At 59.4% G+C, this 57,671-nt stretch carries 43 protein-coding genes and 1 riboswitch (2 of these 44 running past the window's edge); of the genes, 16 read left to right on the forward strand and 27 right to left on the reverse strand.

The features are described from left to right. The 3 genes from QZ862_RS08610 to QZ862_RS08620 all read left to right on the forward strand — a co-directional run. Positions 1-472, forward strand: the 3' portion of a protein-coding gene (locus QZ862_RS08610) for a S41 family peptidase (protein WP_296034870.1). The gene continues 857 nt to the left of window position 1, outside the view; 472 of the gene's 1,329 nt are visible here — the last part of the coding sequence; its start codon lies off the left edge, out of view; it ends in the stop codon at positions 470-472. Between the two features lie 81 nt (positions 473-553). Further along, positions 554-1,744, forward strand: coding sequence for a divergent polysaccharide deacetylase family protein (locus QZ862_RS08615; RefSeq protein WP_296099005.1), 1,191 nt, complete (start codon positions 554-556; stop codon positions 1,742-1,744). Between the two features lie 36 nt (positions 1,745-1,780). Further along, positions 1,781-2,293: an RNA pyrophosphohydrolase gene (locus QZ862_RS08620; protein ID WP_113326763.1), complete on the forward strand. Its 513-nt coding sequence runs from the start codon at positions 1,781-1,783 to the stop codon at positions 2,291-2,293. Positions 2,294-2,345: 52 nt separating this feature from the next. On the opposite strand, the gene bfr is transcribed toward QZ862_RS08620, so the two are convergent. From bfr to QZ862_RS08640, 4 genes are all read right to left on the reverse strand, one after another. Continuing rightward, positions 2,346-2,837: a bacterioferritin gene (bfr, locus tag QZ862_RS08625; RefSeq protein WP_027673553.1), complete on the reverse strand. Its 492-nt coding sequence runs from the start codon at positions 2,835-2,837 to the stop codon at positions 2,346-2,348. Continuing rightward, positions 2,803-3,114 (reverse strand): (2Fe-2S)-binding protein, encoded by a 312-nt coding sequence (locus tag QZ862_RS08630; protein ID WP_113326764.1) that lies wholly within the window; start codon positions 3,112-3,114, stop codon positions 2,803-2,805. The genes bfr and QZ862_RS08630 overlap by 35 nt, the downstream gene beginning before the upstream one ends. A gap of 248 nt (positions 3,115-3,362) precedes the next feature. Then, positions 3,363-4,088 (reverse strand): acetoacetyl-CoA reductase, encoded by a 726-nt coding sequence (gene phbB / locus QZ862_RS08635; protein WP_296086184.1) that lies wholly within the window; start codon positions 4,086-4,088, stop codon positions 3,363-3,365. Between the two features lie 71 nt (positions 4,089-4,159). Further along, entirely contained in the window at positions 4,160-5,341 is a 1,182-nt protein-coding gene (locus QZ862_RS08640) for an acetyl-CoA C-acetyltransferase (protein ID WP_296099008.1), read from the reverse strand. 244 nt (positions 5,342-5,585) lie between these two features. Here QZ862_RS08640 and phaR point away from each other — a divergent pair, with 244 nt between their 5' ends. Next, positions 5,586-6,164 carry a polyhydroxyalkanoate synthesis repressor PhaR gene (gene phaR, locus QZ862_RS08645; RefSeq protein ID WP_296019201.1) on the forward strand — a complete coding sequence of 193 codons (579 nt, stop codon included), beginning with the start codon at positions 5,586-5,588 and terminating at the stop codon, positions 6,162-6,164. 92 nt (positions 6,165-6,256) lie between these two features. Here the strand turns inward: phaR and QZ862_RS08650 are convergent, their stop codons facing one another. Both QZ862_RS08650 and QZ862_RS08655 read right to left on the reverse strand, forming a co-directional pair. Then, the gene (locus QZ862_RS08650) at positions 6,257-7,567 is read right to left on the reverse strand and encodes an MFS transporter (protein WP_296099119.1); all 1,311 of its coding nucleotides are present in this window, start codon (positions 7,565-7,567) and stop codon (positions 6,257-6,259) included. A 147-nt stretch (positions 7,568-7,714) separates the two neighbouring features. Beyond that, on the reverse strand, positions 7,715-12,478 hold the full coding sequence (locus QZ862_RS08655; RefSeq protein WP_296099011.1) for an NAD-glutamate dehydrogenase: 4,764 nt from the start codon (positions 12,476-12,478) through the stop codon (positions 7,715-7,717). 534 nt (positions 12,479-13,012) lie between these two features. On the opposite strand from QZ862_RS08655, the gene QZ862_RS08660 reads away from it, so the two are divergent. Continuing rightward, complete coding sequence (locus QZ862_RS08660; protein ID WP_027673546.1) at positions 13,013-13,585, forward strand: CarD family transcriptional regulator; 573 nt, start codon at positions 13,013-13,015, stop codon at positions 13,583-13,585. A 121-nt stretch (positions 13,586-13,706) separates the two neighbouring features. Here QZ862_RS08660 and QZ862_RS08665 read toward each other — a convergent pair whose 3' ends face one another. Further along, positions 13,707-14,252, reverse strand: coding sequence for a L,D-transpeptidase family protein (locus QZ862_RS08665; protein ID WP_296099121.1), 546 nt, complete (start codon positions 14,250-14,252; stop codon positions 13,707-13,709). A gap of 141 nt (positions 14,253-14,393) precedes the next feature. On the opposite strand from QZ862_RS08665, the gene QZ862_RS08670 reads away from it, so the two are divergent. Next, positions 14,394-15,077, forward strand: coding sequence for a response regulator transcription factor (locus QZ862_RS08670; protein ID WP_296019191.1), 684 nt, complete (start codon positions 14,394-14,396; stop codon positions 15,075-15,077). A 118-nt stretch (positions 15,078-15,195) separates the two neighbouring features. Next, entirely contained in the window at positions 15,196-15,651 is a 456-nt protein-coding gene (locus QZ862_RS08675) for a cyclic nucleotide-binding domain-containing protein (protein ID WP_296099014.1), read from the forward strand. A 12-nt stretch (positions 15,652-15,663) separates the two neighbouring features. On the opposite strand, the gene QZ862_RS08680 is transcribed toward QZ862_RS08675, so the two are convergent. From QZ862_RS08680 to tesB, 6 genes are all read right to left on the reverse strand, one after another. Continuing rightward, positions 15,664-16,467: an exodeoxyribonuclease III gene (locus QZ862_RS08680; protein ID WP_296099017.1), complete on the reverse strand. Its 804-nt coding sequence runs from the start codon at positions 16,465-16,467 to the stop codon at positions 15,664-15,666. 83 nt (positions 16,468-16,550) lie between these two features. After that, positions 16,551-17,276 (reverse strand): outer membrane lipoprotein carrier protein LolA, encoded by a 726-nt coding sequence (locus QZ862_RS08685; RefSeq protein WP_296019185.1) that lies wholly within the window; start codon positions 17,274-17,276, stop codon positions 16,551-16,553. A gap of 116 nt (positions 17,277-17,392) precedes the next feature. Then, positions 17,393-20,023: a DNA translocase FtsK gene (locus QZ862_RS08690; RefSeq protein WP_296099020.1), complete on the reverse strand. Its 2,631-nt coding sequence runs from the start codon at positions 20,021-20,023 to the stop codon at positions 17,393-17,395. A gap of 207 nt (positions 20,024-20,230) precedes the next feature. Next, positions 20,231-21,586 carry an ammonium transporter gene (locus tag QZ862_RS08695; RefSeq protein ID WP_296099023.1) on the reverse strand — a complete coding sequence of 452 codons (1,356 nt, stop codon included), beginning with the start codon at positions 21,584-21,586 and terminating at the stop codon, positions 20,231-20,233. Positions 21,587-21,615: 29 nt separating this feature from the next. Beyond that, a complete protein-coding gene (locus tag QZ862_RS08700) occupies positions 21,616-21,966 on the reverse strand; it encodes a P-II family nitrogen regulator (RefSeq protein ID WP_062424736.1) in 351 nt (116 codons plus the stop codon). 214 nt (positions 21,967-22,180) lie between these two features. Beyond that, positions 22,181-23,065 (reverse strand): acyl-CoA thioesterase II, encoded by an 885-nt coding sequence (tesB, locus tag QZ862_RS08705; RefSeq protein ID WP_296076744.1) that lies wholly within the window; start codon positions 23,063-23,065, stop codon positions 22,181-22,183. Between the two features lie 92 nt (positions 23,066-23,157). Between tesB and QZ862_RS08710 the strand changes: the two genes are divergently transcribed. The 4 genes from QZ862_RS08710 (at position 23,158) to fdxA (ending at position 28,718) form a co-directional block, all read left to right on the forward strand. Next, positions 23,158-24,372: a ubiquinone biosynthesis hydroxylase gene (locus QZ862_RS08710; RefSeq protein ID WP_296099026.1), complete on the forward strand. Its 1,215-nt coding sequence runs from the start codon at positions 23,158-23,160 to the stop codon at positions 24,370-24,372. A 351-nt stretch (positions 24,373-24,723) separates the two neighbouring features. After that, positions 24,724-27,801, forward strand: coding sequence for a helicase-related protein (locus QZ862_RS08715; protein WP_296099125.1), 3,078 nt, complete (start codon positions 24,724-24,726; stop codon positions 27,799-27,801). Positions 27,802-27,805: 4 nt separating this feature from the next. Then, positions 27,806-28,222 (forward strand): RNA-binding S4 domain-containing protein, encoded by a 417-nt coding sequence (locus tag QZ862_RS08720; RefSeq protein ID WP_296099029.1) that lies wholly within the window; start codon positions 27,806-27,808, stop codon positions 28,220-28,222. A 157-nt stretch (positions 28,223-28,379) separates the two neighbouring features. After that, positions 28,380-28,718 (forward strand): ferredoxin FdxA, encoded by a 339-nt coding sequence (fdxA, locus tag QZ862_RS08725; RefSeq protein ID WP_062444698.1) that lies wholly within the window; start codon positions 28,380-28,382, stop codon positions 28,716-28,718. A gap of 83 nt (positions 28,719-28,801) precedes the next feature. Here fdxA and holA read toward each other — a convergent pair whose 3' ends face one another. From holA to leuS, 3 genes are read right to left on the reverse strand one after another with little or no spacing between them, the layout of a single operon-like run. Continuing rightward, positions 28,802-29,839 carry a DNA polymerase III subunit delta gene (holA, locus tag QZ862_RS08730; RefSeq protein ID WP_296099032.1) on the reverse strand — a complete coding sequence of 346 codons (1,038 nt, stop codon included), beginning with the start codon at positions 29,837-29,839 and terminating at the stop codon, positions 28,802-28,804. Positions 29,840-29,848: 9 nt separating this feature from the next. Next, positions 29,849-30,397: an LPS assembly lipoprotein LptE gene (gene lptE, locus QZ862_RS08735; RefSeq protein ID WP_296034911.1), complete on the reverse strand. Its 549-nt coding sequence runs from the start codon at positions 30,395-30,397 to the stop codon at positions 29,849-29,851. Further along, positions 30,387-33,017, reverse strand: a complete 2,631-nt coding sequence (leuS, locus tag QZ862_RS08740; RefSeq protein ID WP_296099035.1) for a leucine--tRNA ligase — start codon at positions 33,015-33,017, stop codon at positions 30,387-30,389. The genes lptE and leuS overlap by 11 nt, the downstream gene beginning before the upstream one ends. Before the next feature lie 197 nt (positions 33,018-33,214). On the opposite strand from leuS, the gene QZ862_RS08745 reads away from it, so the two are divergent. After that, positions 33,215-33,874, forward strand: coding sequence for a YggS family pyridoxal phosphate-dependent enzyme (locus tag QZ862_RS08745; RefSeq protein WP_296099037.1), 660 nt, complete (start codon positions 33,215-33,217; stop codon positions 33,872-33,874). A 90-nt stretch (positions 33,875-33,964) separates the two neighbouring features. Here QZ862_RS08745 and QZ862_RS08750 read toward each other — a convergent pair whose 3' ends face one another. Next, a complete protein-coding gene (locus tag QZ862_RS08750; protein ID WP_296099039.1) occupies positions 33,965-42,454 on the reverse strand; it encodes a glucoamylase family protein in 8,490 nt (2,829 codons plus the stop codon). 547 nt (positions 42,455-43,001) lie between these two features. On the opposite strand from QZ862_RS08750, the gene QZ862_RS08755 reads away from it, so the two are divergent. Next, positions 43,002-44,183, forward strand: coding sequence for a M20 aminoacylase family protein (locus tag QZ862_RS08755; RefSeq protein ID WP_296099043.1), 1,182 nt, complete (start codon positions 43,002-43,004; stop codon positions 44,181-44,183). A gap of 2 nt (positions 44,184-44,185) precedes the next feature. Here the strand turns inward: QZ862_RS08755 and cobM are convergent, their stop codons facing one another. The 3 genes from cobM to cbiE are packed head-to-tail and all read right to left on the reverse strand — an operon-like array spanning position 44,186 to position 46,586. Further along, positions 44,186-44,950 (reverse strand): precorrin-4 C(11)-methyltransferase, encoded by a 765-nt coding sequence (gene cobM / locus QZ862_RS08760; protein WP_296076763.1) that lies wholly within the window; start codon positions 44,948-44,950, stop codon positions 44,186-44,188. Then, entirely contained in the window at positions 44,947-45,324 is a 378-nt protein-coding gene (locus QZ862_RS08765) for a cobalamin biosynthesis protein (protein WP_363315911.1), read from the reverse strand. Before QZ862_RS08765 ends, cobM begins: the two co-directional genes overlap by 4 nt. Further along, a complete protein-coding gene (cbiE, locus tag QZ862_RS08770) occupies positions 45,321-46,586 on the reverse strand; it encodes a precorrin-6y C5,15-methyltransferase (decarboxylating) subunit CbiE (protein WP_296099046.1) in 1,266 nt (421 codons plus the stop codon). The genes QZ862_RS08765 and cbiE overlap by 4 nt, the downstream gene beginning before the upstream one ends. Here cbiE and QZ862_RS08775 point away from each other — a divergent pair. Next, positions 46,585-47,364: a cobalt-precorrin-6A reductase gene (locus QZ862_RS08775; RefSeq protein WP_296099049.1), complete on the forward strand. Its 780-nt coding sequence runs from the start codon at positions 46,585-46,587 to the stop codon at positions 47,362-47,364. The two genes, cbiE and QZ862_RS08775, sit on opposite strands and share 2 nt — an antisense overlap. On the opposite strand, the gene QZ862_RS08780 is transcribed toward QZ862_RS08775, so the two are convergent. From QZ862_RS08780 to QZ862_RS08810, 7 genes are read right to left on the reverse strand one after another with little or no spacing between them, the layout of a single operon-like run. After that, positions 47,331-48,104, reverse strand: coding sequence for a precorrin-3B C(17)-methyltransferase (locus QZ862_RS08780; protein ID WP_296099052.1), 774 nt, complete (start codon positions 48,102-48,104; stop codon positions 47,331-47,333). The two genes, QZ862_RS08775 and QZ862_RS08780, sit on opposite strands and share 34 nt — an antisense overlap. Then, entirely contained in the window at positions 48,101-48,880 is a 780-nt protein-coding gene (locus QZ862_RS08785) for a precorrin-2 C(20)-methyltransferase (RefSeq protein WP_296099056.1), read from the reverse strand. Before QZ862_RS08785 ends, QZ862_RS08780 begins: the two co-directional genes overlap by 4 nt. Continuing rightward, a complete protein-coding gene (locus QZ862_RS08790) occupies positions 48,877-49,509 on the reverse strand; it encodes a precorrin-8X methylmutase (protein ID WP_296099059.1) in 633 nt (210 codons plus the stop codon). The genes QZ862_RS08785 and QZ862_RS08790 overlap by 4 nt, the downstream gene beginning before the upstream one ends. Further along, positions 49,506-50,879: a precorrin-3B synthase gene (gene cobG / locus QZ862_RS08795; RefSeq protein WP_296099061.1), complete on the reverse strand. Its 1,374-nt coding sequence runs from the start codon at positions 50,877-50,879 to the stop codon at positions 49,506-49,508. The genes QZ862_RS08790 and cobG overlap by 4 nt, the downstream gene beginning before the upstream one ends. Beyond that, positions 50,876-54,235: a cobaltochelatase subunit CobN gene (gene cobN / locus QZ862_RS08800; protein WP_296099064.1), complete on the reverse strand. Its 3,360-nt coding sequence runs from the start codon at positions 54,233-54,235 to the stop codon at positions 50,876-50,878. The genes cobG and cobN overlap by 4 nt, the downstream gene beginning before the upstream one ends. A gap of 6 nt (positions 54,236-54,241) precedes the next feature. After that, positions 54,242-55,279: a cobalamin biosynthesis protein CobW gene (gene cobW / locus QZ862_RS08805; RefSeq protein WP_296035077.1), complete on the reverse strand. Its 1,038-nt coding sequence runs from the start codon at positions 55,277-55,279 to the stop codon at positions 54,242-54,244. Next, positions 55,273-55,698, reverse strand: a complete 426-nt coding sequence (locus QZ862_RS08810) for a DUF1636 family protein (RefSeq protein ID WP_296099065.1) — start codon at positions 55,696-55,698, stop codon at positions 55,273-55,275. The genes cobW and QZ862_RS08810 overlap by 7 nt, the downstream gene beginning before the upstream one ends. 115 nt (positions 55,699-55,813) lie before the next feature. Then, positions 55,814-56,027, reverse strand: a riboswitch (cobalamin riboswitch). Between the two features lie 122 nt (positions 56,028-56,149). On the opposite strand from QZ862_RS08810, the gene cobO reads away from it, so the two are divergent. After that, positions 56,150-56,767 carry a cob(I)yrinic acid a,c-diamide adenosyltransferase gene (gene cobO / locus QZ862_RS08815; RefSeq protein WP_296099067.1) on the forward strand — a complete coding sequence of 206 codons (618 nt, stop codon included), beginning with the start codon at positions 56,150-56,152 and terminating at the stop codon, positions 56,765-56,767. A 3-nt stretch (positions 56,768-56,770) separates the two neighbouring features. Next, positions 56,771-57,671, forward strand: the 5' portion of a protein-coding gene (locus tag QZ862_RS08820; RefSeq protein ID WP_296099070.1) for a cobyric acid synthase. It continues 557 nt past the right edge of the window; 901 of the gene's 1,458 nt are visible here — the first part of the coding sequence; the start codon lies at positions 56,771-56,773; the stop codon falls past the right edge of the window.

The raw sequence follows: 57,671 nt of genomic DNA on the forward strand, positions 1-57,671 counted from the left end.
GCCGGTTATCGTTCTGATCAACGGTGGATCGGCGTCGGCGTCTGAAATCGTTGCCGGCGCGCTGCAGGATCTGCGTCGCGCAACGGTTGTCGGCACGCGGTCCTTCGGCAAGGGCTCGGTCCAGACGATCATTCCGCTGGGCGAAACCGGTGCGCTTCGTCTGACGACGGCGCTCTATTACACGCCATCCGGCAAATCCATCCAGGGTACCGGCATTACGCCTGACATCAAGGTGGAACAGCCGCTGCCGCCAGAACTTCAGGGCCGTGTTCGCGCTGAAGGAGAATCGAGCCTTCGCGGCCACATCCAGGGCCAGAGCGAAACCGAAGAGGGCTCGGGTTCCGCAGCTTACGTTCCGCCGGAAGCCAAGGACGACATCCAGCTGAACTATGCGCTGGACCTGCTGCATGGCACCAAGAACGACCCATCCTTCCCGCCGAACCCGGAAAAGGCAGTCGTCAACAAGCAGTAGGACATCTAAGGCACTGGTCTAAGGCCTGTGCCTTTTCATGTCCGCTCAGACGTTACCCACGCATCAGCCACGGAAACATCATTGTCATCAGACCTGCGTAAACCGCTCATGGGTCGGAAGCGTAAACAGAGCGCCGGGTTCTTCCGGCGCTTTTCTGTGTCGATGCTGCTTGCAATTCTTGTTGGCGGCGGTGTGGCCGGACTATCCCTCTACACGGCTCTCTCTCCAGGCAATCTGGCAAAAAGCTCCACCGCGCCGGACGTGACACTGGGACCGGCGGGAGCGCCGCAGGACCAGGCGGTAGCCGCGAACGACGGTAACGCCGTTGACCTGCAAAGTGGCCGTTCCGGCGCCAATGTTCAGCGCAATACCATGTCGGACGGCAACGTCGTCTCCGTCTTTTCGCCGAAGGACAGAACCGATAATGCGCCTGTGCTGATGACCGGCCAGACGGTTGGGCAGGATCCACGTGTGGCCATGCGGCCGAATGACGAGCTTTTGGAGGATAGCCCCTTCGGCAGACTGCCGATTGTCAGCGCCGACGGCTTGAAACCTATGGATCAGTACGCCAGACCCTGGTCCGGTGCGCGCGGCACCCGGATTGCTATCGTCGTTGGTGGCCTGGGGCTCAGCCAGACCGGCACGCAGAAGGCCATCAAGGAACTTCCGCCTGAAGTCACCCTCGGCTTTGCCGCGTCGGGGAACAGCCTGCAGCGCTGGATGCAGGAGGGCCGCCGCGAAGGTCATGAAATCCTGCTGCAGATACCGTTCGAGCCTTTCGGCTATCCTGGCACCAATCCCGGCCCCGATACGCTGCTCATTTCCGACCCGCCCAAGATCAATATCGAGCGGTTGCACCGCTCCATGGCCAAGATCACCAACTATACCGGTGTAATGAACTATCTTGGCGCGCGATTCATGGCCGATGACAAGTCGCTTGAACCCGTCCTTCGCGATATTGGCCAACGTGGCCTGCTCTTTCTGGATGACGGTTCGTCGGCGCAATCGCGCACCAGCATCATCGCGAAGGCCGTTTCCACGCCGACAGGCTTTGCCGATCTGCAACTGGACGATCAGGTGAACGAGACAGCCATTCTGCGCAAGCTGGACGATCTGGAGCGGATTGCCCGCAGAAACGGCTCCGCTATCGGCGTCGCCTCTGCCTTCGATGAAAGTGTTGCCGCCATTTCCAAATGGTCGGTCGAGGCAGCTGGTCGCGGCATCGAGATCGTTGGTGTTTCCGCGCTTGTTTCGCAAGACGCCAAACAGTAAGTCTTCCCCATCACCCAACAACGTCCGGATTAGAAAATGTCGATCACAGCAGCCGATCTGCCATACCGCCCCTGCGCCGGTATTATGGTTCTAAATGATAAGGGCCTCGTCTGGGCCGGACGCCGTATCTCGCAAGGCAATTCAGAGTTCGATGGGTCGCCTCAACTCTGGCAGATGCCGCAGGGCGGCATCGACGAGGGAGAAGCCCCTTTGGCTGCCGCCATTCGTGAGCTCTATGAAGAAACGGGCATGAAGACGGTGACGCTGCTGGCCGAGGCGCGTGACTGGATCCATTACGATCTGCCGCCGCAGCTGATCGGCATCGGGCTTCGCGGCAAATATCGCGGCCAGGCGCAGAGATGGTTTGCGTTCAGGTTCGATGGCGACGAAAGCGAAATCCAGATCAACCCACCGCCCGGCAGTAACGAAGCGGAATTCGACGCCTGGGACTGGAAGCCGATGGAAACGCTGCCAGACCTCATCGTCCCGTTCAAACGGTCGGTCTATGAGCAGGTGGTGGACCAGTTCCGCCATCTGGCAGCCAAGTGATGGCAACAAAAAAGGCGGCATCTCTGCCGCCTTTTTCAATCGTCTGTCAGAATTACTCGGATTCGGCAGAATCGGCCGAGTCGGCGTTGAGCTGGCCGTACTTGGCTTCGCCGATCTTGTTGAGCAGATCGAGCTGTGTTTCGAGGAAGTCGATATGGCCTTCTTCGTCGATGAGTAGCTGTTCGAACAGCTTCATCGAGACGTAGTCGCCAGCGTCGTGACAGATGTCGCGAGACTTCTTGTAGGCTGTCCGAGCGTCATATTCGCCAGCAAGATCGGCTTCCAGCACTTCCTTGACGTTCTGGCCGATGCGCAGGGGCGCTACGGTCTGAAGGTTCGGATGGCCTTCAAGGAAGATGATGCGATCAATGATCTTGTCAGCGTGCTGCATCTCTTCGATCGACTCGGCGCGCTCTTTCTTGGCGAGCTTCGTGTAGCCCCAGTCGTTCAACAGCCGGTAGTGAAGCCAGTACTGGTTCACCGCACCGAGTTCGAGGAACAGTGCCTCGTTAAGCTGCTCGATGACTCTTTTGTCGCCTTTCAATGTCCGCTCTCCTGTGGTCTTCATGTAATTGTTTCAAGCGGGACATAAAATCAAAAACTTCGGCCTCAGTCGAGTGCCGACGTGCATGATAGTCTTCCGTCGTTTTGATGATCAGGTCGACGACAGTCGGGAAACAGCCACAGCAACGACCGCGCTTCTGCATGGCGTGATAGACTTTCGCAGGAACGATGAGCTGCCAACAGTCTTCGTCCAGAAGCTCGTTGATGACATCGCGAATGTCGTTATCGGTGATGTAATTGCAGCTACAAACCAGCATGATCCAATGCCTGTGTGACCCAACGCGTTGTTTTTTCTGTTAAACCAAAACAGGACATTCAATGTCAAGAAAAACAATCACGCGATTGGACAAGTGATCGGCTTAGATCGCTTCTAAACTAGATGAAAAATTTCGTCTTTTCATCTATTTAGCACATTCTTGATGAGCAGCGCGTTGATCGGCCCGATGAACTCAATCGGCGAAAGGCATCCGATCTCACGGGTTTGTGATCTCTTTTTCGCCGTCCGTTAGGCGAAGTACTGTCCGCCATTGGCCGTCAGTGTCGATCCTGTGATGAACCCGGCATCATCGGATGCAAGGAAGAGCGCACATCGGGCAATCTCGTCCGGCTCACCCAATCGACCGACCGGGATCTGCGGGAGGATGCGCTCGCTCAAAACGGTTTCGGGAATAGCGCGCACCATCTCTGTGCCAATGTAGCCGGGGCAGATTGCGTTGACGGTGATATTGCGCGCCGCGCCTTCCTGTGCCAGCGCCTTCGTCAGCCCGATATCGCCAGCCTTGGAGGCGGAATAGTTCGCCTGTCCCGCCTGGCCTTTCTGTCCGTTGATCGAGGATATGGTGATGATGCGCCCAAAACCGCGCTCGCGCATGCCGGGCCAGACCGGATGGGTCATATTGAAGACGCCATTGAGATTGGTATCGATGACGTCGCGCCATTGCTGCGGCGTCATCTTGTGGAACATGGCATCGCGCGTGATGCCGGCATTGTTGACGAGGATGTCGATCGGTCCGAGCGTTCGCTCAACCTCCGCCACGCCCGCCACGCAAGCATCGTAATCCCGCACATCCCATTGAAAGGCTGGGATGCCGGTTGTCTGCCGAAAGGCTTCGGCGCGATCCTCGGTAAAGACGTAATTCACCGCGACCTTGTAACCCGCTGCCTGGAAGGCCTTAGCGATTGCTGCGCCGATGCCGCTCGTTCCACCCGTTACCAATACCACACGGCTCATCTTCAAGGCCCTCGATTTCAATGCGTGGTCCTTTAGAGGGGCCAACATGGCATTTCAATGTTTTCAGACGATCACAGACCCTCTAGGCACATGGCAACGCCCATGCCACCGCCAATGCAGAGTGTCACAAGGCCCTTTTTTGCCTGACGCCGTTTCATTTCGAAAACGAGCGTGTTCAAGACACGCGCGCCAGACGCACCGATCGGATGACCGATGGCAATCGCCCCGCCATTGACGTTGACGATCTCCGGGTTGAGATCGAGGTCGCGCACCACGGCACAGGACTGGGCGGCAAAGGCCTCGTTTGCCTCGACTAGATCGAGATCGCCAACGGACCAACCTGCCTTGCTAAGCGCCTTGCGCGAGGCAGGGATCGGGCCAGTTCCCATGATCTGTGGATCGACACCGGCGGTGGCCCACGACGCGATGCGTGCCAGCGGCTGGATGTTGCGTCGGGAAGCCTCTTCTTCCGTCATCAAAAGCACGGCGGCTGCGCCATCATTGAGTCCGGAGGCATTGCCAGCCGTCACGCTGCCTTCCTTGTCGAAGGCCGGGCGCAGCTTCGTCAGCGCCTCGAGCGAGGCACCCGCACGGATATATTCGTCTGCGGCAATCGTCACATCACCCTTGCGGCCCTTGATAACGAAGGGGGCAATCTCGTCTTCAAAGCGCCCGGCTGTCTGTGCAGCTTCTGCGCGGTTTTGCGAGCGCACCGCATATTCGTCCTGCTCTTCACGCGAAAGCTGCCACTGGCGAGCGATATTCTCTGCCGTGATACCCATGTGATATCCATGGAAGGCATCGATCAAGCCGTCCTTCAGCATGGTATCGATCATCTTGAAATCGCCCATCTTCACGCCGCCCCGCAAATGCGCGCAGTGCGGTGCCATGGACATGGATTCCTGGCCGCCTGCCACGATCAGGGAAGCATCCCCAAGCGCGATCTGTTGCGCGCCGAGGGCCACGGCGCGAAGGCCAGAACCGCAAAGTTGATTGATACCGAACGCGGTTGCTTCCTGCGGGATGCCAGCCTTCATTGCCGCTTGGCGCGCGGGATTCTGTCCCTCGCCTGCAGTCAGCACCTGTCCCAGGATCGCCTCATCGACGTCGGTCGCGGCAACGCCTGCACGGTCCAGAACAGCGGTGATGACGGCTGCGCCGAGTTCGTGCGCCGGCGTGTTGGAAAAGCTCCCGTTGAATGAACCGACCGGCGTGCGGGCAGCGCTTGCGATCACGATGGAGGATGAAGCCATGAATGTTTTCTCCCGAATTTTCGCGCGAGACTGTCAAAGCTTGGGGCGCAAGTCAATTTGGCGAGGTTGATTTCGTGGCACGCTGCAAAGCAACATCGACATGCTGTACAATTGCTGCGCAAGAAAGTGACTGCTGCATCGCACAAACCATTTGTCAGATGCCTTTGTTTCAGCATAGTCTTTTGGATGGGAAGAGTAAAAACACCAAAAAAATGCGCAATACCGGCATCGCGAGGAGGCGAGCATGGGAAGACATGGCGGCGAGACCATTATCAAGAAATACGCCAATCGGCGTCTCTATAATACCGGCACCAGCACCTACGTGACGCTGGAAGACCTGGCGAAAATGGTCAAGCGCGGCGAGGACTTCAAGGTTCAGGACGCCAAGACATCTGAAGACATCACGCACGCCGTCTTGACGCAGATCATCGTGGAACAGGAAGCCAAGACCGGCAACACGCTGCTACCGACCGCCTTTCTCCGCCAGTTGATCTCCTATTACGGCGATCAGATGCAGATGGTTGTGCCGACCTTTCTCGAGCATTCGATGAAGACCTTCTCCGAGCAGCAAAGCCATATGCAGGAGCATATGGGCAAGGCGTTCGGCGACCCGTCGCTGACGAAGAATTTCTCCGCGCCGTTCCAGCTGATGGAAGAGCAGATCAAGCGCAATACCGAACTCTTCAAGCAGACGATGCAGATGTTCACGCCCTTTGCAGCACCTGCATCGGCGCCGAAGGAACAGCGCAAGCCTGACGCCTCCGAGATTGACGAGTTGAAGGCACAACTGCGCAACCTCCAGACCAAGCTCGATCAGCTTTAAACTCGGTCAGCGCTGAACTGTTGAGCGGTTTGCGATAACGACATGCGATAAAAACCAAAGCGTGGCGCGAAGCTGAAAGATCGCGACACGCTTTAGATCGTCTTTGGCACTCTGAGCAGCAGCATAAATCCTGCGCCCAGGAACAGGATCAGCGTTGCCATGCCGATATGGGCGGAGCCAGTTGCATAAGTGGTTGCGGAAAACATCAGCGTTGCCATGAAGCTGGTGGCGCGCCCGGAAAGCGCATAGATACCGAAGTAGCGACCCGCTTCCGAAACGGTAATGTTGCGAGCCAGATAGGAGCGTGACGAGGCCTGCACCGGGCCAAAGGCGAGGCCGATCAGAACACCATAGACCAGATAAGCCTTTTCCGCCCCGCTGCTGAAGAGGCCGTTGGTTTCCTCCGTCGAGAACTGCAGCAGGCCAAACAGTGTCGATGTCTTCTCGGTCGAGACGATGCCAAACGTTGCCAGCAACAGCAGCAGCAGGCTGACGATGATCATCCTGCGCGAGCCGAGCCGCTGATCGAGCCGGCCGGCGGCAAAGCAGCCGCCAATGGCGACGATGTTGAGAATGATGCCGTAAATGCCGATTTCCATCGTCGCCCAGCCGAACATGCCAGCCGCGAAGGCACCACCGAGGATCAGCAGCCCGTTGACGCCGTCCTGGTAGAGCATCCGCGCGATCAGAAAACGCGTGATCAGCGGGCGGTGGAGCAACTCCCTAAGCGTCGATGTCAATTCCGACAGGCCCGAGCGTACCGCAAGCCCCAGTGGCAGCCCCTTCTTGACGTCCGGCGTGAAGAAAAACATCGGCAGGATAAAGATGAAGTACCATATCGCGGCGATCGGTCCGGTGATGCGGGCATCCTCTCCCGTTGCCGGGTCCAGACCGAAAAGCGGCGGCAGGCCGATGATGGTAAGGCCCGTCTGTGGGCTGGCTGCCATGAACAGCACGATGAAGATCAGTACGATCATCCCGCCAAGATAACCGAGCCCCCAGGCGGTGTTGGAAATCCGCCCGACATTTTCAGGTGTCGTCAGACGCGGCATCATGGAATCGTTGAAGACGATGGAGAACTCGGCCGCAATCGAGGCAAAGATCATGAAGAGGGCCGGCCACAGCACCGGTGATCCGGGCGCGGCAAACCACAACATTGCAAGACAGGCGATCTTGATGACGGCAAAAAACGCGATCCAGGGCTTTCGCGACCCGGACTGATCGGCAATCGATCCAAGGATCGGTGAGAAGATCGCAATGACAACGGACGAGATAGTCGCGACATTGCTCCAGAGCGTCTGCGCCGAGACGGGATCATCCGTCAGCCGCGCGACGAAGTAAGGCCCGAAGATGAAGGTGGTGACGACGGTGAAGAAGGGTTGCGCTGCCCAATCGAACAGCATCCAACCCCAGATCCCCTTGGCGTCCGTTTTTGGCGCATCCGCCGTGGACTCGACCGATTCTGTCACACGGAAAGAAGAACTCAATGGATTGCCTTTCCGCATGCAGGCGACCCGGCTTTTACAGCCGGGTCATTTCGCCGTTGGACCTTATACGCTTCTGGTCTGGACTATATCGGAAAGCAGACCAGCGGCAACGGTGAGCCGCGCCAGATTCGTCTCTCCGCTATCGCTGAGCGCAGCTAGTTCCGAGACGATGCGATTGACGCGTACACGATCGGCTGAATACCACGCCTGCACCGGGTTCTTCTCCTTGGCATGCTCGGTCAGCGCAGAAACCACGATACGTCGACGCGATGAGGCAATCTGGTCCTGGCTGCGCAGCAGCGCGAGGCTTTCGTAGTGATCAGCCGGGCTGACCCGCTGGCTGGCATCAAGAAGCCTTGCGACGCGGAAGGTGGTGGAGACAGCGGCGTAGCTTTCCGCAGCCCGCGCCAATGTCGTGCCGGCCTGATCAGCGATCAGCATGATTTCCGGTACATAGACCAGCAATCGAAGCGTTTCCAACTCCTTGAGCAGCGAAGGTGAAACGCCATCGACTTCGGCAAGACCGATTTCATCCTGATACTTTGCCGCAGCCGGAGACAGCGTCTTGATGGCACTTCTCAGTCGCTCCACCTCGTCCTGCATGGCACCAGTGATGGTGCCTGCCGTCTGGAGATAAAGCCGCGTCGCGTCGCCGAAGATCCCCATAATTTTGGCATAGAAATCGTTTTGCACATCGCCGGAAATCTGCCCATCAAGTGCGTCGATTTCTCCCCACAGCCGCTTAAGACCGAAGCCATCCTCGACGATCATCGCGGCCTTGACGACGGCAGGCGCCAGCAGGCCGCTCGCATCCACCAGCTTCTGCACGAAACCCGGACCACCACGGTTGACCACCTGGTTGGCAAGGACAGTGGCGACGATTTCGCGATGCAGACGATGGCTGGAAATATCGCCCGCATAAGTCTTTTGCATCTTGCTTGGGAAGTAGTCGGTCAGCAGGTGCTGCAGATAGGGTTCGTCCGGCAGGGTGCTTGCCACCAGCGTGTCGAACAGGGTCAGCTTTGCGTAAGAGAGCAGGACGCCGATTTCCGGCCGGGTCAGCGATTTGCCCGAAGCATAGCGCTCGCTAAACTCCGCATCGTTCGGCAGGGTTTCGACCTTGCGGTTCAACTGGCCGGAGGATTCCAGTGCCGCCATCAGACGGCCGAGCTCCTCGCGGTTGCCGCTGCCCTTACGCTCGACAAGCGAGATCGCCAGCGACTGCAGGTAATTGTTGCGCAGCACCAGTTGCGCCACTTCCGACGTCATGGAGGCCAGCAGCTGATTGCGCTTAGGCAAGGTCAGGCGACCGTCATTGACGGCAGATGCCAGCGCGATCTTGATATTGACCTCGACGTCGGAGGAATTGACGCCCGCCGAATTGTCGATGGCATCCGAGTTGCAGCGTCCGCCGGACAGCGCATAGGCGATGCGACCCTTCTGGGTGATGCCGAGATTGGCGCCTTCGCCGATCACCTTGGCGCGCACTTCCGTTGCATTGATGCGGATAGGATCGTTGGCACGGTCTCCGACCTCTGCGTTGGTTTCAACCGCCGCCTTCACATAGGTTCCGATACCGCCGAACCACAGGAGATCGGCAGGAGCTTTGAGGATCGCCGTCATGATTTCGAAGGGTGTCGCCACCGTCTTGTCGATACCGATGGCCGCCGCAGCTTCCGCCGTTAGCGTCACGGATTTTTCCGCTCGCGAAATGATCATCGCACCCGTGGAGAGTGTCGAGCGGTCGTAATCCTGCCAGCTTGAACGCGGCAGTTCGAAGAGCCGCTTTCTCTCGGCAAAGGATTTGTCCGTATCCGGCGTCGGGTCGATAAAGATATCACGATGATCGAACGCGGCGATCAGTTCGATCTTTTCCGATAGCAACATGCCGTTGCCGAAGACGTCGCCGGACATGTCACCCACGCCAACGACCTTGAACGGCGTGGTCTGGATATCGGTGTCCATTTCGCGGAAATGGCGCTTGACGGTTTCCCAGGCGCCACGTGCGGTAATGCCCATCTTCTTGTGGTCGTAACCGGCAGATCCACCAGAGGCAAAGGCATCGTCGAGCCAGAAACCAGCCTCTCGGGCAAGCCCGTTGGCGGTATCGGAAAAGGTCGCCGTTCCCTTGTCGGCAGCAACGACGAAATAGGGGTCGTCACCATCGAGCCGAACCGTATCAACAGGCGCAACAACATCATCGCCTACGATATTGTCGGTGATGGACAGAAGCGTGCGGATATAGGTCTTGTAGGCATCCTTGCCGGCATTGAAGATCTCGTCGCGATTGCCGCCTACAGGCAGCATCTTTGGAAAGAACCCGCCCTTGGCGCCGACCGGCACGATGACGGCATTCTTTACCTGCTGGGCTTTGACGAGACCAAGAACTTCCGTGCGATAATCCTGGCCACGATCCGACCAGCGAAGACCGCCGCGTGCCACCTTGCCGAAGCGCAGGTGGACGCCCTCCACCTCCGTGCCGTAGACGAAGATTTCACGGAAGGGACGTGGGTCCGGCAGTCCATCTAGAAGCTTCGGATCGAACTTGAAGGCAAGCATCGCCTTTGGCGAACCGTCTTCGTTGCGCTGGAAGTAGTTGGTGCGAAGCGTGGAATCGATTGCGTTCACGTAGCGACGAAGCGTGCGGTCCTCATCCAGATTGGGCACGCCGGAAAGATCGGCCTCGATGGCTTTGTGGAGATCGGACAGCTTACGCAGCCGCGCCTTCTCACCGAGCTTCGGATCGAAACCATGGGCGAAGAGTTCGAAAATTCTCCGCGCAATCGCCGGATATTTGAACAGCGTCTCGGAAATATGCTCCTGCGAATAGACGATGCCCGTCTGGCGCAGATAGCGCGCATAGGCGCGCAGCACCGAAACCTCGCGTACCGTCAGCCCGGCGGCAATGATCAGGCGGTTGAAATTGTCATTGTCTACAGTGCCGTTGAAGGCGGCGAGAAACGCCTCTTCAAGCCGCGGCCCATTGACGGAAAGATCAAGCGTCACGCCCGGCTGGACCCTGAGCTCCATATCATGAAGAACGATGACATCGGTATGATCGCCGGAAAGGACGCCGATATCGAACGTCCGTTCGCTGATGACGCTGAAGCCGAGATTTTCCAGAAGCGGCACGCGGCGCGACAGCGGCAGATGGCCGTCACGGTGGAAGATCTTCAACGAGAGAATGTTCTGAGCCTGCTCAGGCGTACGGTAGAACTCGATGCGAACCGGCTCGCCCTTGGCAGTGGCGACGATATCGGCCATGTCGCCGATCGCTTCCTCTGGCGTGAAGGCTTCCTGATAGGCCTGATCGACATCGAGCGACGGAGCGCCTGGCTCTGAGAGTGCGGTGAAATGATCGATCCAGCGTGCGGCGATATCGCTGACGGCATCTTCCAGCTTGTCCTGCGCAATCCGCGGGGTCTTGCCATTACTGCGCCCGACGATGAAGTGAACGCGGGCCAGTGCCCCTTCCGGAAACGCCGGGTAATAGGCGGAGATGTGGCCGTCATAGACGCGGGCGAGATAGTCGCCGATCTTTTCGCGCACATAGGAATTATACTCCTCTCGCGGCACATAGATGATGACGGAGACGAAGCGGTCGAAACGATCGATACGGGCAAGCACCCTCACCCGCGGACGGTCGGCAAGCTCCATGATCTGCTCTGTGTAGCGAACCAGAAGATCGGTTTCGATCTGGAAGAGGTCGTCACGCGGATAGGATTCAAGCGTGTTGTGCAGTATGCGCCCCGAGTGGCTGTTGGGGTCGAAGCCGAAATGCTCTTCCACCTCGGCGGCCTTGGCGCGCAGAAGGGGTATATCCCTGACCGAGCGTGTATAAGCGGTTGCAGTGAACAGGCCAACGATGCGCAGTTCGCCGATCACGTTGCCATCAGCGTCGAAACGCTTGATGCCGATATAGTCCATATAGGCGCGGCGATGGACGAGCGACTTGACGTTGGCCTTGGTGACAATGAGAAAATCCGGGCCGTCCAGAAACGCCAGGATTTCCGGCGTTGTCATCACAGCATCCTTGCCAAGCCGCAGCACGCGCACATCAGGATCGCTCAATATCCCGAGACCGACACCGTCGCCGCGCTCGATCTTCGCCGAACTTCCTTTGCCGGAATAGATGTAGTCGCGCATGCCGAGAAAAGTGAAATTGTCCTTGCGTAGCCATTCGAGGAATTCTGTGGCTTCTGCGCGGTCAGCCTTGCGGCGCGAGGAACCGCGCTCCTTCAATTCGTGCAGCGCCTCATCGAGCTTGGCCAACATTGGCTTCCAGTCGCTATAGGCAGACTGAACCTGGGCTAGAACAAAGCGAAGCCGCTCTTTCAATGCGTCTGCAGCCTGAGATGAGATTGGCGCGATATGCAGCTGGATGAGGCTGATAGTGTTTTGCGCTGCATCGGTGTCCGGATCGGCCAGCCTATAGCCGCCAATCGCCTGGGCATCGGCCACCATGATAGGATGTATTGCGAGATAAAGGCTACGATAGCTGCTGGTCACTTCCCCCATGATCGAGTCATAAAGGAAGGGCATATTGCCCCCAATGATCGTGAGAATGGAAACCGGGACCTCACGCGGAGACACACCCTCGACCTGCGCAATGCCGATATAGGGACGACCGTCTTTCCAGTGCGACAATTCGCTCGATGTATGGCTTGCCGCGAGCGCCAGCATCTCCGGCGAATAGTATTCGATATCGTCAGTGCTGGCACGACTAAAAAGTGTAGTTGGATCGATAAAGGGCTTGCCATTGGCTTGCGCCAGATTTTTTGCTTTTTCGAGCTGTTTGTCGCGTTTTGGGTTGCTTCGGTAGCCCATTTTGCCTTCTTTCTTCCGAAAATCCGTCCATCTCGACGATAAAAGGGAGAAAAATCATGATTTTCCCCAAACTCGAATCGGATATTGGCCCGGAATTATGAATAGTTTAAGTGGCAATCGACAATTTAAAGAAGCGCTTGGAATTTAATCGATTGACCCCGCTTGGCCGCTCGATTTCGATGGTTTATTGTGCGCTTGATGTTAACGTCTGAATAATCCTTGTTGTGACTCCAGAGTCACGGTGGAAGCAAATTATTGATTTCCACGTATTTTTGTGGTAGACAGATAAAACTGATCCACAGCGCGGCACTTGTGTGCCCTAAAACACCACGAAAGCAAATCATCAATTGCACGCGGTTTCCGTGACATATCCTACTTTTGTGTTATCGATCCCCAGATTGCAAGATGGGTTCTTTTTGCGTGCTTGGCTGGACCAGTGCGGAGTCACCTGACGGTTTCCCCCGTCTCATCCGGGCCTGACCGACCCGACCCCGGAAACCCCCGGGTGTATGTAACAGGGAGTTTTTAAAACGAATGACGACCCAGCAGAAGAAATCTCCAGCGCGCCACGGTTTTAAAACCGGAGAAGCGATCGTTTATCCCGCTCACGGTGTCGGTACCATTTCGGCAATCGAGGAACAGGAAGTCGCGGGCATGAAGCTCGAACTTTTCGTCATCGATTTCGAGAAAGACAAGATGCGCCTCAAGGTGCCTGTCGCCAAGGCTGTCAGCATCGGCATGCGAAAGCTGTCCGAAGGGGATTTCGTTGAGCGTGCGCTGAAGGTTGTTCAGGGCAAGGCACGTGTCAAGCGCACCATGTGGTCGCGTCGCGCGCAGGAATATGACGCCAAGATCAATTCCGGCGATCTGATCGCCATCGCAGAAGTGGTTCGCGATCTTTACCGCGCCGAGAACCAGCCTGAGCAGTCTTACTCCGAACGTCAGCTTTACGAAGCCGCTCTCGACCGCATGGCTCGCGAAATTGCAGCCGTGAACAAGATGTCCGAGACCGAAGCTGTTCGCCTTGTCGAGGTCAACCTCAATAAAGGCCCCAAGCGCGGCAAGGCCGTCGAAGAAGACGACGCGCCGGAAGAAGAAGCCGCTTAAGGCTTGTCACTTACAGAATGTCAAAAAACCCGCCCGCTTCGTGGCGGGTTTTTTGTTTCTTTCGCAAAGATGGCCATTCTGTGTTGAGGGTCTCCCGATGCGTCAATCTTTCTCTAAGGCACTATAAAACCTGGATAATCTGTCCTCTATGAAGGTGCGACAAAAGACGGCGCATATCTCTGGGGTGAAGCGCGACGCAGCCGGCAGTCGGCTCGTAACCCGGACGGATCATATGCATGAAGATGGCTGAGCCACGATTGCGCTGCCTGCATCTGACGTTCCAGTCGAGCACCAGGCAAACGTCGTAAAGGCCGTCCTCCCTGCGGATCTCCTCATGGCTCGGTTTGAACGGAGCTTTGACCATCCGATTGTAGTTCGGATCGCTTGGCGCATCGCACCACAACATCGACTTTACCGCCCTACGCAATGTCAAGCGAGTTTGAACCGCCCGCATGCGCTCTCCCCGGATGAAGCCGTAAAGCAGCGGCATCTGCGCAATCGGTGTTTTACCATCGCCTTCGCACTTGAAAGCGGTGCGACCCTTGCGACCAATCGCAGCCTGAAACGTTAAGTGACCTAGCTGAACGATCGCTCGACTTTTGCTTAAAGGGGAGGGACGAACGAGAAGTCTTGGAGCTGGTGCTCGAGATTTAATCTTTCTGGTCATCACTCTTCTTCACGAGATTTTGCTTTGAAGATGCTTCACCCTGACGTCATAGCACGGCGTTATTGCCGCACAAGGGTTGACGCGAAGCGCGCAAACCGCTGAATTGGTTTGGAAATTAAATAGGAAAGGTGAAGGCATTCTATGACGGCCCGTACATTGCTTCTGGTTGATGACGACGACGATCTGCGCGACACCCTTGCCGAACAGCTTTCGCCCTATGATGAGTTCTCGCTTCTCACTGGCGCGAGCGCCAACGACGCCATACAGACGGTAAAATCCGCACAGGTCGATTTGCTGATCATGGATGTGGGCCTGCCGGACATGGACGGGCGCGAAGCCGTGAAGCTGATGCGCAAGAACGGCTTCAAGTCTCCCATTATCATGCTCACCGGCCACGATACCGATTCCGACACCATACTGGGTCTCGAGGCTGGCGCGAACGACTATGTGACGAAACCTTTCCGCTTCGCAGTCCTCCTTGCTCGCATCCGTGCGCAGCTGCGCCAGTACGAGCAAAGCGAAGACGCGGTCTTTACTGTCGGACCTTACCAGTTCAAGCCAAGCCAGAAGCTGCTGACCACGGAAGACGGCAAGAAGATCCGCCTGACGGAAAAGGAAGCAGCCATCATCCGCTACCTCTACCGCGCTGGCAGCGCCGTCGTTACACGCGACGTTTTGCTGGAAGAGGTCTGGGGTTACAATTCAGGTGTCACCACCCACACGCTTGAAACCCATGTCTATCGGCTTCGTCAGAAGATCGAGCGCGATCCGTCAAATGCGGAAATTCTCGTCACCGAGAACGGCGGCTACAAAATCGTCCCTTAGGGCCTTTTGTGGCATGCCCCCTTGTGTTGGCGCTCACATTGGTTGAAAACCAGTCGGACCGTGTGCCCTTGTTTGAGAGACGCGGCTTCCGACTTCGATCTCCCATCTGGACCAGCTCATGGCGTTGAACGACGATATCAAGCTTTTCGCGCAGGTGCCGCTGTTTCAGGGTTTCAGCGAGGACCAGCTGAGGCTGATCGCGTTTGGCGCAGAGCGCCGGCGCGTTTCTGAAGGGCATATGCTGTTTCGCCAGCACTCTCCCGCCGAATGCGCATTTGTCGTCTGTCATGGAAGCTTCGATCTCTGGACCGAGGACCGTGACGGTACGCGCGAAATCCAGGCAACGGTCGGCAGTGGCTGCCTTCTGTCGGAACTCGCGCTCTTCACCCTGTGCGAGCGCAAGTTTACGGCCGTTGCGCGCCAGGATTCCGAGGTCATCCGCATCACCCGTATTCTTTTCCATCGTATGATCGAGGAATTTCCGGATGTGGCACAGGTGGTGACCGAGCGCATCCGCGGAAATATCGCGGCGCTCGCCTCCAGTGCGGCTGCGATGCAAAAGCGCTTTCTCTAAGAGGCGCTATCTTCAGAACTTGAAATGTGCCGTGACAGGCACGTGGTCAGAAGGGCGGTTCCAACCGCGGGCTTCCTTCAGGATTTCTATGCGGTCGAGCGACGGGCCCAAATCCTGCGATGACCAGATATGGTCAAGACGGCGGCCGCGATTGGCGGCCTCCCAGTCCTTGGCCCGATAGCTCCACCACGTGTAGATCTTTTCCGTCTCCGGCACGTTGAGCCGCATCAGGTCGAGCCAGTTGCCACGCTTCATCACCTCCATGAGCCCCTCCGTTTCGACAGGCGTATGGCTGACGATCTTCAGCAATTGCTTATGCGACCAGACGTCGTTTTCCAACGGAGCGATGTTCAAGTCACCGACCAGGATAGACGAAGTGCCAGGCATACTGTCAGCGCTCAGCACCTTCATCTCTTCCACGAAGTCGAGCTTGTGGCCGAACTTCGGATTGATCGACCGGTCCGGCTCATCGCCACCTGCCGGGACATAAAAGTTATGAAGGCGAATGCGGCGACTGCCGAACTCTACCAGCGCGGAGATATGGCGGGCGTCCCCTACCCCGCAGTAATCCTGGCGATGATCTTCTGTGAGCGGCAGCTTCGAAGCGATGGCGACGCCGTGATAGCCTTTCTGACCGTGAATAATGATGTGCTCATAGCCAAGCGCCCGCAAAGGCTTCAGCGGGAATTCGCCGTTCGGGCACTTGGTTTCCTGCAAGCAGAGAACGTCTGGCTTGTAACGCACCAGGAATTGCTCGACGATCGGCATGCGTAGCCGCACCGAGTTGATGTTCCAGGTGGTTATTGAAAAAGCCATGCCTCACGCTCCATCTCGTCTTGAGTGGAGGCAGGCTTATAACATCGGACATAAAACGGAAACCGCTTTCTGCCGAGCGATCGTCAGCCGCGTTTGCGGACGTCTTCGTAGTTGATGGCAAAAACCTTGTCGTCGAGGTTCACGCCCGTTTGAACGTTGAAGATCATCACGGTCGTGTCCTTGTTCTGGGCGTCCGTGGTCGTCCATTGACGGAGGTCGAAGGTTTTCGGGTCGAACATCAGCGTGATGGTGGAATCGCCGAAAATGCTTTTATCACCGAGAACGATAGTGATCAGATCGGACTCTTCCTTGACGCTGCGAACCTTCTGGTTGCTAAGGTCGATCTTGTCGGAAAGCAAGAGGCTGAGCGGCGTCTTTGACAGCGGATAGAGGTCCCAGGTCTTCAGCTTCATATTGCCGATGACGACGTTGCGGCCATCCGCAATCACGCGCATGGGCGACGGGTCTTCGTAGTTGAAGCGAAGTTTTCCGGGCCGCGAAATATAAAACTTGCCGCCGGTTTGTTCGCCACGCGGGCCGAACTGAACGAACTCGCCCATCATCGTCTTGACCGACGAGAAGTGATTGGCGATCTTCTGCGCCGTTGCGCCGTCACCTGCACCCTGGGCAAAAGCCGCGACCGGCGAAAGTGCTACAGAGGCTGCCGCTGCCGAAAACAGTGTCATCGCAGCTCTGCGCGTCATGCTGCTTTCAAGGCCGGAATGCTGAGCGGAAACGACCGAGCGGGTATTCTTCATTCTGTTCTCCTTCATCGCATTCCATGTGCCGAAAAAACACGGCGGCTTCATGACATGGAGCGACGGCTATAACGTCGAAAGCACACGCCTGGTTGCGGTTACTGAACCGGCACACAGGCGGCGGGTGCCAAAGACCAACCCGCGGTGGCGCATCCGGCATGTGAGGCTTAATCATTCTCCGTCGGCACGAGGATTTCGCGCTTTCCGGCGTGGTTGGCAGGGCCGATGATGCCTTCCTGTTCCATCCGTTCGATCAGCGAGGCGGCCCGGTTGTAACCGATACCAAGCCTGCGCTGGACATAGGATGTCGAGGCCTTGCCATCACGCAATACGACGGCCACGGCCTGATCGTAGGGGTCGTCGGACTCGGCCATGTTGCCGGTCCCGGCGGGACCGCCACCATCCTCGTCCTCATCCTCTTCGGTGACCGCTTCGAGATAGTCGGGCGAGCCTTGCGTCTTGAGGTAGGAGACGATCTCTTCCACTTCATTGTCCGAAACGAAGGGACCATGAACGCGCTGGATGCGCCCGCCGCCTGCCATATAGAGCATGTCGCCCATGCCGAGCAGCTGCTCCGCACCCTGTTCACCAAGGATGGTGCGGCTGTCGATCTTGGAGGTGACCTGGAAGGATATGCGGGTTGGGAAGTTCGCCTTGATCGTACCGGTGATGACATCGACAGACGGACGCTGGGTCGCCATGATGACATGAATGCCGGCGGCACGCGCCATCTGTGCAAGGCGCTGCACAGCACCTTCAATGTCTTTGCCCGCCACCATCATCAGGTCGGCCATTTCGTCGATGATGACGACGATGTAGGGCAGCGGCTTCAGATCGAATTCTTCCGTCTCATACATGGCTTCGCCGGTCTGGCGGTCGAAGCCGGTCTGTACGGTTCTAGTCAGAACTTCGCCCTTATCGAGCGCCTGTTGAACGCGGGTGTTGAAGCCGTCGATGTTGCGAACACCGATCTTCGACATCTTCTTGTAGCGCTCTTCCATCTCCCGCACCGTCCATTTCAAGGCGACGACGGCCTTCTTCGGATCGGTGACGACAGGCGAGAGCAGATGCGGGATGCCGTCATAGATCGACAGTTCGAGCATCTTCGGATCGATCATGATCAGGCGGCACTGTTCCGGTGTCATGCGATAGACGAGCGACAGGATCATGGTGTTGATCGCCACCGACTTGCCCGAGCCGGTGGTACCGGCAACGAGAAGATGCGGCATCTTGGCGAGGTCGGCGATGACGGCTTCGCCGCCGATGGTCTTGCCGAGTGCCATGGGCAGCTTGGCCTTGCTGCTTTCGAAATCGCGCGACCCGACCAGTTCGCGCAAGAAAACCGTCTCGCGCGTGCGGTTGGGAAGCTCGATGCCGATGGCGTTGCGGCCAGGAACGACGGCAACGCGGGCGGCAATGGCGCTCATCGAGCGGGCGATATCGTCCGCCAGACCGATGACGCGCGAAGACTTGATGCCGGGCGCAGGTTCAAGCTCATAAAGTGTTACGACCGGGCCAGGACGCACGTGGATGATCTCGCCCTTAACGCCGAAATCTTCCAGTACGCCTTCCAGACGGCGGGCATTCTGCTCCAGCACGTCTGCATTCAGCGTGTTGTCTTTGACGACATTCTTTGGCTCGGCCAACAGGTGGATTGAGGGGACCTGGAAGCCATCCGGGGAGATGAAGGAGGTTTGCGCTTCGCGTGCAACCCGCTCGCTCGGCTTTGGTCGGGCAGGTGGCGCGGTAATGCGCGTTGGGCTTCCCGGTGCGGGTCGCGCGGCAAAGGGCGCATCGCCGGAGAGTATGCCATCCGGCAGGCTATCCTCGTCATCGAAGGGCTCGTCGAGATCGCCGCCGTTGGCGGATGGTGCCTGCCGTCGGGCACGCGCTTCTGCCCGTTCCTCGAAGGACGGCTCCGCTCTTTCCAGACGGTTGATCGCTGTTTTCAATCGCGATGGCTCGTTTAGTGTCCCGAATTCGTAGTCGTTGAAATCGTAAGGCTGCTCGAACTCATTGGTGAGCGACTTGGGCTTGAGACGCAGAATACGGCGCAACCTTGCCTGGGTGATGTACCAGTAATGAGCAAGCGCGCCAAAGGCCAGGGCGTTGGCGAAGAAGCCCTCGCCGTCATCTTCGCCGTCCTCTTCGATCGCCTGAACCTTGCGGACCTTGCTGGCAGTGGCAGCCTGCGGCGCGAAGGGCTCCTCGGCATCCTGATCCAGGGCGCCAAGAAGTCCGGAGGCGATCAGCATCAGCCAGGCAGCAGGCACGGCAAGAATGGAGCCAAGAACGGTCGCTGTGGTGCCAGTAGGATAAGCACCGAGAAAAAGCGCAGGGAAACGCAGGATCATGTCGCCGATGACGCCGCCGATCCCGTTAGGCAGCGGCCATGTCTGAGGGGCCGGAAAACAGCCAAGCGCAGCCGAAGCGATAAAGGCACCGCCGATCCACGCCGTCAAACGGACTGGCATACGCGTCAGTTTTCGGCCGGAAATCAGCACGAAGGCCCAAGACAGCACAGGCAACATGGCAATCAGCGACGACAGGCCGAGAAACTGCATCATGATATCGGCGAAGATCGCGCCGCTATGTCCGAGCAGGTTGGTGGGCTCGTTGGAGGTCGCGTAGGAAAGACTGGGGTCGGCGACATTCCAGGTCGCGAGTGCCGTCACGCCCAGCGCCAATGCTGCCAGAACGGCAAAACCACACAGCGCCATGATCTGTCGCACGACGAATGCCGTCAGCACGAAGCGATTGTCGCGGCCCTCGAATGTCGGAGAATTCACTCTGCCCATATGTTGAACCTGTCGTCCTTAGTGTTTCCGGAGCTTCGTGACCGAAGCAGGGATGACAGGGCAAAATAGCGGCACGGTGGTTAATGCGGCATTAACCACGGGAAAACTCGTTTACCAAGCTCAGCGCGTCAAAAAAAAATAAGCCCGGCGAGGCGATCGCCGGGCTTCGATAAAGCAAGGTTCGGGTGCGCAGGCACCCGAATGATCTTAGTTGTGGTAGGCAGCTTCGCCGTGGGACGCGAGATCGAGACCTTCGCGTTCGGCTTCGACCGGCACACGCAGACCGACGATGATGTCGACGATCTTGTAGAGGATCGCAGAGCCGATACCCGTCCACAGGATGGTGATGACGACAGCCTGAACCTGAACCATGAACTGACCGCCCATGGTCTGTTCGCCGGCGTAACCGACGCCACCGAGAGACGCGCTGGCGAAGATGCCGGTTGCGAGAGCGCCGAAGAGGCCGCCAACGCCGTGAACGCCGAAGACGTCAGCCGTATCGTCGTAGCCGAACTTGTTCTTCACCACCGAGACGAAGAAGTAGCAGATCGGCGAGACGAGCAGACCCATGATGATCGCGCCCATCGGACCGGCAATGCCGGCAGCAGGCGTGATGGCCACGAGACCGGCGATCATACCGGAAGCCGCACCCAGCATGGAAGCCTTGCCGCGCGTAAAGCTTTCAACCAGGCACCAGGAGAGGATGGCAGCAGCCGTGGCGACGAATGTGTTGACGGTTGCGAGCATCGCGCCACCGGAGGCTTCGAGATTGGAACCGGCGTTGAAGCCGAACCAGCCAACCCACAGCATGGCTGCGCCGACATAAGTCAGCGTCATGGAGTGCGGAGCCATCATGTCCTTGCCGTAACCCGTGCGCTTGCCAACCATGATCGCACCGATGAGACCGGCGACACCGGCATTGATGTGAACGACCGTGCCGCCAGCAAAATCAAGTGCGCCGAGGCCGAAGAGATAGCCCTTGGCATCCCACACCATGTGGGCGATCGGGAAGTAGACGAAGGTGACCCAGAGCAGGCAGAAGAGGATCGAGGCAGAGAACTTGATGCGTTCGGCAAAGGCACCGATGATCAGCGCCGGTGTCAGGGCTGCAAACGTCATCTGGAACATCACGAAGATGTATTCCGGAATGACGACGCCCTGCGAGAAGGTCGCAGCGGTCGTATCCTTGGTGACGCCAGCGAGGAAGAGCTTGGCAAAGCCGCCGAAGAACGGGCTTTCAGAACCGCCGAAAGCGAAGGAGTAGCCGTAGGCGACCCAGGCGATCATGACGGTCGCAGCGATGACCGTGCATTGCATGAGAACCGAAAGCATGTTCTTGGCGCGAACGAGACCGCCGTAGAACAGACCCAGACCCGGAACGGCCATGAACAGCACCAGAAGGGTGGAGAGGAACATGAAGGCGGTGTCGCCCTTGTCCGGGACCGCGGCGGCAGCGGCCGCTGCGGGGGCCGCGGCGTCCTGTGCAAAAGAGATGACCGGCGCCAGGAGGGCTGCCGCACCGGCGCTAAGCGCGCTGAGTGTGGAAATTTTCTTGAAGTTCATAGTGTGAGGACTCCCCTGTCAGCCGAGCTTTAAAGCGCTTCTGTGTTCGTTTCGCCGGTGCGGATACGCACTGCCTGTTCAATCGAGTAGACGAAAATCTTGCCGTCGCCGATCTGCCCCGTCTTGGCCGCGGATGCGATTGCATCGACTGCCTTTTCCACGACGTCGGACGCCACCGCGATCTCGATCTTCAGCTTGGGAAGAAAGCTGACCGCATATTCGGTACCGCGATAAATCTCGGTATGCCCCTTCTGACGTCCGTAACCCTTGACCTCGGTGACGGTCAGGCCCTGAATGCCGAGGGCGGTGAGAGCCTCGCGCACCTCATCCAGCTTGAACGGCTTGATAATGGCCATCACAATTTTCATCTGGTTTCCCATCCTTTGTTTGTGCTCGGCATGGAGCCGACTCTCCTTGCCGCTGGCAGATCAGTAACAGCGACTGCCACTCTATATTCAAAGGCCGTGCCAGTTTGCGCACGAGGGACATAAGCAATTGAAAAGTAAAGACTATAAATAATTCGGCCGCAAAACAGGCAATTGTCCGCACTTTAGGCGAGCAATTTATGGGCGATTTTTTTAATTTGAGTATTTTTTAGTCATTTGCTCGTTTGCGAATCAGGCCCTCTTGCGCCATCGAGGCAATAAGGACGCCGTTGCGGGTAAAAAGGCTGCCTCTGGTCAATCCGCGAGCACCAGATGCGCTCGGGCTGTCTTGCGTGTAGAGCAGCCAGTCTTCCAACTTGCAGGGGCGGTGAAACCACATGGCGTGGTCGAGGCTCGCTACCTGGATCGTCGGATCGAAGATGGTCGTTCCATGAGCATAAAGCGACGTATCGAGCAGCGTCATGTCGGAAAGATAGGCGAGAACGGCTGCCTGATAATGCCTGTCGTTTGGCACATCGCCGACCGCTCTCACCCAGATATCCTGCTTGGGGTCGAGCTTTTCCTTGGAAATATAATGCGTGAGCGACACAGGGCGGATTTCGATCGGCCGCTTGTTCTCCCAGTATTTGCGGATCGCAGGCGGCGCATTGGCGAGAAAGGCTTCCTGCAACTGCGCCTCGCTCATCAGGCTTTCCGGCTGCGGGACGTTCGGGATTTCGCTTTGATGATCGAAACCGCCTTCCTCAATCTGGAACGAGGCGGACATGGAAAAGATCGCATGGCCATGCTGGATGGCAACGATGCGCCGCGTGGCAAAACTTGCCCCATCGCGAATACGATCGACCTGATAGACGATCGGCACGAGAGGATCACCCGGCCGCATGAAATAGGCATGCAGCGAATGGATATAGCGGTCCGCATCCACCGTTCGCTGCGCTGCCATCAATGCCTGCGCAATGACCTGACCGCCAAAGACACGCTGCCACCCGACCTGCGGACTGGTGCCGCGAAAGAGATTTTCTTCAAGTTTTTCAAGATCAAGCGTGGCGACAAGATTTTCCATCGGGCTTGATGAATGAGAAGAATGCGACATTTCGGCATGCTCCGGCTGTATGAAGACGTGATGGGATGGTCTATAATGGGAGGACACTATGCACAAGAACGCAAGGCGCAGGAGAAGACGCAATGCTTGATGTCGTGATTGCCGGGGGCGGATATGTGGGCTTGAGCGTTGCTGTCGCCATCAAGCAGGCAGCGCCGCATCTGGGCGTACAGGTCATCGAGGCTGCGCCCGAAGACGTCTGGAAGAAAGACGTGCGGGCTTCCGCAATCATTGCGGCCGCAAGCCGCATGCTGGATGTCTTCGGCATCTGGCAGGAGCTGGAGCCGGAAGCACAGCCGATCAACAAGATGATCGTGACGGATTCGCGCACGGCAGATCCCGTTCGTCCGGTGTTTCTGACCTTCGATGGCGATGTGGCGGAAGGCCAGCCCTTTGCGCATATGGTGCCGAACGTCGCCATGGTCGGCGCTCTGCGTAGTCTTTGCGAGCGACTCGGCATCGAGATACGCCATGGCCTTAGCGTTACCGGCTTTTCCGCAGGACCACAGAGCAACGTGATTTCTCTTTCCGACGGATCGTCGTTTGAGACACGTCTGCTGGTCGCCTGTGATGGCGTCAAATCGGCGCTGCGCGACATGGCTGGCATCAAGACTGTCCACTGGGCTTATGACCAGTCTGGCATCGTCACCACTGTCGAGCACGAACGCCCGCACAATGGCTGCGCGGAAGAGCATTTCCTGCCGTCCGGCCCATTCGCCATCCTGCCGCTTAAAGGCAATCGCTCCTCGCTGGTGTGGACCGAACGTACTGCGGACGCCGACAGTCTCGTTGCGTCCGACGATCTGATTTTCGAAGAAGAGCTTGAGCGGCGCTTCGGCCACAAGCTCGGACCAATCCGCCCCGTCGGTCCGCGCCGCGCTTTCCCTCTTGGCCTCACGCTCGCCCGCGCTTTCGTCGCACCGCGCATTGCGCTGGCCGGCGACGCCGCTCACGGCATTCACCCAATTTCCGGCCAAGGGCTCAATCTTGGCTTCAAGGATGCGGCAGCGTTGGCGCAAACCGTCATCGAGGCCGATCGCATCGGGCTCGATATCGGTTCTCTCAACGTGCTGAAGCGCTACCAGTCCTGGCGCCGCTTCGATACCGTGCGTATGGGCGTGACAACCGACGTGCTGAACCGTCTTTTTTCAAACGATGTCGGCCCTATCCGCGTCGCGCGCGATTTCGGGCTTGGCCTCGTCGACCGGATTCCAGCGCTCAAATCCTACTTTATCGGCCAAGCTGCCGGAACCTCGGATCGCAATGGCCCAAAGCTGCTGGCGGGACAACCTCTGTAGCCAGCATCGTTCTTTAGCGACATCTGATTCAGCATCTGGTGGCTTTGACGGCAGAGAAAGCCACATCTTGCCGTGAACAAAGACTGAATCTTCTGGAGTCAGCGATTCGTCTCTGATTCGTTCTCAACCTGTTCCGAATCTTGTGGCTTTGGCGTTTCTCGGTAAAAAAGCGTTTTGCGCGACCGTATCCGGCAATCAAATGAGCGAAGACGCCGCTGATAACGCTTTCGTCCTTGCGTTTGGCCCTCTCGATTGCCATGTGTGAAGGACTAAAATGCGGGCGCCCTCACGCCGTGTCCGAAGAGTAGCAGCATCGTCGTTTTCGCGGATAGTACGTTGAATTTTCGCCCCATGATCTTGAGCGGCCGCGGTGTAACGGCCGTTCTTGGACCGACAAATACCGGCAAGACCCATTATGCCATTGAAAGAATGGTGGCGCATGGAAGCGGGGTCATAGGCCTGCCGCTGCGCCTGCTGGCGCGCGAGGTCTATACGCGACTGGTGGAAAAGGTCGGCGCCAACAACGTCGCGCTGATCACCGGCGAAGAGAAGATCTCCCCTCCCCGCGCCAAATATTCCGTCTGTACAGTGGAAGCGATGCCGCGCGAAACCAATGCCGCCTTCGTCGCCATCGACGAGGTACAGCTCGCGGGCGATCTGGAACGCGGCCACATCTTCACCGACCGCATCCTGCACTTGCGCGGCAAGGAAGAGACGCTACTTTTGGGTGCCGGCACTATGCGGCCCATTCTCGAAAAGCTGCTGCCGGGCATCGTGATGGTCGAGCGCCCTCGCCTCTCACAGCTCTTCTATGCGGGCTCGAAGAAGATCACCCGCCTGCCGCAGCGTTCGGCCATCGTCGCCTTCTCCGCCGACGAGGTCTATGCGATTGCCGAACTGGTACGTCGTCAGCGCGGCGGTGCTGCCGTCGTTCTTGGCGCGCTGTCTCCCCGCACCCGCAACGCCCAGGTCGGCCTTTATCAGAATGGCGATGTGGAATACCTTGTCGCGACCGATGCCATCGGCATGGGTCTGAACCTCGATGTCGACCACGTGGCCTTTGCCCAGGACCGTAAATTCGACGGCTACCAGTTCCGCAATCTGAACCCGGCTGAAATGGGCCAGATCGCCGGTCGTGCCGGACGTCATTTGCGCGACGGCACCTTTGGCGTCACGGGCCGGGTCGATCCGCTGGACGATGAGCTGGTGGAGCGGATCGAATCACACGAGTTCGATCCGGTCAAAGTGCTGCAATGGCGCACCAAGAATTTTGATTTCTCATCCATCAGAAATCTCCAGGCGAGCCTTGACGCCGCACCAACGGTGCAGGGCCTGTCACGTGCGCTTCCCGCCATCGACCAGCAGGCGCTTGAATATCTGGCGCGCTATCCGGAGATCATCGACGTCACCACGACGGCGGAGCGTGTCGAAAGATTGTGGGAAGCCTGCGCTTTGCCGGACTATCGCCGCATCGCGCCTGCACAACATGCCGATCTGATTTCGACCCTCTATTTCGATTTGGTGAAACGCGGTACGGTCAATGAGAATTTCATGGCCGAACAGGTGCGCCGCGCCGACCGGACAGACGGTGAGATCGACACGCTTTCCGCCAGGATTGCGCAGATCAGAACATGGACGTATGTATCCAACCGCCCAGGATGGCTTGCCGATCCGACACACTGGCAAGAAAAGACACGGGAAATCGAGGATCGATTGTCCGATGCGCTACATGAAAGGTTGACGAAACGCTTTGTTGATCGCAGGACATCTGTGCTCATGAGGCGCCTAAGAGAGAATGCGATGCTTGAAGCTGAAATCAGTGTGAATGGTGATGTCTTCGTAGAAGGACATCATGTCGGTCAATTGGCGGGATTCCGGTTCACCCCGGTTTCGGGAACCGAAGGCCCGGATGCCAAGGCCGTGCAGGCGGCAGCGCAAAAGGCGCTCGCATTGGAGTACGAGGCGCGTGCCGCCCGCCTCCATGCCAGTGGCAACGGCGACCTCGCCTTGAGCTCGGACGGCCTCGTCCGCTGGCTCGGTGAGCCCGTGGCGCGTCTGGCCGCTGGCGACAACATCATGAAGCCACGCGTCATTATGCTGGCCGACGAGCAGTTGAGCGGCAATGCGCGTGACCACGCGCTTGCCCGCATCGAGCGCTTCGTCAATCATCAGATCGCGACGGTGCTGAAGCCGCTCGACGATATTTCTCGTGCCGAAGACCTGCAGGGTCTTGCCAAGGGCCTGGCGTTCCAGTTGGTCGAAAATCTCGGCATCCTGTTCCGTCGTGATGTGGCCGAGGAGGTCAAGACGCTGGACCAGGACGCGCGCGCTTCCATGCGCCGTTACGGCATCCGCTTCGGCGCCTATCACGTCTTTCTGCCTGCACTTTTGAAGCCGGCGCCTGCCGAGCTCGTGACACTGCTCTGGGCCTTGAAGAATGACGGTCTTGGCAAGCCGGGCTATGGCGATCTCATTCCAGTTCTGGCCGCTGGCCGCACCTCGGTCGTGACCGATCCCGGCTTCGAGCGCATGTTCTACAAGCTTGCTGGTTTCCGTTTCCTCGGCAAGCGCGCCGTGCGCATCGATATTCTCGAGCGCCTGGCAGACCTCATCCGTCCGCTGCTGCAGTGGAAGCCCGGTCAGCAACCGCGCCCAGAAGGCGCCTATGACGGTCGCCGCTTCACCACCACCACAGCAATGCTGTCGATCCTCGGCGCGACGCTGGACGACATGGAAGAGATCCTCAAGGGTCTCGGCTACCGTGCCGATCAGGTCTCTGCAGAAGAGGCAGCGACTTTCCTGGCCGCACAGAGCGGCGAGCCTGCCAAGGCAGGTGTGACAGACGCCGCTCCAGCTGAAGACGCTGCAAATGACGATGCGGACGCCTCCGATGCCTCCGAACAGGAAGCCTCTGCCGAAGCGCCGGTCGAAACAGTTGCAGAGGTGAAGGCTGAAGAGCCGAAAACCGAAGGAAGCACGTCTGAAGAAGGCAAGACCGAGGAAGCGACGGCTGAAAACGCTGAGCCGAAGCCGGTCCTTCTGTGGCGTCCAGGTGGCCGCAACGACAATCAGCGCAGCGATAACCGCCGCCCGGGCAACCGCAGTGCCGGTAACCGCGGCGAAGGCGAACGTCGCGAAGCGGGCGAAGGTCGTCCAGGCAACCGCCACAATGCCAATCGTGACGCTAACCGTGATGGCGATCGCAAGCGCGAAGGCGGCCGTCCGGACAATAAGGCACGCGGCAACAACAATCGTGGCGATCGTCCTGATCGGGGCGAGCGCAAGGATCGTCCCGAACGCAACGATCGCGGCGGCAAGCCGCAGGGTCAGCAGCGTTTCGAGGCAAAGCCACCGCGCAAGGAAAAGCCGATGGATCCGGATTCGCCTTTCGCCAAGCTCGCTGCTCTCAAGGAGCAGCTGAAGAAGTAAGTCTATGGGTCAAAAGGAACAGCCACTCGAAGCCGGGCGTCAGCGCCTCGACAAGTGGCTGTTCTTCGCCCGTATGGCAAAATCCCGATCGATTGCCCAGAGCTACATTCAGTCGGGCAATATCCGGGTCAATGGCGCGCCCATCCGCCAAGCCAGCCATATGGTAAAGCCCGGTGACAAGCTCGATATCTCCGTCGAGCGGATGGACCGCATTCTCATCGTCAAGGCGGCGGGCGAGCGGCGCGGGCCTTATGAAGAGGCCAGGCTTCTGTATGACGATCAAACCCCTCCCCGCGAACCGAAGGATCGCTTGACCCTGCTGGAGCAGGCTGTTCGCCAGCCAGGCAGCGGTCGTCCGACCAAGAAGGAACGCCGGGCGCTAGACAGGTTCATCTCGGAGAGGGATAACGATCCAGATTAGAATAAACGACTATTTTGCTCGCTTTTTTCAGCATGGTTTATCCTTGCTATCTTGGGTCAAAGGCATTACGTCACTTGCGAAAATGCCCTGTCTGAATTCCGGGCGAAGGCTTGTGTTCGAAAGCCACTGACCCGGCCTGCATATTCTGGAGTTCTTCATGACGTATGTCGTGACCGATAATTGCATTCGCTGCAAGTACACTGATTGTGTTGAAGTCTGCCCCGTGGATTGCTTCTACGAAGGTGAAAACTTCCTCGCCATCAACCCTGACGAATGCATCGATTGCGGCGTGTGCGAGCCGGAATGTCCCGCCGAGGCGATCAAGCCAGATACCGAGCCGGGCCTCGACAAGTGGCTGAAAATCAATGCGGAATATGCTGCTATCTGGCCAAACATCACGGTCAAGCGCGATCCGCTGCCGGAAGCCAAGGAGATGGACGGCGTCGAGGGCAAGCTCGACCTCTACTTCTCCGCTGAGCCTGGCAAAGGCGACTGATACAAGTCAGCTCTGTGTAAATATTAAAAGCCTCCCGGCACCCGCCGCGGAGGCTTTTTCATTTCTCTCGATCGATAGAAAGATCAGCCGCCCCTACCCGCTTGCAGGGTTGTGGCAAGCAGCGTCAGAAGCGCCACGCTCTCTTCCAGGCTCTGACGCTGGCGACTTTGCAGGATCGCTGACTGCAACCGGTTCATTTCTCTGGCAATCGCTGCCGGCTGCCATGTGCGTAGCGCTCGCTCGATGATCGGCTTGCGGCGAAAATGAATGCCGCGCCCAAGCGTCTGCATCACTTGGCCTGCCTGAAGCTTCTTCTCGTCCATTTCGGCCCGCATCTGGTCGAGCAACTGAAATTGCCTTAGGCATCCCTGCAGCACAAGAAAGATCGGCGTCTTCGAGGAGATGATCTTCTGGCTAGCGTGAAAGAAGCCGTTGCGATCGCCCTTGAGGATCGCGTCCACGGCGTCGTCCGCAGACACCGCACTGGCATCGCCAATGATCGCCTCGACATCGTCTTCCTCGATCACATCTCGGCCACGGCAGTAGAGCGCCAGTTTCTTCACCTCGTTGCGTGAGGCAATGCGGTCGCCACCCAGCGACTCGATTAGCCGCTGTCGTGCCGCTGGCGTGATCCTTAAATTTTCATCGGCAAGCTCATGATCGATCAACGCGTTCAACGATCTTGCATCATCGGCATAGCAAGGAATGGCGGCAATAGCGCGTGAGGGCTCGGCGATCTTGCGAAGCCCCGTGCCTTTTTTAAGGTCGCCTGCCTCGATAATGAGAAAGCTTGTCTCTGGCGGACTATCCGCCAGCACCTGAAGCGCATCGACCAACGGCTTTTCATTGGCCGCACCCTTGACCCAGACAAGCTTTTCGCCGCCAAAGAGGCCAATGGCGTTCACCTCGTCCAAAAGCCGTCCTGGGTCGCCCTGCAGGTCGGTGACGGCAAGTTTCAGCGAGGCGAAGGCATCATTCGGATCGATACCGGTCTTTTTTGCAATGATCGCAGCACGTTCCGATACCAGTCCGCGATCCGGTCCATATAGGACAAAGATGCGAAAACGCTCCGCCGGATTTTCGGCGAAGCGTTCGAATTCATGAGACTTGATTTCCGTCATGATCGCAGCTTATCGGCTGAGCGTGGCGGCAATGTCCGTGCGAATGATCTCTGCCAGTTCACGCGCCGCACGGTTTTCGCCGTCACGGATCGCACGGATCTTGGCGAATTCCTGCTGCGGCAGGTCGAGCATGGCGGTGACGGTGCGCTTTGCGGACCGCAGCACCTGACCGTCGGACATGCGCGTCAGCACATATTGACCGGTCATCGTCACGCGACCCGGATAAGGACCGTCATAGTTGCTCTTGCCGACCGACAGGCTGGTGTCGTTGGTAACCTCGGTGGAGCTGGCGCTGGAGGAAACCACCAGCTTGACCTGATAATCCGTCTTGGTGGGAGCGCCCTGCCCGCCATAGGCGAGGAAGATCAGGTGGTTGCGAACCTCCTGTGTGATGCGGTCGCCAGCGGATGAGAAGCTGACGGAGGCAAGCTTCTCACGCGTTCCCGATTCCACGCCATAGAGCGGGCGAACCTGGCAGCCCGCAAGCGCACCAGACAAAACGACGACAGACACTGCGGCGGCTATGCGGCCCCATCTGGAATAGGCATCAAACAACAATGTTCACGATCCTTTGTGGAACCACGATGATCTTCTTCGGCTCTGAACCGGCGAGTGCCGCCTTGACGGCATCCAGTTCCAGCACGGCGGCGCGTACGGTATCTTGATCCGCATCGCGGGCGATTGTCAATTCGCCACGCTTCTTGCCGTTGATCTGGATCGGCAGAACAACCTCGTTCTCTTCGACCAGCGCTGGCACGAAGACAGGCCATGCCGCCTGAGCAACCAGACCGGAATTGCCAAGAACCTTCCAGCACTCTTCCGCCAGATGCGGCGTCATCGGCGCAATCATGCGGATGAGTATTTCTGCGGCATCGCGCGCCGCAGCCTTCACGTCATCCGCCTTGCCACCGGCAGCAACCTCGGCCAACGGACCAGCCAGTGCGTTGACCAGTTCGTAGATGCGGGCGATCGCCTTGTTGAAGGCAAGCTTGTCCAGATCGTCCTGTACGGCCTTCAGCGTCTTGTGCGCGGCCTTGGAAATCGCCAAGCCCTCGCCTGCCGTGGCTGGAGCTGCCTTGGCAGCCTTCAATTCGTCGGCAGCTTCGCCGATTATGCGCCAGACGCGCTGTACGAAACGATGCGCTCCTTCGACACCCGCTTCCGACCAGATTACATCTCGATCCGGCGGGCTATCGGATAGCACGAAGAAGCGCGCGGTATCGGCGCCGTAAGAGGCGATGATATCGTCTGGATCGACCACGTTCTTTTTCGACTTCGACATCTTCTCGATGGAGCCGATCGTCACCTCCGCGCCGCCCTCCAGCATGAAGGCACGACGCTTACCGTCGACATCCTCGATGCGGATATCGGCCGGTACGACCCATTGGCCGTTTTGGCCTTCGCCCAGGCGATAGGTCTCATGCACCACCATGCCCTGGGTGAACAGGCCTTTGAAAGGCTCCTTCACATCCACATGGCCAGTTTCCTTCATCGCGCGGGTAAAGAAGCGCGAATAGAGCAAGTGCAGGATCGCGTGTTCGATGCCGCCAATATATTGGTCGACCGGCAGCCAGCGATTGGCGACCTTTGGATCGGTCGGCTCATTCTCCCAAGGTGCGGTAAAGCGGGTGAAGTACCAGCTGGAATCGACAAACGTATCCATGGTGTCGGTTTCGCGCCGCGCATCGTGGCCGCATTGCGGGCAGGCGACGTGACGCCATGTCGGGTGGCGATCCAGCGGATTGCCGGGGACATCGAAGGTGACGTCGTCCGGCAGCTTGACCGGCAGATCCTTCTTCGGAACCGGCACGACGCCGCAGACTTCGCAATGGATGACCGGGATCGGGCAACCCCAATAACGCTGACGGGAAATGCCCCAGTCGCGCAGGCGGAAATTGACCTTGCGCTCCGCCTGTGGGGCGTCACCCAGCATCTGCGGCGACAGCTTGGTCACGACCGCTTCGAAGGCGTCCGTGGTCTTCATGCCGTCCAGGAAGCGGGAATTGATCATCACGCCGTCATCGACATAAGCCGTATCACCAACGGTGAAGCTTGCTGCATCGCCATCTTCCGGCATGACGACCGGAACGACTGGCAAGCCATATTTGCGGGCAAAATCCAGGTCGCGCTGGTCGCCAGACGGGCAGCCGAAGATCGCGCCGGTGCCGTAATCCATCAGCACGAAGTTGGCGATATAGACCGGCAGCTCCCAGGACGAATCCAGAGGATGGACGACCTTGACGCCGGTATCCATGCCGCGCTTCTCAGCCGTTTCCAAAGCAGCCAGAGACGTGCCCTGACGACGGCATTCGTCGCAGAACTCGGCAATGGCGGTATTGTTCTCGGCCAAGGCTTTCGCCAGCGGATGATCCGCAGCGATCGCCAGGAACGAAGCACCAAACAGAGTGTCTGGGCGCGTGGTGTAAACCGTGATGTCACTGAACCCTTCCGGCGCAGTGGCGGCCACCGTCTGCCAGCGCAGCGACAGGCCTTCGGACTTGCCGATCCAGTTCTTCTGCATCAGCCGGACCTTTTCCGGCCACTGATCCAGCTCGTCCAGGGAATCCAGCAGATCCTGGCTGAAATCGGTGATGCGGAAGAACCATTGTGTTAGCTCACGCTGTTCGACCAGCGCACCGGAACGCCAGCCGCGACCGTCGATCACCTGTTCGTTGGCCAGAACGGTATGGTCGACCGGGTCCCAGTTGACCTTGGACTGCTTGCGATAGACCAGACCCTTCTGCATGAAGTCGATGAACAGCGACTGCTGACGGTGGTAATAATCCACGTCGCAGGTCGCAAATTCACGGCTCCAGTCCAGCGACAGACCCATGGATTTCAGCTGGCCACGCATGGTGGCAATGTTCTGATAGGTCCAGTCCTTCGGGTGAACCTTGTTCTGCATCGCGGCGTTTTCTGCCGGCATGCCGAAGGCATCCCAACCCATGGGATGCAGCACATTGTAGCCGCGTGCGCGCTTGTAGCGGGCGACTACATCGCCCATCGCATAGTTGCGCACATGGCCCATATGAATGCGACCGGACGGGTACGGGAACATCTCGAGGACGTAATATTTCTCGCGGGTGTCGCTATTGTCGGTCACGAAGACCTTGTCTTCGTTCCACTGCTGCTGCCAGCGCGGCTCGGCGTCGCGAGGATTATAACGTTCGATGGCCATACTTCTGAAATCCGGGTATCGAGGGGGTAATGCGCGCTGACCTTCACCATGAAACGGCCGATGCGTCAAGTTTTGCAGGGCGTTAGGGGGCGCAAACTTGGAATACAGCGCTTAAATGGTGACATTGATGCTTGGCATCAAGCCACCACGGCTCTAGGACGAACACAACACAGTCTGAGATAGAACAGAGGTTTCCCATGGACATCGAAGCCCGTCTTGCCGACATTAAGGAGCGGATTGCCACCACAGCCGAGAGGGCGGGCAGAGCGCCCGGCGAAGTCACCCTGATTGCCGTCTCGAAAACCTTCGATGGCGACGCCATCCAGCCGGTCATCGATTGCGGCCAGCGTGTCTTCGGCGAGAACCGGGTTCAGGAAGCGCAGGGCAAATGGCCGGCGCTGAAGGACAAGACCCCGGACATTGAGCTGCATCTGATCGGCCCGCTGCAATCCAACAAGGCTGCCGACGCGGTGGCACTGTTCGACGTGATCGAAAGCATCGACCGCGAGAAGATCGCCCGCGTGCTGGCGGAAGAATGTGCCAAGCAGGGCAGGGCGCTGCGCTTCTATGTTCAGGTCAATACCGGGCTGGAGCCGCAGAAGGCAGGCCTCGATCCACGCGAGACGAAAGCTTTCGTCGACCTCTGCCGCAATGAGCTGAAGCTCTCCGTCGAGGGCCTGATGTGCATTCCGCCAGCGGATGAAAATCCCGGCCCGCATTTTGCGCTTCTCGCAAAGCTCGCCAAGGAATGCGGTGTGGAAAAGCTCTCCATGGGCATGTCAGGCGATTTCGAAACGGCGATCGAATTCGGCGCGACCAGCGTGCGTGTCGGCTCTGCCCTCTTCGGCGCGCGCTGACGCCCTTAACGACCCTCGAAAACCAGAAAGCCACAGCGTTTTCAGCGCCGTGGCTTTTTTCTTTGAAGAGGCCTTCGAGGCTCACCCCGTTCAGTCGAACGGGATGGCGCGATCCGTGCTCTTGACCGGCTTGCCATCGATCGTGACGGCAATGTCCGCGGAGCCTGCCGTGCGCTTGACGGAAACGTCGCGGGTGGTTCCGTCGATCGTGACCTGGACGGAGAACCCATCCCAGGCTTCGGGCAACGACGGCGCGATATGTAGCTTGCCGCCATTGCGCGTGATGCCGAGAATGCCTTCGACCGCAGCGCGATAGAGCAGGCCGGCCGAACCCGTATACCAGCTCCAGCCACCGCGACCGGCATAGGCGTTTTCGCCATAGACATCCGCCGTCACCACATAGGGCTCGACACGGTAGGTCTCGGACGTTTCGCGGTCCAGGGCGTGATTGACCGGGCTCAGCATCGAGAAGCACTTCCATGCATCTTCGCTGCGGCCAAGCTTGGCAAGCGCAAGAACAACCCAGGTTGCAGCGTGGGTATACTGACCGCCATTTTCACGAACGCCCGGCGGATATCCTTTGATGTAGCCTGGATTGTGCGGCGTGCGGCTGAAAGCCGGGGTGAAGAGGCGGATGATGCCGAGATCCTCGTCCACCAACTTGCTCATCACCGCATTCATGGCCTGCTGCGAACGATCCGCCTCGCCTTCGCCGGAAAGCACGCTCCAGCTCTGTCCGAGCGAATCGATCTGGCATTCTTCGCTGGTGGAGGAGCCGAGCGGCGTGCCGTCGTCGAAATAGCCACGACGGTAATAGTCACCGTCCCAGCCTGCGGTTTCGAGTGCCGCGCGCAGCTTGTCGCGGTGCGTTTTCCACCGTTCGACGCGGTCGAGATCGCGGCGTTCTTCGGCGATGGCAATGAAGTCGCGCAGCGTACCGGCCAGGAACCAGCCCAACCAGACGCTGGTGCCCTTGCCACCGATACCGACGAGGTTCATGCCGTCGTTCCAGTCGCCACCGAGCATCAGTGGAAGACCGTTTTCGCCGGTGCGATGGATGGCGAGATCAAGCGCCAGTGCCACATGCTCGTAGAGGTTCGCCGTCTTCTCGCTTGTTTCCGGCTGGAAGAAGGCATCATGCTGGCCAGGCATCAAGGCTGCACCCTTGAGGAAGGGGATATCCTCCTCCAGGATTGCCTTGTCGCCGGTGGTGGCGATGTACTGATAGGTCGCGTAGGCAAGCCACACGACGTCATCGGAGATCGTGGTACGAACACCTGCTCCTGTCAGCGGCAACCACCAATGCTGGACGTCACCTTCGACGAACTGTCGACCAGCAGCGCGGATGATCTGCGCGCGGGCGAGATCCGGTTGGTAGAGCAGGAAGGCAAGCGTGTCCTGCAGCTGGTCGCGGAAGCCGAAAGCGCCGCTCGACTGATAGAAGGCCGTGCGTGCCAGGATGCGGCAGGAGAAGGCTTGGTAGGGCAGCCAGGTGTTGACCAGGTGGTTAAAGCCAGCATCCGGTGTCGAAACCTGCAACTGGCCGGTAAAGCCCTTCCAGAAATCCTTGTTAGCCTGAAGCACGGTGTCGAAATCCGAACTGCGGATATCCTTCACCAATGCGCGAGCCTCATCTACCGTATCGGCATCTCCGAGATAGAACAGCACATGGCGTTCTTCACCCGGCTTAAGGTGAATTTCCTGCATCACTGCCGCGCAAGGCGCGCCATCGAGCTCCGTGCTTCCGGAAAGCGCAGCACCCGTGACCACGGCCTGCGGTGCATTGATGGTGCCAAAGCGACCGATGAACTCACGTTTGCTGGTCGTGAAGCTGGTCGACGGTCCATCGAGCGACAGGAACGACGTCCTCTCATTATAGTCGATGCTGTAGGGGTTGGAGGCAAAGAGTGTACCGGTGTCCTCATCATGACTGCTCAGAATGAACGGTGCAGACTTCTGCGGGTTGTTTCCAAGCACCCACTCGACATAACCATAGGTCTTCAGGCGGCGGTTCTGCGTTCCGACGTTGCGGATCGTCAGACGCGAAAGCTTGACCGGCTTTTCGCGATCCACCGTCTGCGTCACCTCGATATCGAGACCGTCATCGACGCTGCGGAAAGTGGAGTAACCGAGACCATGGCGGGCTTCGAAGACCGCTTCCGGGTTGCGACCGATGGCAGCAAAGGGCGAATGGATCTTTCCGCTTTCGGCATCGGCAACATAGATCGCCTCACCCGGTCGGTTGGTAACCGGATCGTTGGTCCACGGTGTCAGCTGATAGTCGCGGGAATTGCGGCTCCAGGTGAAGCTGGCGCCTTCCGCTGAAACATGGAAGCCGAATTTCTCGTTGGAGATGACGTTGATCCACGGATGCGGCGTGGACTGTCCACGGTTCAGCCGCACGACGTATTCGCGACCATCCTTGGTGAAGCCACCAAAGCCGTTCCAGAAATCGAGATCCTGGGTGTCTTCGACGGGATCGGCAACCGGATAGGCGGGTGAGGGCAAACGCGCGAGCGTCGCATTGGCATCCGGTCCACGGTTGGCTGCAAAGAGCGACACGGCGCGGTTGACCTGGTCGACGATCTTGCCGTTGCGCACGTGAAGCACGACGCGAGATGCGGCCAGAAGTGCTGCCCAGGTTTCCTCATCCATCAAGTCACGGCGCACCGAGAAGACATGCGGTCTTCCGCCATCCGCCGGGTTGATGCGGCGCTGCGCTTCGGAGATGTGATCCAGCGCATGCTGCATATCCTGCGCATAGGATGCGGAGCGCTCATTGACGATGACGAGATCGAAGATCACGCCGCGCGAGCGCAGATATTCATGCGCACTCAAGGCTTCTCGGACGATATCCATGTCCATGTCGTCATTGATGCGCAGCGCAAAGATCGGGAAGTCGCCCGAAATCGCCAGCGACCAGAGGGAACGCTGCGAGGCGAGACCGGTTTTCAGCGTGTCCGCATCGGCGCGCAGATGCATGTCCGGATACACAAGGTAGCGACCGAGATGCTGGAAGGCTGCTGCCTGTTGCGAGGAGACGCCGACATGGCGCATCTGCACCTGGGTGCGTGTCCAGGCATGAACAAGTTCATGCGCGAAAGCATCCGGGTGACGATAGCGATCGATCGCCTTGTCGACATCCTCACGGCCAGGCGCTGCAATCGTCCAGAAAATCACGCTGACCTTCTTGCCGGCAGGCACGCGCACGACGCGACGCAGCGACAGGATCGGATCGAGCGTGAAGCCATCGGAATTCGAAAGCGTCGCTCCCTGATCGAAGGCGGCAGCCTCTGCAAGTGTGCGGCCACGGCCGATGAACTTGGCGCGATCGGTCTCGTATTCCGTCGCGCGAGACGTGCCGGCATTGTCTGCCGCCAGATGCGCGATGATGGTATCGGGATCGCTCGGCGAACGCTTGTTGCGCCATGCGCGGATGACATCGCCGCGCTTGCCGATTTCTGTCTGCACGAACATGCGCGAGAACAGAGGATGGGCGTTGTCGTCGTCCTCCTTGCCGATCACCGGCTCGAGATAGGAGGTCACTTCGATGTAGCGATCTTCCGTCCCGACGTTAAGGAGGGTGATACGGCGACCTTCAGCATCATGCTCGGTGGCAACGATGCACTCGACGACGCTCTGCAGATCGCCCACTGTTTTGTGGAATTCGGCACGATCGTCCATGAAGACAGTCTTGGTCTTTTCTCCTTCCGCAACGCGTGGTTCTGCGGTCGCACTCCACCATTGGCCAGTCGTGGTGTCGCGCAGGAACAGGAAGGTACCCCAACGGTCTTCCGTCGGATCGGCCTTCCAGCGGGATACCGCCTGGCCGTTCCACTTGGAGTAACCGGCACCGGTTGCCGTCAGCATCGTGGAATAGTGGCCGTTTGACAGGAACACCACGTCACGATCACGGATGGCCGGATCGGTCACCGTGCGGATTTCGGCGCGCAGAAGATCCGCCTGTTCCTTGCCGGGAGTTTCCGGCTCGTACTTGGCGCTCATCACCGGCACTTCGCGCGGTGCTTTTTCCTGCAGCAGCAGTTCGGCTGCTTCGATCACCGGATCGGCATGGAACAGTTCACGCAGGAAACCATCGAAGGCGACGTTGGCGACAGCCGCAATCGACATGCCATGGTGGTGGGCATAGTAGTTGTAGACGACGGCACAGACCTTGCCATCGGGAACGCGGGTCGGCGTAAAGTCCACGGCATCATGGAAGCCATAGCGACCAAGCGCGCCGAGCTTGCGCAGCTTCTCGAGGTTTTCGAGCGCCGAGTCTGGATCGTACTGCGCGGCGAGGATCGACGCATAGGGCGCGATGACGGCATTCTGGCCAAGACCACGCTTGAGGCCGAGCGTCGGAACACCGAAGTTGGTGTACTGGTAGTTCATATTGTGGTCGCGGGCATTGAAGGCCGCTTCGGAGATACCCCAAGGCGTGCCGAGACGGCGACCGTGATTGATCTGCTCACGAACGATCAGATTGTTGGTCTGATTGAGGATACCACCCTGACGCTCCTGCATGACGAGCGGCGGCATCAGATATTCGAACATCGAACCCGACCAGGAAACCAGCGCGCCCTGCGCGCCGATCGGCACGACCTGACGGCCGAGACGATACCAGTGTTCCGTCGGCAGATCGCCCTTGGCAATCGCAAAGAGCGATGTCAGGCGGCACTCGGAAGCCAGCAAGTCGTAGCAGGCCTCATCCAGCTCCTGGCTTTCCACGCGGTAGCCGATCGAGAGCAGACGGCGATCCTTGCGATAGAGGAAGCCGAAGTCCATGGAGAAAGCGAGATTGCGGCTGCGATCGCGAAGCGAGGCAAGACGCTCCCGCAGCGAATCGATGGTGGAGTGATCGAAGGCGCTGTCGGAAATATGCGCTTCACAGCAATCCACCAGCATCTGCGCCCAGCGGGTCATTTCGGCGCTTTGCTCGGACTTCACTTCCAGATCGAGATTGGCCGCAAGTTTCTGAATGTCACGCGCCAGAACCGCAAGGTTGATGACGCGGATCGAGGCGAACTCGTGCTCGCGCTTGACCGAGGTAAGCGCGTTGGAGAAGCCGATGATGCGCTCTTCCAGACGGCGGTGCAGCGGACGCAGGTTCTTGCGGTCGTCCGGCAGTTCTTTCAGGCTTTCGCGAACGATGCCGGCGACATCGCCGATACCGTCGAGATTGCCCTGAAGGTGAGCCGACGGCGCTTCCGCCCACTGGCGGCAGGCAGAGGAAATGGCGATCAGATGGCCGGCGAGGTTACCGCTATCCACGGCGGAAACGTAGCGGGGGCCGAGCGTCTGCAGCGTATCGGTATGGTACCAGTTGTAGAGGTGACCGCGATACTTCTCCATCTTCTCTACCGTCTCGATGGTCTTTTCCAGACGCTCGATCGTGTCGGAGAAGCTGATCCAGCCAAACTGACGGGCAGAAATCGTCGACAGCAGGTAGACGCCGATGTTGGTCGGCGAGGTACGGCTGGCAACGATAGGCTCCGGCGTCTCCTGGAAGTTGTCCGGCGGCAGATAGTTTTCGTCCTTGTTGACGAAGGTCTCATAATAGCGCCACGTGCGACGCGCGATCTTTCTGAACTCACTCGACACATGCTCTGAAACGAACATGCGGTCTTCGGTTTCCGCAGACTGGCTGACATACCAGGCAACTACCGGCGAGAAGACCCACAGAAGAGCGAACGGGACGCCGACGAGGAAGGCATTGTCACCAGGGAGCGCTGCGAACAGAAGGCCCAGGAGAGCGACGACCGGCGCATGCCACATCTGACGATAGTAATCGAAGACGCTGCCCTGGGCGCTGGACTGCATGCTGGCGGCGGTACGCCATTCCAGCAGCAGCTTGCGGCTGACGAAAAGACGGTAGAGCGAACGTCCGATGGCATCAGCCATCATGCAGGCGCCGTCGGCAATGAAGACGATGCGGAGCGCGACCTGTGCATTGGTAGCGCGGATTTCCGACCAAATCGTGTGGAAATGCGCCTGGGGCACGATATCCGTTGAACGCGGCACAAGGCCCGTCAGAAGCGAGATGGTCGGCGCAACGAAGAGCGAGAAGATCAACAGAATCTGCCAGATCAGCGCGCCGAACGGGTCCATGAAGTACCAGCCGAGAACGGACGCCACGAACCAGGCGATCGGGGTCAGCGAGCGGCGCAGGTTGTCGATCATCTTCCAACGGCCGAGCGCGGTTACACCGCGTGCGGCATCGAGAATGTAGGGCAGCAACTGCCAGTCGCCACGCGCCCAGCGATGCTGGCGCGAGACTTCGACCTCATAACGGGTCGGGAAATCCTCGACGAGTTCCACGTCCGTCACCAATGCACAGCGGGCAAAGGAGCCTTCAAGCAAATCGTGGGAAAGAACGGAATTCTCGTCGATGCGGCCCTTCAGAGCCTTTTCGAAGGCATCCACATCGTAAAGGCCCTTGCCGGTAAAGGTGCCTTCTGCGGTCAGGTCCTGGTAGACGTCGGACACGGTAAAGACGTAAGGGTCGATACCGCGGTTGATCGAGAAGACGCGCTGGAAGACCGACGCATCCTTACCCGTCGTCAGCGACGGCGTGACACGCGGCTGCAGCAGACCATAACCATGGATCACACGGCCGGTTTCCGGATCGTGAACCGGACGGTTGATCGGGTGATGCATCTTGCCGACGAGTTTGGTGACGGCATCGCGCATAAGGCGCGTATCGGCATCCAGCGTCATGACATATTTGACATCCTTCGGCACGGTGTTCGCACCGTTGAGGAAGGTCGTGTCCTTGTCGCCGCGCAGCAACAGGTTCAGTTCATGCAGCTTGCCGCGCTTGCGTTCCCAGCCCATCCAGCACCCTTCGGACGGATTGTAGATGCGGCGGCGATGAAGCAGGAAGAAGCGGGTTTTGCCGTCAAAGGCGTAGCGCGCGGAGAGGTTCGCCACTTCGCGCTTGGCATATTCCAGAAGCTCCACATCCTCGGTGGTCTGCTCCTGCTGCGCATCGCGCCAATCGCTGATCAGCGAGAAATAGATCTCGCCATGGGGATTGGCGAGATAGTGGACTTCCAGATTGCGGATCATCTCGTCAACCGCATCACGGCTGGTGATCATGCAAGGCACGGCAACCAGGGTGCGGGCATCTTCAGGAATGCCGCTCTTGAACTCGTAACCGACAAGGCGGAACGGTTTAACGAAGAAAGTGACAAGCGTGTTGAAAAGACCTGTCGCGCCTTCGGAGGCTGGAAGTGCAAACATCAAGAGGAACGCGCTGACGACATACCAGGGCATGCCGGCTTCAGCCAGGAACCAGCCAACCGCCAGCATAGCAATAGCTGTCAGAACCAGAACCGGGACAGCAACGGCAAGCCAGTTGAAGCGGCGCATGGTGCGCACGACGCGCTGGGCAAACAAGGGATTGTAGCCAATGCGTTGCTCCAGTTCCTTGCGGCGCTGACCGACGAGGAAGGCGCCGACATTCGGCTGATGCGGATAGGCATCATTCGACGTGGCGGCTTCCGTCACCATGTCGACGGCAAGCTGAGCCACCTCAACTTCGGTCTTGCTGGAACGGCGCGCCAGCAGCTCCACATTGTTGCGGTAAGTGTTGCGCGAGCCGAAGTCGAGCGTTTCGTAGTCGGTCTGCTCGCGCAGAACCTTGTCGATGTGGCTGACGTCTTCGAACCAGACCGACCATTCGGTGTCATCGATCTCACGCAGGCTCTTGACGATATTGCCCATCGTCACGTTGCCAGAGGCAAGGCGGTTGTGCTCCGCCATCATAACGTTTTCAGCGTCGGTGCCGACGCTGTTGAGACGCTCTTCAAGCCAGTTCAGTGCGAAGTTCGAGGTTTGCGAGCCGTTCTTCAGACGATAGAGGAACTGGGTCGCGAATGTCGGGTCATCGACCAGCGGGTCGATCTGCTTGAGGAATTCCGCCGAAGGCTCCGCCTCGTTGAGACGGATGATCTCGTCCACCACCTCATTGGCCTTGTGGCGCATGCGGCGCGAGCGCTCGACACGAATGGAGATGCGACGCAGGTTCTCGATCAGCACGAAGCGCAGGAAGGACGGCAGCGCCCAGATTTCACCGATCTGTAGCGTCTTGTTGGTCTGGAAGCCTTCGACCAGCGCCGTCAGACTTTCGCGCGAGACCGTGCTGTGGGTGTGGGCGACAAAGAGCCATGCCAGTGCCAGAGCGCGCGGGATTTCGGCATTGCCGATCCGCATCGTCGGCAGTTGCCGATAGAATTTCTTCGGGAAATCGCGACGGACTTCCTGGATGGCTTCTTCGATCACATAGTGATTGTCGAGCAGCCATTCCGCAGCCGGCGTGATGGTCAGGCCGTTTTCCGAATCTACCGCCGTGGTGCGATAGACGCGCAGAATTTCCTTCTCGTTCTCGCGGTGACGCGCGAAGAAGTCGAACTCCATGAAACCGGGAAGGGAGGCAGAACCTGAGTGCGACAGGTCTGCCCCGCAAGCTTTCAGCTCGTCTATGTTGAAATAGACAGAGCGGATCGAGTCGTTGTGATCGATCTGCTTGGTTTCGGAGTCACGGGCGGCGGCGGTCGGCGTAATATGAAATGACATCGGCTCGTATTCTGGACCCTGAGTGAAATGCTGAGGCTAGTCTTTAACCCTTAACTGTTTCGGAGTTCTCATCGAGAGTGAAACAATGTGGCAAGCTTTATTTCGTGCTGATCCTGAACCTTTGCTGAACCACCGCGGACCAGCGCACGGTAGCGAGAAACAATCTTATCGCCCGACATGGTGAAATCGGGGCATTCGGATTTCACTATATAATATCAATAGTTTCTCGAGAACGAATTGGCGTCTAGGGGAGCATGACCCCGGAACCAGACATTTCGCAAAATTCCCCCGCGAAAACGCCGCTGCCTTTCCCCGATATCTCCCCATATCCGCTTGGCATTCTTCTTCATGACGTGATGTGATCAGAAGGTTTTGAATGTTTCAAGGCATTTTCAGTTCCATGCCATCTGTTTGATTGCCGCGCAAGAACACAAATCCAGGCCAATAACAGCACGCCCTTATCAAGACGGTCCACTCTTGCTATTCATGATCGATGAAGAATGCGCCGGCCAGCAACCGCTGCGGCAAAGAGACGGAACAGCAAAGCATGACACTGCATCCGGTGACCATTTCCTCGTCGTCCAACGTCATGGAAGAGGTGGTTGAAATCCGCCGCCATCTGCATCGCAATCCGGAGATCGGCCTATCCGAATTCAAGACGTCCGATTTCGTCGCAGAGCGCCTGACTAAAATGGGCTACGAGGTAACGCGAGGCCTCGCAGGCACCGGCGTGGTCGCCACCTTGCGCAATGGCACAAGCAATCGCAGCGTCGGCATCCGCGCCGACATCGATGCCCTGCCGATCCACGAGGAAACCGGCGCCGACTATGCCAGCGAGACACCAGGCATGATGCATGCCTGCGGCCATGACGGCCACACCGCCATGCTGCTGGGCGCGGCGAAGATCATTGCTGAGCGGCGCAATTTCGACGGTACGATCCATCTGATCTTCCAGCCGGCAGAAGAAAATTTCGGCGGCGCGCGCATCATGATTGAAGACGGCCTGTTCGACCGCTTCCCCTGCGACGCAGTCTTTGCCCTGCATAATGATCCAAGCCAGCCTTTCGGCCATTTTGTTTTGCGTGACGGCCCGGTGATGGCGGCAGTGGACGAATGCAAGATCACCGTCAACGGGTATGGCGGCCATGGGGCAGAGCCGCAAAGCGCCTCCGACCCGATCGTTGCCGGTGCCAGCATCGTCATGGCGCTGCAAACGGTGGTCTCGCGCAACATCCATCCGCTGATGCCAGCCGTCGTCACCGTCGGCGCATTCCATGGCGGCAAGGCCAGCAATGTGATCCCGGAGACAGCGGAAATGCTGCTGACCATCCGCTCCTTCGACCCTGAAGCCCGCGATGAGTTGGAAAAGCGCATTCGCATGATCGCCGAAGGTCAGGCCGCAAGCTACGGCATGAGCGTGACGCTGGAGTATGAGCGCGGTTACAGCCCGACCGTCAATCACAAGGCGGAAACGGACTATGTACGGGCGCTCGCCACGCGCTTTGCCGGGGCCGACAAGGTGCTGGAGATGGAGCGCCCGACCATGGGAGCGGAAGACTTTGCCTATATGCTGGAGAAGCGCCTCGGCTCGTATTTCTTCCTCGGCACCAAGCGCACCGACAACGACCCGCCGCTGCACCATCCGAAGTTCGACTTCAACGACGATATCATTCCGATCGGAACCGCCTTCTGGGTGGAGCTTGCGGAAGATTTTTTGAAAGCTGACTGAAGCTACTCAGTGGCGGGCGTTCTGAAGCGGCGAACATAATCGGTGCTGTAGAGCGCGCTTTCGCGAAAATCGGACGATGCGAGCCCGTTACCAACGAAGATCATTGCGGTGCGCTCGACTGGCTCTTCCGCAAGAAGGGATTCTATATCGGACAGCGTACCGCGAATAACACGCTCTTCCGGCCACGAGGCTCGCACGACGATGGCCACCGGGCAATCCGCGCCGTAAAGCGGCGTCAGCTCCTCGACCACCTGCCCGATGGCATGAATGGCGAGATGGATGGCAAGTGTCGCGCCTGTCGCGCCAAAGGCCTTGAGGTTTTCGCTCTCCGGCATTTTGGACGCGCGACCGGAAACACGCGTGAGCACCAGGCTTTGCGCCACTTCCGGCACCGTCAGTTCCCGCTTCAAGGTAGCCGCCGCAGCTGCAAAGGACGGCACACCAGGCGTCACGGTGTAATCGAGCCCGAGCCGTTCCAGACGGCGGATCTGCTCGCCCATGGCGCTCCAGACGGAAAGATCGCCGGAATGCAACCGCGCTACATCCTTGCCCTCCTTCGCAGCCGCAACGAACTCGGCCTCGATCTCGTCCAGCGACAGGGCTGCAGTATCGACGATACGTGCGCCTGCCGGGCAATAATTCAGCAGCGCCTTCGGCACCAGCGAACCGGCATATAGGCAGACGGGAGAAGCGGCGATCAGATCGCGACCGCGCAGCGTAATGAGATCTGCGGCACCGGGGCCAGCGCCGATGAAATGAACTGTCATGTCTTGTCTCCAGACGTGGCAAAGGCCACGGTAATATCGCCGACGATCATGCGCGGCGCGATCAGTTTCGACGCTTCGCCAAGCGCTGCAAGTGCGGCTGCCTCGCTGACGCTTGGCGAACCGGCATATTTTGAGCTCAGTTCTGACCGGGTCAATGCGCGGTTCGCAGCGGCCTCGAAATCGGCCTGCGCCACCACGACGAAGGCCATGCCGAGCCGTGTTGCTGCTTCCAGCAAGGCGGGCTCATCCGCCTTGATCGGTGCCGTCGCAATAAAGTCGAACGCTACGCCGAACTTGGCAGAGGCCTGCGCGAGCGCGGCCAGGACGGCCTCCGGGCTGACACCCTTGCGGCACCCGATCCCCGCCACGATCACGGCATGTCCTTCGGTTTGACCCAGGACCATTGCGTGACCGGCATGCCGGCACGCCAGCCCTGCATCTGCCCGACCGGGGATGCGCGTGCAACCTCAAGCCGGATCAGGGAGCCGCCAAGCCGCGCCTGTGCCGAGAGCAGCATGGCCTCCATTTCCAGCGTCACGGCATTGGCGACAAGCTTTCCGTCCGGCTTCAAGGCGCTGATTGCGCCCTCCAGAACCCCAGCCTCGCTGCCGCCGCCGCCGATGAATATGGCATCCGGCGTCGGCAAGCCTTCAAAGGCTTCGGGTGCGGTGCCAATCACCACGTCGAGACCCGGCACGCCGAAGGCTTGCGCATTGCGCATGGCGCGTTCTGCCCGCTCGGCATTCTGTTCAATACCGATAGCCCTGAGCGATGGGTGAGAGAGCATCCACTCGATGCCGATCGAGCCGGAACCTGCGCCTATATCCCACAGCAGCTCACCATGGCGAGGTGCGAGTGACGACAGCGTGACGGCGCGGATTTCACGCTTGGTCATCTGCCCATCATGCTCGAAAAGCGCGTCGTCCAAACCGCTGGCAAAAGGCAGTATCCGCGCAGCCTCATCGGCAACGACCTCGATAGCAACCACATTGAGCGGGTCTATATCAGCAAAGTCAAAGTCCTTTGCCGTCGTCGCGCGGGGATTTTCGCGGGGACCGCCAAGCGCTTCCAGCAAGTGGAAAATTGACCGGCCAAAACCGGTCTCCTTCAGAAGAGCGGCAATCAGTGCCGGGGCGCTGGCATCGGACGTGAGCGCGATGATCTTCGCACCGGACTGAAGATATGGGCGGATCAGATCGATGGAGCGCCCATGCAGGGAAATGCATTCGGTGTTCTGCAACGCCCAGCCGAGCCGCGAGGCGGCAAGCGAAATAGCCGACGGGGCTGGATAGGTGATCACTTCACCCGCATCGATGTGTCTCAGCAATGACACCCCGACGCCATGGAAAAACGGATCGCCGGAAGCCAGCACACAGACCTTTCTGCCCCTGAGCGCCACGACATCCGTCATGGCGACATCGAAGGGGACAGGCCAGGGGCGGGGCTCGCCTTTGATCGCACCAGAGACCAATCCGAGATGGCGCTTGCCACCGAAGACGACCTCGGCATTTTCGATGGCCTGGATGGCATTTGCCGGCAAACCGGCAAGACCATCCTCGCCGATACCGACGATGGAAAGCCAAGGCACAAGTTTTTCGCTGGCGACAGAGGATATTCCGTCATATTCAACGGCCATGACACGCTCCATCCTCATTCTCGGCGGCACGGCGGATGCCCGTCTTCTGGCCGGAAAGATTGCCGACGAATCCGGCTACCGGATTTTGCTGTCCATGGCGGGCCGTACCAAGGAACCGGCGAAGCAACCCGTGCCGGTTCGCGTTGGCGGCTTTGGCGGCGCAGCTGGACTGAAGACCTTCCTCACCGAGGGAGGCTTCGATCTGCTGGTGGATGCGACCCACCCTTACGCGGCGCGGATTTCCGCCAATGCTGCCGAGGCGGCTAGGCTGACCGGCGTGCCTCTGGTCTCGCTGTCGCGTCCGGCCTGGGTCGAAGAAAAGGGCGACCGATGGGAAAGGGTTGGCAGCGTGGAGGAGGCGGTGACCGCCTTGGGGAGCATCCGCCGATACGCCTTTCTGGCGCTTGGTCGGCAAGAGCTTTTGCCCTTTGAAACCGCACCCCAGCACAGCTATCTGATCCGCAGCGTCGACCCCGTGGAGCCGCCACTTGCCGTGCCGAATGCGCGCTACATGACGGCCCGAGGACCCTTTGCGCTTGCAGACGAAATCGCCATGTTGAAGGGAAACGATATCGACGTCATCGTTTCGAAGAACTCCGGCGGCGCAGCGGCCTATGCGAAAATCGAAGCCGCACGCGTTCTCGGCATTCCGGTCATCATGATCGACAGGCCACCCCGCCTGCAATCCAGTGCCATAGGCATGGAAGTGCTGGATATCGAGACTGCGCTGACCGCCATCCGCCATCAGCTTTCCCTTCTGGAAAAACGCGGCGAATAGACCAGAGACGGCTGGTCCTGACGGTCGATAATGCGTGTCTCGACCGACCCGACAATGATGCAGGTCGCCATATCCGCCATATCGCTCGACGCTTCCGATAGGGGCACGACGCGCATACGCTCATCGGCGCGCCCGGCAGCGCGGCCGAAAATCACCGGCACCGAGCCCGGCAGGTGCGCCCGCAGCACATCGAAGGCCGTTGCCAGTTGATGCGGTCTTGCCTTGCTGACGGGATTGTAGAAGGCCATGACGAAACCGGCTTCAGCTGCGGCCACCAACCGCTTTTCGATCAGCGACCATGGTTTGAGATTGTCGGAGAGCGAAATGGCGCAGAAATCGTGACCGAGCGGTGCGCCCGCCCGTGCCGCGACAGCGAGCATGGCCGTCACCCCTGGCACAACCGAAAAGTCGATGTCGCGCCATTCGGCAGGACCGTTCTCAATTGCCTCGCAGACCGCAGCCGCCATGGCGAAGACACCTGGATCGCCGCCTGAGACGACGCAGACCTTTCCGCCAGATGCGGCCAATGTCAGCGCGGCCTCGGCGCGGGAAATCTCTTCGCGATTGTCCGATGCGTGACGCCGCTGATCCGGACGCAGCGACAGCCGGTCGAGATAGGGAATGTAGCCGAAGAAATCTTCCGCCGCATCCACCGCAGCCAGCGCCTCCGGCGTAATCTGCGAAAGGCTTCCCGGCCCCAGACCAACGACCGTCAAACGTCCGGTGGAGGACGAGCTCATGCAGGCTCTCCCGCCGGGCGATCCTTCCAGCCGGGCACGAGAACCAGAGAGAAATAGGGAGCGGGTGACTCGTCGCGCTCGATCAGGCGCATGGCATGTCCATTGGCCATGGTGCCGCGTTCGACATAGAGCGCGCCTTCCAGCTTACCTGCCTTTTCCAGCGCGCGGCGGATTTTCGGCAGGTTGCGACCGACCTTCATGATGACAGCGCCATCCGTACCCGAGAGCCGCTCGAAAAGCGCATCCTCATTCAACGTACCCGGCAGGACGCTCAAGATATCGTCGCCCTGCACCAGCGGCAGTCCGGTCATCGACCAGCAGCCGGACATGGCCGTGATCCCCGCCACCACCTCCGCCGGATAATTCGGCGCAAGTCGAAGATGCAGATGCATATAGGAGCCGTAGAAGAGCGGATCGCCCTCAGAGAGCACGGCCACGGTGCGTCCGGCATCCAGATGAACGGCGATATCGCGTGCCGACTGATCGAAAAAGGCAGCGATCGCGCCGCGATAGTCGTCACCGTTCTTGTCGCTTTCGACCGTGACCGGATAGACGAGCGGCATTTCCAGCGTACCGGGCCGGATGAAGCTTTCGACGATGCCGCGGCCATTGCCCTTGCTGCCGCGCTTGCAGAAAAAGGCGATCACATCCGCAGTCTCGATGGCACGCACGGCCTTCAGCGTCAGAAGATCGGGATCGCCCGGACCGGTCCCGACGCCGATGACCTTGCCCTTCAACGCCTTTTCCGGTGTGGGATCGTAAAGTGCGGCACTCATAGGCCAGCCCTCGCAACGGCATTGACGGCGGCAGCCGTCATGGCGGAGCCGCCCATGCGGCCCTTTACGATAGCATAGGGAATGCCGAGCGTGCTGTCTTCCAGCGCATCCTTCGATTCCATTGCCCCAACAAAGCCCACCGGCATGCCGATGATCGCCGCAGGCCGCGGGGCGCCTCTTTCCAGCATTTCCAGGAGATAGAACAACGCCGTCGGCGCATTGCCGATGGCAACCAAAGCGCCGTCGAGATGATCGGCCCAGAGATCGAGTGCGGCGGCTGAGCGGGTATTGCCGATGGTCTTTGCCAGCTCCGGTGTGCGCGGATCGCGCAGCGTGCAGATGACGGCGTTGCCGGCCGCCAGACGCGCCCGTGTGACGCCATGCGCTACCATTTCCGCATCGCAGAGAATGGGCTTTCCAGCGGCTAGCGCGCCGCGTGCGGCTGACACGAAATCCGCAGAAAAGCGAAAATGCCGGGCCGCCTCGACCTGTCCGCAGGCATGGATCATGCGAATGGCAATATCCGCCTGTTCGGGCGTGAAGGCGGTAAGATCCGCTTCCTCACGGATGATGGCAAAGGAGCGCTCATAGATCGCATCGCCATTGCGGATATAGTCGTAAGTCGTCATGTCTCGTCCTGTCGGAGCGCCGCAATAACCCTGTCCTTGCCCAATCGGACAAACAGGCTGCGGGCATTTTCTCCGGGCTTATGTTCTTTTTCATAGAGGCGGGCAAGCCGGGAAAGCCCGGCCTGCGCTTGAGAGCCAGCCAAAATCGCGTCCGAGGGCGCCGAAACCTTGGCCTTATAGCCAAAGGAGAGGCCGCTAGCTGTGCCGGAAAAGGCAAGAAGGGCGGGCGCTGGATGGGCGCACCCCTTGCCGCAACCGGAGAGGTGCAGCGTTAAGGAGCCATCCAGCATATCGCGACACTCTTTGGCGGCAAACGCGGCCAGCGATTGAACCGAGATGAAGGCCGATGCGCACGCGGGCGCCCCGGCACAAACGGCGATGGAAGAGCGCGTATCGCCATCGCTGACGACGAAGCCGGCACTCTCGGCGTAATCGAGAAGGGCGTTACATGCGTCGTTTTCGCCCACCGCATAGAACGCATGCTGCGGCCCGGGCCTGATGGATTGGACATCGATATCACGCGCCTTCCTGCAAAGGGCAGACAGGGCATCCGAGGTGATCTGTCCGAATGCGGGCGCGATGACGGCAGCAGATAGATTATCGTTCAAGGGCCAAAGCCTGCGCTGGTCTGCGCGCTTTTTCGTATCCGCATGTCTGGTTGAGGTCAGGGCAGTGGGCGGGACAGGCGAAAGACGATCCCCACACACCGCATGCACCGTCGCCCTATCCAAATCACGGCCCCGCACATCCGGCCCCCGTTCGGCGAGGTGGACGAGAAGATCGATGACGCAATCGGCAGCATCATGAGTTTGGACTGCCCCGGCGAGCAGCGCCTTGTCTTCCGTACCACCCAGCATCAGATGCCAGACAATGCCAACCTCATGCTGGATAGCCTTCAGCCGAATATCGGCAAGCAACCCACCCATCGAAACCATACCATCGCCATCGACGATCACCGACATCTTGGGCGCGAGCTTGGCATCAAGACCGAGTGCTGCGGCCCTTTGACTGATCCGATCGAGGATCGGCGCGGGATTGGCGACCTCACTGCCGTCGATCCCGGCAATCGGCGACATTTCCACCGCAAGGCCTAGGCGCAAAGGAAGGTCTAGTGCGAGCACATCGCGCTCCAGCAGAACAGCGCTTTCGGCGGTCAGCCCACGAAACTGAAGGCTGCCGCGCGCAGTGACGTCGAGAAGGCCGTTGCCGTGACGGTGTGCGAGAGCGGAAAGGGAATCGAGAGCAGACGGCGCAAGACCATCAGTGAAAGCCACGCGCGACAACAGACCGTCGCCGGTCTGCATCGGTGCGGACAGGGCAGGGCAGGCGCCACGGCGGGAAAAGGGCTGCACGGAAGGAAGCGGGTTCAAGCCGAAACCCTCGCCGATGGTGCCACCGATGACCGTGGTGCGATCAGCATCTCCAGTTCCGCATCCACCGCATTGCGGCGGCTGTGCCAGAGGTTGCGGTGGCGCGCGGAGAGGAAGCGCTCGGCCATCAACTCCGCTGCTTTCGGGTTCTCCCGCAGGATGAAGTCGCGCACCTCCTCATTGCCGAAATAGGCATCATAGACCGCTTCGATCAGCGATGAGGAAACGGCTTGCGTGGTTTCGGCAAAACCGATCAACCGGTCGACGGTCTCGGCAAATTCGGCGGCACCACGCGGGCCGTGGCGCAGCTGCCCGGCAATAAAGCGCGGATTGATCGCGCGGGCGCGCACGACCCGGGTAATCGCCTGCGCGATAGATCTGGCACGCGGGCGGGCGGGATCGGTCGTGTCGAGCGCCACCACATCCGCTGCCTGCCCAAGCTTGGCCTTGGCAGCGGCAAAGCCGCCGATGAAGGCGACGTCCGACGAGCCATCCAGCAGATCGCGCCCCGGATCATCACCGGTATGAACTAGAAGCTCGGCGCGTCCGACCTGGCGCGCAAACCCCGCATCAACAACGATCTCCAGCCCATCGGGCCCGCCAAAGGCGTGGCTTGCGGCATCCAGATAGGCTTGGCCCAGCGCCTCGCGCTCGTCCCAGTCCCCATGCGCAATAGCGTCTTCGATACCCGCGCCATAGGTGCCAGGGGCCGACCCGAAGATGCGTGCCGGCACATGACCAAGAGAGGCTGCCTCCTCAGCGAGCGGATTGTCGCCTGGGGACTCTTCCCGCGCCGCGATAGCCCTTGCCGCCGCATCGAGAAGCGCGATGAGAGCCGGAAACATATCGCGAAATAGGCCGGAAATGCGCAAGGTCACATCCACACGCGGGCGCCCGAGCGCTGCGGGCGGCAGAACCTCGATGCCGTTCACCCGGCCGGTCGCCTGATCGTAGATCGGACGCGCGCCCATCAGATGCAGCGCCTGTCCGACATCTTCGCCGCCATTGCGCAAAGACGCAGAGCCCCAGAGATCGAAGACCAGATGGCGCGGCCAGTCGCCATGGCTTTGCAAATAGTGGCGCAGCACCTCTTCGCCTGCGGCCTTGCCCAGCTCGAAGGCGGTCGGCGTTGGCATGGTGCGCGGGTCGGCAGCGTAAAGATTGCGCCCTGTCGGCAGCACGTCCAGCCGTCCTCGGGCTGGCGCGCCGGAAGGGCCGGGCAAAATGTGGTGGCCGTCCAGGGCGGCGAGCAGCGCTGCCTTCTCGCGGATCGCACTCTCGCGCCTCAGAGAATCCGGCTCATCATCCGCGCAGCGCCCAAAGACATGCTGGCCGTCCTTAATGGCGAAATCCTTCAGATCGCACAAAAACGCATCGATCCGCGTCAGCGCCGAATCCGCATCCTCCTCCACACCGATACCGGCATCAGCGGCAAGCCCCGTCTCGAAGGCCTTTTCGACAATCAGCTTGGCCAGACGATCGCGGCGGCGGCGATCGAGCCCATCGGCCTGGGCATACTCATCGACCAGCTGTTCGAGTGCAGCCTGCTCCGGTGAAAGACCGGCGGACACTAGAACGGGCGGAATGTGCCCGATAGTGAGGGCGGCAATGCGCCGCTTGGCAACGGCAGCTTCCCCCGGATTGGAAACAATGAAGGGATAGATGACCGGCAGCGATCCGGTGACGATCTCCGGGAAACAGGCTTCCGACAATGCGACCGTTTTCCCGGGCAGCCATTCCAGCGTGCCATGCGCGCCGACATGGATGATGGCATGGGCGTCGCAATCCTGCTGCATCCACGCGCCGAAGGCGGCCAGCGCATGACGCGGCGGCAAGGCCGGATCGTGATAATCCACCCGCCTGTCCGCCCGCCGTCCACGATCCGGAGCAAGCGCGACAGTGACAGACCCAAAGCGGGCGGCACGGAACTGGAAGGATCCTTCGATAACGGCCTCATCGTCAGCCGCGTCACCCCAGGCGGACGTAATGGCGGTGCGGGCGGCAATTGGGAGACCGTCCAGAAAGTGGTGGTAGCGAGACATCGAAATACTGGCGCTCTCGGCCTTGATCCGATCCAGCAACGCTCTTGCCGTTTCCGGAATATCGCCAACCGCATAGCCCGCATCACGTAGGTCGCGCAGCATCTCCAAAACACTTTGCGGCACATCGAGACCGACTGCATATCCGGTGCGACCGGGTGCAGCACCCGGATAGTCCGGCATGAGGATAACGAGACGCCTCTCCGCCACCGGCGTCTGCGTCAACCACAGATGGGCAGCGATTCGGTCTGCGACCTGGGCCACACGATCCGGCTCTGGAGCATTGAGCAGTCCTTGGCGCCCGGTAAGGTCGGACTGCTTGAAGGAGATGGCACCGGCCAGAATCCGGCCATCCAGTTCCGGCAGGACCACATGCATGGCAAGATCCGATGGGTTGAGGCCGCGCATGTTCTCAGCCCAGGCATCGCGCCGCGTCGTGGCCATGATGACCTGGAAAACCGGCACGCCAAGCCGGTCGAACAGGCTTTTGCCGTTCTCATCCGTCTGGCTGGCGAAGGCCGTTGCGGCGATGATGGCCGCAGGCTTCAGCGGTGCCAGCGTGTCTTCCAGAAACAGAATCGCCTCACCATCCTTCAAGCCACTGACGAAAATCGGCAGGGGGGCAAAGCCGCGGTCCTTCAGCGCCTCAAAAAGCACATCGATGGCCGCGGCATCGGCTGCCAGAAGCATGGAACGGTAAAAGAGAATGGGCAGCCTTGGAGCATCAGGCCGAAAAGCGGAGAGCGCTTGAGCAAGATCGACCTCGCCAAGGCCTGGGATATAGAAGCCGGATTTCGGCAGAGGCTCTGGCTCGACATCCGGCCAGACGCCTTCCTTGGCAAAAGCGGTGAGGCCTTCGCAAAGACGGCGCATGTTCTGCTGCCCGCCTTGCCGGAAGAAGGAGAGGATCGAGCCAAGCTGGCCCTGATCGATCGTCGATTGCGCTTCGAGCTTTTCATCGCGCTCGCTGCATTCGCCTGGCAGAAGCACGAGCTTGATGCCGCGCCAGCGCGCCATCATTGCCAGCTGATCAACGCCGTAGCGCCAGCGATCCGCGCCACCCAGAATCCGGATAAGGATCAGCTTGGCATTCTCCGCAGTCTTTTCGATCCAGAGATCGACCGACATGGGATGGCGAAGCTCGGACAGATTGGCGACGCTGAGTGAGACGCCGGAGCCCTCCGGCCATGCCCGCTGCAAACCGGCAAGGTCGCTTGAGGAGAACGACAACACCACCACATCCGCCTGCGGCTGGTCGAGATCAACCGGCTCGATCAGGTCGTCCAGAGACGACGATGTGGTGGCGAGGATATGCATGACGCGTCAGGCCGCCAGCATCTGTTCGATCTTCTCGCGATTGAGGCCCTTTTCACCGATCACGACGAGCGCCGAACGGCGTACTTCGCCTGCGGCCCAGGGGCGGTCGAAATAGTGATTGACGCGCGCGCCGACGGCCTGAACCTGCAGGCGCATGGGCTTGGACGAGACTTCGACGAAACCCTTGATGCGCAGAACGTTCTCAGACGCCGCGGTCTGGGCGATACGTTCTGCCAAGGCCTCTGGATCGGACACCGCACCAAGTTCGACCACGAAGCTGTCGAATTCGTCGTGATCGTGGTCCTCTTCCTCATCATGATGAGTATGGCGGTTTTCGATATCGTTTTCGACTGCCAGCCCAAGCCCGATCAGCACGGCAGGATCGATCTGGCCGTGGGAAGCAACGACGATCTTGGCGGCCTTTGGCAGATGCTCGCCGATATGCGCCTTGGCACGCTCCAGACCTTCGGCATCGAGAAGATCGGCCTTGGTCAGCACGATCAGGTCGGCGCAGGCGATCTGATCTTCGAAGACTTCCTCGACCGGATCGTCATGGTCGAGCGCTTCGTCATTGGCGCGCTGGGCGGCGAGCGCGTCCATGTCATGCGACACCATGCCTTCGGCAAGTGCTGCACCATCGGCAACGGCAACGACAGCGTCGACGGTGACCCGACTCTTGATCGCGGGCCATTGGAAGGCCTGGACCAGCGGCTTGGGCAGCGCAAGACCAGAGGTCTCGATCAGGATATGCTCGACCCGCGGCTGGCGGCTCAAGATCTGCTCGATGGCCGGCTGAAAATCATCCGCGACTGTGCAGCAGATGCAGCCATTGGCAAGCTCAACAATGTTTTCTTCCGGGCAGCTTTCGATGCCGCAGCCTTTGAGGATTTCGCCATCGATGCCGACATCGCCGAACTCATTGACGATGATCGCCAGACGCTTGCCATCGAGCTTTTCGAGAAGGCCGCGCAGTAGTGTGGTTTTGCCGGCGCCCAGAAAGCCGGTGACGATGGTGCAGGGAACGCGCTCTAGCGTGGTCATGATGTCTCCTCGAGGAAATTCAAAGGGGGAATGCGCGCGACCATGCCGCGCTTCAAGCTATCCGGACGCCCGCGCCAGGGCATCAGGCCGTCGGTGGAGCTTTCAAGCAGACGCGCGCCGGTGATCAGATCATCGGCATGATCGGGCGTCAGCCCGCCGAAGACGTAAGACCAGCCATCGGCACTGCGCATCGCGGCACTGGCACCACGCTTGCAATTGGCAAGGCAGTTGACGCTGCGTACCTCGATATCGGCTTCCGCACCAAGCGCGATCGCAGCCTCTGCCAGCAGCGCGCCGGGGCGCGGCTCGGCATTCGGTTCTGCCTCACTACGGCAACTGCGGCAGACATAGACAACAAGACCGGAAGCTTTCTGCTTTTCGGTCGATCCTTCCGTCCGAGACGATGTCGCTGTAATATCCAAACCGAGCCCGCTTCCGCTGTTACAACATGCAAGGGGTGCGGTGCCGAAGACGGAATGCGAGACAGCGCAAACCGATATTCGGCGGAACTGACTGACCGGAGCACCCCGCCCGGCAGACGTTTTTTTCTGAAACGGCAGGTCTCCTGGCTTGCGGCTTGAATAGGCGCCCTTGCACCGCCTTCCCGGATCGAAATCCAGTGGCTTTACGGTGCGGGCTTGCCGCTTACAGTTGCGGGGGCAGCCACGGATTGACCCGAGAAGTGGGCGGAACCGTGTTCCCTCTTAGCTTTTCCCGTTGCCGGAAAAAGACCGTCAGTGCCTTACCTTTACGGGCAAGCTGGCTTGCGGTCAATGCGCGGATTCTTGAACGATGCTCTCGGTGCCATTGCCGAGAAGGGCGTTTTGACTATAGTCGCCGCTTCCAAAACAGGCTCGGAAGGACGTGGACATCATGACACGCGAGATCAGCGACAGTGACGCCGCCCGCCACCGCGAGAAGATGGTGAATCGCAAGAGCGTGCAGGATGCGGAAGTGGCCGAGAAGACCATCGAGAAGGGTCTATTGATGGTCAATACCGGCCCCGGCAAGGGCAAGTCCACCGCAGCCTTCGGCCTTGCGCTGCGCATGCTCGGCACGGGCCGACGCGTTGGTATCGTCCAGTTCATCAAGGGCGCGTGGTCGACCGGCGAGCAGCAGGCGCTGACGATTTTCGGCGACCGGGTAGAATGGCGCACCATGGGCGAAGGTTTCACGTGGGACACTCAGGACCTGAAACGCGATATCGCCGCGGCGACCAAGGCCTGGGAGGAAGCAAAGCTCCTGATGGCCGATGAGACGATCGGTCTTCTGGTTCTGGACGAATTGAATATCGCGCTTCGCTACGATTATCTGGATCTGACGGACGTTGTCGCCACCTTGCAGAGACGCCGTCCCGATCTGCACATCATCGTGACCGGGCGCAACGCCAAGCCGCCGCTGATCGAGGCAGCAGACATGGTGACGGAGATGACGCTGGTGAAGCATCACTTCAAGGCGGGCGTCAAAGCCCAGTCCGGCATCGAGTACTGATCCATGGCCGCCAGATCCATCATGTTCCAGGGAACCGGCTCGGATGTCGGCAAGTCGCTCATGGTGGCGGGTCTGGCGCGTGCCTTTACCCGTCGCGGACTTTCGGTTCTGCCCTTCAAGCCACAGAATATGTCCAACAATGCCGCGGTGACTGCGGATGGCGGCGAGATCGGTCGGGCGCAGGCCTTGCAAGCGCGGGCGGCAAATGTTCCGCTCTCGGTGCACATGAACCCGGTTCTTTTGAAGCCCCAGAGCGAAACCGGCGCGCAGGTGGTGGTACAGGGCAAGATCCTCGGCAACGCCAGGGCGGCAGAGTACCAGCACATGAAAGCAGTGCTGATGCTGCACGTGCTGGAAAGCTTCGAGCATCTGAAGGCCAATGCCGATCTGGTTTTGGTCGAAGGTGCCGGCAGCGCATCGGAAGTCAATCTGCGTGCCAATGACATTGCCAATATGGGTTTTGCCCGCGCCGCCAATGTTCCGGTGATCTTGATCGGTGATATCGACCGAGGCGGGGTGATCGCCAGTCTCGTCGGCACGAAGACGGTGGTGGATGCAGACGACGCGAGGATGATCGAAGGCTTCATCGTCAATCGTTTTCGCGGCGATCCCTCGCTGTTCGAGGAGGGGATGCATATTATCGCAGACCACACCGGCTGGACGTCCATCGGCCTTCTGCCGCACTTTGCCGACGCCGCACGCCTGCCCGCCGAAGATGCGCTGGGACTGACTGGCGAAGCCCAAGCGAAACCGGGCGCCAGGATCCGCATCGCCGTGCCGATCCTGCCGCACATCTCCAATTTCGACGATCTCGACCCGCTGGATATGGAGCCGGATGTCGAACTGATCCGCGTGCGTCCCGGAACCGCCATTCCTGGCGATTGCGCCCTTATTCTGCTGTGCG

The sequence above is a fragment of the uncultured Agrobacterium sp. genome (assembly GCA_913777615.1).
GTDB lineage: Bacteria > Pseudomonadota > Alphaproteobacteria > Rhizobiales > Rhizobiaceae > Agrobacterium.

What these genes read in the sequence shown, in the direction of transcription:
- QZ862_RS08620 (WP_113326763.1), top strand. Translation starts at nt 1,781, where the DNA reads ATGTCGATCACAGCAGCCGATCTGCCATACCGCCCCTGCGCCGGTATT.
- QZ862_RS08630 (WP_113326764.1), bottom strand. Translation starts at nt 3,114, where the DNA reads ATGCTGGTTTGTAGCTGCAATTACATCACCGATAACGACATTCGCGAT.
- phbB (WP_296086184.1), bottom strand. Translation starts at nt 4,088, where the DNA reads ATGAGCCGTGTGGTATTGGTAACGGGTGGAACGAGCGGCATCGGCGCA.
- QZ862_RS08640 (WP_296099008.1), bottom strand. Translation starts at nt 5,341, where the DNA reads ATGGCTTCATCCTCCATCGTGATCGCAAGCGCTGCCCGCACGCCGGTC.
- phaR (WP_296019201.1), top strand. Translation starts at nt 5,586, where the DNA reads ATGGGAAGACATGGCGGCGAGACCATTATCAAGAAATACGCCAATCGG.
- QZ862_RS08650 (WP_296099119.1), bottom strand. Translation starts at nt 7,567, where the DNA reads ATGCTGTTCGATTGGGCAGCGCAACCCTTCTTCACCGTCGTCACCACC.
- QZ862_RS08655 (WP_296099011.1), bottom strand. Translation starts at nt 12,478, where the DNA reads ATGGGCTACCGAAGCAACCCAAAACGCGACAAACAGCTCGAAAAAGCA.
- QZ862_RS08660 (WP_027673546.1), top strand. Translation starts at nt 13,013, where the DNA reads ATGACGACCCAGCAGAAGAAATCTCCAGCGCGCCACGGTTTTAAAACC.
- QZ862_RS08665 (WP_296099121.1), bottom strand. Translation starts at nt 14,252, where the DNA reads ATGACCAGAAAGATTAAATCTCGAGCACCAGCTCCAAGACTTCTCGTT.
- QZ862_RS08670 (WP_296019191.1), top strand. Translation starts at nt 14,394, where the DNA reads ATGACGGCCCGTACATTGCTTCTGGTTGATGACGACGACGATCTGCGC.
- QZ862_RS08675 (WP_296099014.1), top strand. Translation starts at nt 15,196, where the DNA reads ATGGCGTTGAACGACGATATCAAGCTTTTCGCGCAGGTGCCGCTGTTT.
- QZ862_RS08680 (WP_296099017.1), bottom strand. Translation starts at nt 16,467, where the DNA reads ATGGCTTTTTCAATAACCACCTGGAACATCAACTCGGTGCGGCTACGC.
- QZ862_RS08685 (WP_296019185.1), bottom strand. Translation starts at nt 17,276, where the DNA reads ATGAAGCCGCCGTGTTTTTTCGGCACATGGAATGCGATGAAGGAGAAC.
- QZ862_RS08690 (WP_296099020.1), bottom strand. Translation starts at nt 20,023, where the DNA reads ATGGGCAGAGTGAATTCTCCGACATTCGAGGGCCGCGACAATCGCTTC.
- QZ862_RS08695 (WP_296099023.1), bottom strand. Translation starts at nt 21,586, where the DNA reads ATGAACTTCAAGAAAATTTCCACACTCAGCGCGCTTAGCGCCGGTGCG.
- QZ862_RS08700 (WP_062424736.1), bottom strand. Translation starts at nt 21,966, where the DNA reads ATGGGAAACCAGATGAAAATTGTGATGGCCATTATCAAGCCGTTCAAG.
- tesB (WP_296076744.1), bottom strand. Translation starts at nt 23,065, where the DNA reads ATGTCGCATTCTTCTCATTCATCAAGCCCGATGGAAAATCTTGTCGCC.
- QZ862_RS08710 (WP_296099026.1), top strand. Translation starts at nt 23,158, where the DNA reads ATGCTTGATGTCGTGATTGCCGGGGGCGGATATGTGGGCTTGAGCGTT.
- QZ862_RS08715 (WP_296099125.1), top strand. Translation starts at nt 24,724, where the DNA reads ATGATCTTGAGCGGCCGCGGTGTAACGGCCGTTCTTGGACCGACAAAT.
- QZ862_RS08720 (WP_296099029.1), top strand. Translation starts at nt 27,806, where the DNA reads ATGGGTCAAAAGGAACAGCCACTCGAAGCCGGGCGTCAGCGCCTCGAC.
- fdxA (WP_062444698.1), top strand. Translation starts at nt 28,380, where the DNA reads ATGACGTATGTCGTGACCGATAATTGCATTCGCTGCAAGTACACTGAT.
- holA (WP_296099032.1), bottom strand. Translation starts at nt 29,839, where the DNA reads ATGACGGAAATCAAGTCTCATGAATTCGAACGCTTCGCCGAAAATCCG.
- leuS (WP_296099035.1), bottom strand. Translation starts at nt 33,017, where the DNA reads ATGGCCATCGAACGTTATAATCCTCGCGACGCCGAGCCGCGCTGGCAG.
- QZ862_RS08745 (WP_296099037.1), top strand. Translation starts at nt 33,215, where the DNA reads ATGGACATCGAAGCCCGTCTTGCCGACATTAAGGAGCGGATTGCCACC.
- QZ862_RS08750 (WP_296099039.1), bottom strand. Translation starts at nt 42,454, where the DNA reads ATGTCATTTCATATTACGCCGACCGCCGCCGCCCGTGACTCCGAAACC.
- QZ862_RS08755 (WP_296099043.1), top strand. Translation starts at nt 43,002, where the DNA reads ATGACACTGCATCCGGTGACCATTTCCTCGTCGTCCAACGTCATGGAA.
- cobM (WP_296076763.1), bottom strand. Translation starts at nt 44,950, where the DNA reads ATGACAGTTCATTTCATCGGCGCTGGCCCCGGTGCCGCAGATCTCATT.
- QZ862_RS08775 (WP_296099049.1), top strand. Translation starts at nt 46,585, where the DNA reads ATGACACGCTCCATCCTCATTCTCGGCGGCACGGCGGATGCCCGTCTT.
- cbiE (WP_296099046.1), bottom strand. Translation starts at nt 46,586, where the DNA reads ATGGCCGTTGAATATGACGGAATATCCTCTGTCGCCAGCGAAAAACTT.
- QZ862_RS08780 (WP_296099052.1), bottom strand. Translation starts at nt 48,104, where the DNA reads ATGAGCTCGTCCTCCACCGGACGTTTGACGGTCGTTGGTCTGGGGCCG.
- QZ862_RS08785 (WP_296099056.1), bottom strand. Translation starts at nt 48,880, where the DNA reads ATGAGTGCCGCACTTTACGATCCCACACCGGAAAAGGCGTTGAAGGGC.
- QZ862_RS08790 (WP_296099059.1), bottom strand. Translation starts at nt 49,509, where the DNA reads ATGACGACTTACGACTATATCCGCAATGGCGATGCGATCTATGAGCGC.
- cobN (WP_296099064.1), bottom strand. Translation starts at nt 54,235, where the DNA reads ATGCATATCCTCGCCACCACATCGTCGTCTCTGGACGACCTGATCGAG.
- cobO (WP_296099067.1), top strand. Translation starts at nt 56,150, where the DNA reads ATGACACGCGAGATCAGCGACAGTGACGCCGCCCGCCACCGCGAGAAG.